The organism is Roseibium aestuarii, assembly GCF_008477545.1.
GTDB classification, from domain to species: domain Bacteria; phylum Pseudomonadota; class Alphaproteobacteria; order Rhizobiales; family Stappiaceae; genus Roseibium; species Roseibium aestuarii.
Genome location: NZ_VORA01000008.1, coordinates 1 through 57,165, shown reverse-complemented (window position 1 = coordinate 57,165; position 57,165 = coordinate 1). Strand labels below are relative to the sequence as shown.

Below are 57,165 nucleotides of genomic sequence, written 5' to 3'. Positions count from 1 at the left end.
CGCAGCTTCTTGCGCTGGCCGTCGATATCCGGGCCGTAGGAGGAATACTCCCCGGCATCCGACAGGAAGATTTCCCAGATCCCGACATAGGAGCCCCGCCCCTTCTCCGCCTCTTCCCGGTGGATGGTACTGAAAAGCTGGAAATCCGCATTGAGCAGCGGCGCATTGGTCGGCGGCAGGCCGATCCAGATCACCGGCTTGCGCAGGCCGCGCACGGTCTCGACAAGCTGCGCCGTCCGGGTCCGGTAGGCATCGGCCCAGGCTTGCGTGCCGAACTCGACCGGCGGTTCTCCGGCAAGGGTGGAAGCAGGATCATGCTGCCCCATCATCACGACCACGGCGCGCACCCGGTCCAGCTCTGCGAAGGACCGCAGATCCGCCGACCATTCCACGGGCTTGCCACCGATCAACCCGCTGCCCGGATGAATAATCTTCTCCGTCCGCACCATGGGCTTGTCCTGCAGCAGGAACTTCAGCCCTTCGGCCACGCCATCGGCCATCTCGTCGCCGATGACGAGCAGCACACCCGCTTCCGGGTCCTTGGCCTGCTCCACGAAACGCGGCTTGGAATAGCTGGAGCCACCCGAGGCGGCCGACGAGGCCGCGCCAGAGGAATTGCGCTTGGCCCCATCCTTGGGAGGCCGGCTCTTCTGCCGGTCATCCCCCTTGAACAGGCGAAGCAGGGATCCGAAGGGATTGAACGAAAAACGGCCGTTCTCGGCCACGACGATGGGGGTGCGAGATCCCCATCCATCCGTCTGGGCTCCGGCTGGCGCGGCGACAAGCGCAAGCACCACCGCCGCTCCGCAAAGGATCAGGCCGCAGGCAAGCGCAAGGGACGGGAGCGTGCGGCGACGATACACCGTCTCTGGCATGGTCTGCGTCATCTGCCCGTCTCGATCCGCCCTGCGTCTTCTGCTTTACCTGCGATCCGGTCTTCCGGATCAGCCATCCAGCTTCATTCTGGCCAGAAGTACCACGGATGCATAGCCGTCGGGAATAAGGCCCAGGGCTTTCTGATAGGCCCGGATGGCCTTGCGCGTGGCAGGACCGACCAGCCCGTCGGCCGAGCCGACGTTGTAGCCGCGCCGGTTCAGCTCTTCCTGCAGCTCCTTGGTCTCTGCCTTGGACAGGGGCAGATATTCCCGCGACCAGTCGCCGTGGAAACTGCCGCCGCCGATGATGCGGTCAGACAGATGCCCCACAGCTAGGGCATAGGCCGTGGCATTGTTGTAGCGCTTGATCACGTAGAAATTGCGCAGCATCAGGAAGGCCGGACCGCCCGCCCCGGCGGGCATCACCAGGATCGCGTCGTCCTGCGGACGGGGAAATTCCTTGCCGTTGGCGCGCATCACGCCATGGCGGCGCCATTCGCCCAGAGACAGCGTCGTGCTTTCATCGGCCAAGCGATAGTCGAAACCGCGCGGCAGGGCGACCTCGTAGCCCCAGGTCTTGCCCGTCTGCCAGCCATGCTCGGCCAGATAGTTCGCGGTGGAGGCCAGCGCATCGGGCACCGAGGTCCAGATGTCGCGACGGCCGTCACCGTCATAATCCGCCGCATAGGCCTGCCAGCTCGTGGGCATGAACTGGGTGTGACCCATGGCCCCGGCCCAGGAGCCTTCCATGTCCTCGTAGCGCACATGACCTGCCTGCACGATGCCGAGCGCCTTGATCAGTTCCTTGGACCAGAAGTCGCCCCGGCGCGGCGCGGCATAGGCCAGCGTCGCAAGAGCCCGGATCACGTTGTGTCGGCCCTTGAACGTGCCGTAGTTGGTTTCCATGCCCCAGATGGCAAGAATGGCTTCCCGATCGACGCCATAGCGCGCCTCGATGCGGCTCAGCACCGTGGCATATTCGTCCAGAAGCTCACGTCCCCGCTTCACCCGGTCATCGGAGACCGCGCTCGACAGATAGTCCCAGACCGGCTTCACGAATTCCGACTGGGCCTCCATCAGGCGCAGGGTATCCGGATCCGGATCCATGCCGGTGAATACGTGATTGTAGGTCGTGGAGGAAATGCCGGCGGCGCTGGCCTGGGGCCAGAGATCCCGCACGAACCGGTCGAACCCCGGATCGGCCGCAGCGGGGCGGATCATCTCGCCGCTCAGGATCAGCCCCAGAGCCAGGGCAAGCGATTGCGCCGGCCGCCGAAGATCCACTCCCCGGCGTCGCCCGGCCGCACGAACCGGCGACACGCCGCACATGCGACGAACCACCGAAAATCCGAAATCTGCCAGTGACGTCATTCAGGTCTCCTGTACCTGTTTCTTGTGGCCCGAGACGCGGAAGATCCGCAAGTCTGTCTCGGGAATGTGGCGAAACCGGCGCGCCCCGTCAGCGACGGATCCGCACGCCAGCCTCGATGCTGTTCTCGTCATAGTCCCGCCCGGCCTCGCTGGAGGAAAAGGCGGTGTAGGTGTACTGGGCCTTCAGGGCCGCATTGCGCGTCAGGGCGAAGGTCAGCCCTGCAAGACCGGTGACCGTGGTCTCCTCGATGCCCAGCCCCTCATAGGACCGGCGGCTGACACCGGCACCGACCTCACCCGCCAGCCGGTCGCCGAAATCATGGGCGAGACGCACGTCCGCCGAATGGATGATCGACCCGGCCGACCCACTCAGGCTGGTGGGCTCGAAGCTGGTCGCAAGGCCGCCGGTCACGGTGGTCCGGCGCGTTGGCGACCAGACCAGATTGGCCGCCGCCACCAGTCCGTTCAGCTCGCCCAGCGTCGCGTCGTCCAGATGCTCCGCGCGCCAGCCGGCGGCCACATCGCCCGAGAGCTTGGAGCCGTTGTCGATCCTTGTGCCCAACCGCAGGTCATAGCCGACGCTGTCGCGCTGATCGCAGGTCCCTGCGCAATCCCCGTCGTGTCGACGCAGGAGCAGGTCTCCCGCGATGAAGGGACGGAAGACCGCATCCGTATTGGCCGAGAGCCGCAGGCCCGCATTGTAGAGCGTGTTGTCCCGGTCCGACGACGCGGCACCCCCACCCGAATAGAGACTGCGCACCGCCCCGAACGTGCCGGATGCGGTGACCAGTCCAAGATCGCGGGCCAGGCCGATGTCAGCGGTCACCTGATGCACGTCATCCGCCCCGCCGGCGCTTTCCGCCGTGGAACTGCTTTCCTGCGCATAGCTGTAGGCCAGGCCGCCGTTGCCGGTGAGCCCCGGCGCGATGTCGAGACGCAGGCCCGCGCGCGCTGCCGCCGAGGGATCCGGATCCTGCCCGCCCGAGTAGGTGGTCAGCGAGCCGGAGGCCTGCAGGGAGAGTTCATGCCGCGACCAGTTGGAGCGGGCCGTGACGGACGGTTCGAGAACGCTGAAGGACCCGGCCTCGCCCGCGACCGAGCTGTCCACGTTGTCGCTCACGCCACCGCGCAGCGAGACCTCGGGAAAAACCGTGAAGGAGCCGATCCGCAGGCCCTCTGCGGCATCGAATCGGGTCTCCCCGTCGAATATGCCGCTGTCGGCCGGCGATCCGCCCAGTCCCTGCTGGCGTTCGACCCGCTGCACCCGCTCCGAGAAACGGGCCACCGGAACCACCCGGCCGCTGCCCGAGAGGCCCGTTGCAGTGGCAAGACCAGCCGAAGGTCTGGTGCCGGCCTCCTCCGCCTGGGGAATCGTATAGGTGCGCAGGGCAAAGACGGCGGGATCCGGATCGGGAATGGCGCCGGTGGCGAGATCGCCCTGCAGCTCCTCGTCCGTCGCGGGGGGCGGCAGAACGCCGCTCAGCCCGGCCGCACCCGTCATCACGACCGTCTCTTCCGCCTTCGCGCCAGCGGTCTCGCCCTCAGGCAACATGCCGCGCAGCAGCAGCGGCCCGCCCTCGGAAAGGGCAGGCTCCGTTGCCACCAGAAGCAGGGGCATCACGAGGAAAACGGCGCGTCTCATGGGATGGATCGGATCCTGAACATTCAGGACCGAGGGTGCCGGAGCATGGTTAATTGTTCATTGACGGAACCCGCAGTTTTGCTCAACTTGCACCCCCTCGGCTCATGGCGTAGATAGGGCCGCGACACTGCGGGCCCCGCCGCGCAAAGGATGACCATGACCGACATACTCGCCGACCGCCTGCCTGAAGAGATGGATGACCTGTCGTCCTGCCTGACCTCTGCGGAGCGGACGCTTGAGGTGGAAATTGCCGGATTGGCCGCCCTTCGCGCCGCCCTGCATGACGGTCTGGCCAAGCCCTTTGCCCGCACCGTTTCCCTGATCTCGCGCAGCCCCGGCCGCGTCATTCTCACCGGCATCGGCAAGAGCGGACACATCGGCACCAAGCTTGCGGCGACCCTTGCCTCCACCGGCACCCCGGCCTTCTTCGTCCACGCAGCAGAAGCAAGCCACGGGGATCTGGGCATGATCACCCAGGATGACGTGGTCATCGCCTTGTCCTGGTCCGGCGAGACCCAGGAGCTCGCAAGCCTGGTCGGCTACACCCGCCGCTTCCGCGTGCCGCTGGTCTCCATCACCTCCTCGAGCACCAGCACCCTCGGTCAGGCCTCCGACATCGTGCTGGAGATGCCGAAGATCACCGAAGCCTGCCCGCACGGACTGGCGCCCACCACCTCCACCCTGCTGCAGATGGCCATTGGCGACGCCCTGGCCATCGCGCTTCTGGAAACCCGTGGCTTCACTGCCCAGGATTTCCGCGTCTTCCATCCCGGCGGCCGCCTTGGCGCCAGCCTGAAGGCCGCCCGCGACATCATGCACTCCGGCGACACCATGCCGCTGATCGCCGCCGGCCATTCCATGTCCGAAGCGCTGCTTCAGATGACCCAGAAGGGCTTCGGCACCATCGGCGTCATCGACGATGCCGGACTGCTGATCGGCGTCATCACCGACGGTGACTTGCGCCGTCACATCACCTCCAACCTTCTGGAAAAGAAGGTGGAAGAGGTCATGACCCGCAATCCGAAGACCATCGAGGCCTCGGCGCTTTCCGGCACGGTCATGGAGCTGCTCAACAGCAAGGGCATCACGTCCGTCTTCGTGACCCACGAGGGCAAGCCCACCGGCCTGATCCATCTGCACGACCTGCTGCGGATCGGCGCGGCCTGAGACCCGAAGTCTCACCCGCCCCCCATCAGGATTTGCGATCAAACCTGCTTGATCTCTCGCATTCTGCGCGGGCGGTTAGGATTTGGTTAGCCTTGATCCCGTTAGGATGCACACCGGCGATTCCGCCAAGTTCAGTTCTCTCGGTGTGGCTCGTATGGATCTCGCGACACTCATTGGCATTGTAGGCGCCTTCGGCATCGTGGTGGTCGCCATCTTCATGGGCGGCAGCTTCAGTCAGTTCATCGACATCCCGTCGGTGCTGATCGTGGTGGGCGGCGGCATCATGGCGACGCTGATCCGCTTTCAGCTGGCCGACGTCGGCTCTGCCTTCGGCACGGGCTTCAAGGTGGCGCTCGCAGGCGCCGGTCCCAAGCCCCGCGACCTGATTGCCGAGATCACCAACCTGGGCGAGATCGTCCGCAAGTCCGGTCCGCTCGGCCTGGAAAATGTCGACGTCTCCGACCCCATTCTGGCCAAGGGCGTCCAGTATATCGCCGACGGCTACGAACTCGATTTCATCCGTGAATCCATGGAGCGCGAACGCGACCTCAATCTGACCCGTCTCGCAGAAGGCAAGCGCGTCATGAAAGCGCTCGGCGACAGTGCGCCGGCCTTCGGCATGATCGGCACGCTGGTCGGTCTGGTGCAGATGCTGGCGAACATGGACGATCCCTCGGCCATCGGCCCCTCCATGGCCGTCGCGCTGCTGACGACCCTTTACGGCGCGCTGATTTCCAACGTGCTCTGCCTGCCGCTGGTGGACAAGCTCGACGCCAAGTTCGACGTGGACGAGCTGAACACCACCCTGATCATCGATGGCGTGCTGCAGATCCGCGAGAGCAAGTCTCCGGCCCTGATCAAGGAAATGCTGATCGCCTATTTGCCCGAGAAGGCCCGCGCCGAACTGGCCGACGCGGCCTGATCCGGCACCACAGGGAGAGGCACGACCATGGCAAAGAAAAAGGCGGCAGGAGGCGGTGGCGCACCCGAATGGCTGGTGACCTTCGCCGACCTCATGTCCCTGCTCGTGTGCTTCTTCGTGCTCATCATCTCCTTCTCCATTCAGGACAAGCAGAAGCTTCAGGTGGTGGCCGGCTCCATGCGCGAAGCCTTCGGTGTGAAGGAAAACTCGCGCCGCACCGGCATCATCGAGGTCGAGGGCATTCCGATCCGCGACTACATGAAGGACATCAGCCAGATCCCGCAGGAGATGGATTCCGACTTCTCCACCGAGCGCCATGACCAGCGCACCAAGCAGGGTCCGGAAGCCAACACCTACGACACCACCAAGGCCGAGATCGAACGGCCGCGCCAGTTCGCCACCGCAGCCGCATCCCTGCGCCAGGCCTGGCAGGAAATGCCCGAGATTACCGAAATCTCCTCCAACATCATTCTGGAGGAGACCGACGAAGGGCTGAACATCCTTCTGGTGGACCAGGACGGCCGGTCCATGTTCCGCGAAGGCTCGAAATTCCCTTACGAAACCACCCGCCGGCTTCTCGCCAAGATGGCGCCCGTTCTGGCCCAGATGCCGAACCGGGTGGAAATCACCGGCCACACGACCGCCGGGGGCCAGTCGCTCGATCCCTCCTACACCGGGTGGGACCTGTCCTCCGAACGGGCCAATGTGGCCCGCCAGATCCTGAACGAATATGGCGTTCCGGACGAGCAGTTCTTCGCGGTTGTCGGCAAGGCCGATACGGAGCCGATGTTCCCGAACGACCCTTATCTGGCGGCCAATCGCCGGATCGAGATCCTGCTCAAGGCGGAAGCCCCGCCGATCCCGCCGGGGCATTCTCCCTGAGATTGAGCAGGCCCGCTTCGTCAGGCTGCCCTCTCAGACGGCGGCCACCACCAGCCGCGCGCCCTCCAGACGCTCCACCCGCACCATAGCCCCGCTGGGAAGATCCGGCCCGGTGATCTGCCACACCGTGTCATCGATGGACAGGCGTCCGACCCCTTGCAGGATCGGCTGGGCGAGCACGAACTCACGCCCCACATAGCGGCTGCCGCGCCGGTTCAGGTTCGGGTCGCCGCCCTCCGCCTTGGCGCCGCGCCGGAGCAGCATGCGACCGAGGAAGAAGCTCGCCAGCGACAGGACCGCGTAGAGCAGCAAGGCGCTCTGCCAGCTCAGGTCCACCACCAGATCGACGACGCCCACGAGGATGGCGGCAACCCCGAACCACAGGAACAGGGTCCCCGGGGCCAGGATTTCCAGCCCCAGCAGCGCGACGCCGAAGATCCACCAGCCCCAGGCTCCCAGGGCGGCGATCTTCTCCAGGATCACGCTGTCCATCATTCCACTCCCGTCTGCGGCCGGCTGGACGGCACCCGGCCGGAGGCAGGCACGCTGGCACTGCGCTCACCCGGCCCCTTGTCGCCGCCGAAGGTTTCGCGCGCAATCTCGCCGATACCTGCAAGCGCCCCCATGATCGAGGTCGCCTCCATGGGCAGGATCAGGGTTTTCTGCTGACGCGAATCCGCGAACTTGCCGAAAGCCTCGACATATTTGGTCGCGACGAAATAGTTGATCGCCTGCACGTCGCCGGCGGAGATCGCCTCGCTGACGAGCCGCGTTGCCGTGGCTTCGGCCTCGGCGGCACGCTCGCGTGCCTCAGCGTCCCGAAAGGCCGATTCGCGGCGCCCTTCCGCCTGCAGGATCAGCGCCTGCTTCTCCCCTTCCGCCTTGAGGATTTCAGACTGACGCTTGCCTTCGGCCTCCAGAATGGCTGCACGCTTCTCGCGCTCGGCCTTCATCTGCCGGGCCATGGCATCCACCAGATCCCGCGGCGGATTGATGTCCTTGATCTCGATGCGGGTGATCTTGATGCCCCAGGGCTCGACCGCCGCATCCACCACCCGCAGCAGCTGGGCGTTGATCTCGTCGCGGTTCGACAGGAGCTGGTCGAGGTCCATGGACCCCATGACCGAGCGGATGTTGGTCATCGTCAGGTTCAGGATCGCGTTCTGCAGCCCGAGCACCTCATAAGCGGCGCGTGCCGCATCCAGCACCTGATAGAAGGTCACGCCATCCGCCGTCACGGTGGCATTGTCCCGAGTGATGACCTCCTGGGAGGGGACGTCGAGCACCTGCTCCATCATGTTAAGCTTGTGGCCGATCCGGTCGACGAAGGGCACGATGAAGTTGAGACCCGGGCCGAGGGTCGCCTGATAGCGCCCGAAACGCTCGACCGTGTAGTTGTAGCCCTGCGGCACCGTCTTGATGCCGGCCAGGATGATGAGCACGACCAGCAGGAACAGCGCGATCAGGAAGATGTCGAAACCAAAGAATTCGATGGGCACGTGAGGTCTCCCCCGGAAAAGCGATCCGCGTCAGAGGCGCGGATGGAAATGAAAGGTCCCTGCGCGCCAGACGGCGGACAGAAAAAAAGGGACGCGAGCGTCCCTTTCTAACCGTCAAATGCGACGCTGTCGCCTACAACCAGCCGGAGAGTTCCCGTCGCACGACCGTCTCGAGCACCTGCATGCCAAGTTCGCTGTCGTTCAGGCAAGGCACGTGGGTGAAGTGCTCACCGCCATTTTCCTCGAAGATCTCGCCCGCCTCGCCGGCAATTTCCTCCAGGGTTTCCAGACAGTCGGCCACGAAGCCCGGGTTCATCACCGCAACGGTCTTCACCCCGTCCTTGGCCAGCTGCTCCACGGTCTTGTCCGTGTAGGGCTGCAGCCACTCTTCCGGGCCGAAGCGCGACTGGAAGGTGACGCGCAGCTTCTCCTTGTCCCAGCCAAGCACTTCGCGCATAAGCCGCGTCGTCTTGTGGCAATGGCAGTGATAGGGATCGCCCTTGCGGAAATAGGACTGCGGAATGCCGTGATAGGAAGTCAGCACCACGTCCGGATCGATGCCTTCCTTCGCCAGATGTTCGGTGAGCGAACGGGCCAGCGCTTCCACATAGACCGGATCATCGTGATAGGGCGGCACGGTGCGGATGGCCGGCTGCCAGCGCATGTCGAGCAGAGCCTTGCAGACCTCGTCATTCACCGTCGCCGTGGTGCTGGCCGAATATTGCGGATAGAGCGGGTAGATCAGGATCCGGTCGCAGCCATCATCCTTGAGCGCCTGCAGGCGCGAACGGATGGAGGGCTGACCGTAGCGCATCGCCCAGTCGACCTTCACCCGACCGCCCGTGTCGCCGAAGACGGCGGCCAGCTTGTCCGACTGGCTGCGGGTGATGGTCCGCAGCGGGCTCTCGTCCAGTTCCTTGTTCCAGATCTCGTCATAGGCCGCGCCCGACTTTTTCGGCCGGGTCATCAGCACGATGCCATAGAGGATCGGATACCAGACCACCTTCGGCCACTCGATCACCCGCTTGTCGGAGAGGAACTCCCGCAGATAGCGGCGCATGGACCAGTAGCCGGTGTCATCCGGCGTGCCCAGGTTGACCAGCAGAACGCCGATCTTGCCCGCCTTCACCGGCGGGTGGTCCTGCGGCAACTTGATGGTCTGCATGTCGGAAACGGCGGAAGGCGTCACAGGCGCGGTCATGGGAGATCCGTATCTTGATGGCGGGTGCGTCCGGGTCCGCGCCGGAGGTCTGTGCTGACCGGCGCGATCACCCATTGGGCGCTGAAATCCTTACGTTGATGCTCAGCATTTAGATCATAATGATTCCAGATTAAAGCCGCCCTGACGGCCGAACGCAAATTTGTCCAGCGACCGGTTGTCACAATCAGGGCGCCGCCATCTGGCTCAGGCCACAAAAGGAAAGGGGCGGAGTTTCCTCCGCCCCTCTCAGGATGATTGCGTGGGTCCCGCTCAGAAGTTGAGCGAGATGTCCCGGTGGTTGGAGAGGCAGGCTGCCACCTCCAGCGACGCATCCCGCGGCAGGCGCGCCTGCTGGCGCAGGCCGATGGTCGAACCGACCGCTGCATCATAGGCTTCCAGAGCCGGGAGCAGTTCGGCCGCACCGCGCGCACGCCAGACGAGATCCTCGTCCAGAGCGGCGAGCGACTTGTCCAGCTCTGCCTGGGCGCCCACGAGATCGGAGCCCGACCCGCGCAGGAGCTTGCGGGCATCCGTGATACCCTTGCGGATGTCGGAGGTTTGCTCGATCTCGCCGATGGAAGAGCGCAGGGCCTCCACCTGAGCCAGAGCCTCGTCCGGGTTCATGCCCGGCAGGGCATCCCGCAGAGCGGCAAGCTCGGCCCGGCGCTCGGCCAGGGCATCCGCCCCCTTCAGGATTGCACGGGTTTCCACGATCGGCTGGAAGGCCTGATCCGCGGTCCGGCGATACTGAAGACGGGCAGTGTTCTCAGCCTTCTGCACCTCGGCAAAGACCTTGTGCTTCTCTTCCCAGCTATCCGGAACGCCGGACATGATCTGGGCGATCTGGGCTTCCAGACGCTCGATCCTGGCCTTGGCCCGTTCACCCTGGGCTTCCGAGTAGACCTTGCCCTCGCCCGAACGGGAGACAAGGACCTTCAGTTCCTTGACCTTCTCCTCGAGACGATGGGCGTCACGTTCCAGCGCCCGCACCTCACGGTGCACCGGACGATAGACCTCGGCCGCATCGTTGACCGCCTTCTCGGCCGCAACAATGGCCTCCATCTTCGGCATAGCATCACGTGCGGCCTTGATGGCTTCGTCCAGGTCCTTGCGGATACCCTTCGGCAGATAGCTCACGTCCTGACCTTCCAGGGTCGTGATCGCACCGGTGATGGCCGTCCCGTTCGTCTGGAAGGCATCGGCGACCAGGGTCTCCATGCAATATTGCAGGCGCGGATTCAGCGGCGGCGGCGCGGTTTCCGACAGCAGCGACGACCGGTAGGGCAGGTAATTCACCAGCTGCGGATAGAAGCCGACGATCACCAGCGCCAGAAGTTGCAGGCCGATGAAGGCCACGACGCCCTTGTAGATGTCCAGCGTCTTCACGATCGCCGGAGCCACGCCACGCAGATAGAACAGGGCGAAGCCGAAGGGCGGGGTCAGGAACGAGGTCTGGATGTTCAGACCGATCATGACGCCGAGCCAGACGGCGGTCACGTTCGCCTGCGGGTCGGCCAGCAGGATCGGCGCCACGATCGGCACCACGACCACCGCGATCTCGATGAAATCGAGGAAGAAGCCGAGGACGAAGATCACCAGCATGACGATGAAGAACTGGGCCCAGAAGCCGCCCGGCAGGCCGAGCAGGAAGTTCTTCACCAGTTCTTCCCCGCCAAAGGCACGGAAGGACGACGTCAGCATGGCCGCGCCGATGAGGATGATGAAGACCAGACAGCTGGTCTTGGCCGTTTCCAGCATCACACCGCGCAGGGTGTCCTGGAACTTCAGCGTGCGCCAGCCGCTCCACAGGATGGAGATCATCAGCAGGGACACGGCAATGATGGCCAGGATCAGCCCGAGCACGTCGTCGCTGGTGTCGATGCGCTTGACGTTGATTGAGCCGAAGAAGCCCACCACCACGGCAATGGTCAGCAGACCCAGCACGCCGATGACGGCGGGCGTATAGGTGCCCTTCTTGCCGTCGCTCAGGCGATACCCCGCCATGATCATGGCGCCGATGGCACCGATCGCACCGGCCTGGTTCACCGTGGCGATGCCGGCGATGATGGAGCCCAGAACGAGGAAGATCAGGGCCAGCGGCGGCACCAGGGTGATGAAGACGGTGCCGAGGAATCGGGCATCCATCTTCTCGCCCGTGTGAACGGCCGGGGCAGACTTCGGGTTGATGAGCGCAAAGCCCAGGATGAAGACCATGTAGAGCAGCACGAGCAGGATGCCCGGCAGGAACGCGCCGAGGAACATTTCCCCCGCACTGGTGGACACCACGCCAAAGTCGGACGGCATGGAGATTTCACCGGTGGTCTGCTTGTAGAGGGCCTGACGCAGGCCGCCGGCCTGGTCAACCGCACTGGCCAGCTGGTCGGCCAGGATGATCAGCACGATGGATGGCGGGATGATCTGGCCCAGCGTACCGGAGGCCGCGATCGTGCCCGTTGCCAGCGGCACCGAGTAGTTGTTGCGCAGCATGGCCGGCAGGGAGATGAGGCCCATCGCCACCACGGTGGCGCCGACGATGCCGGTGGTGGCCGCAAGCAGCGCGCCCACGAAGACCACGGAAATGCCCAGACCGCCCGGAACCGGGCCGAAGAGGCGCGCCATGGTGACCAGCAGATCTTCGGCGATCTTCGACCGCTGCAGCATGATGCCCATGAAGACGAAGAGCGGGATCGCGATCAGCGTGTCTCGCTCGGCCTCCCAGTAGATGCCGCGGAAGTTGGTCACCCCGGCGCTCAGCCACTGGCTGGGACCGCCATGGGCGAAATAGGCATCGGGGCCGGTTGCAAACAGGAAGCCGGACGCCGCAGCGATGCCGATGGTGATGATCGCCGCGCCGGGAAGCGCGAAGGCGACGGGGAAGCCCGAACCGAGCGCCATCGCCATGATCACGATAAGGAGAAGAAGGAAGAAGAGTTCCATTTGTCTCTAGATCTCTGGCGCTAGGGGTCAGTGAGCCGCGGTGGAGGAATGGTCGCGACCGCCGGGTTCACCCCGCAGGTCGGCCACGCCATCCATCAGATAGGCGACGAACTGGACGAGCATCGTCACGGCGAAGACGCCGAGGAAGCCGGCCATCAGATACTTCACGTAAAGGCCGAAGGTGGCCTGGGTCGTTTCGTAGCTGAGGATCGGGCTGTTGATGATGTTCTGCTTGCCGCCCATGCCGATGACGAGGATCACCCAGCACAGCGGAATGCCCAGGATCAGGCTGCCGATGGCATTGACCCAGCCCTTGGCCTTGTCGCCAAGACCGGCATAGATCACGTCCACGCGCACATGGCCCTCTTCCAGAAGCGTGTAGGCGCTGCCGAACAGGAACAGCGCCGCATACCAGAAGCGCACCAGGTCGGACAGGAAGGCCTGCTCATAGGAGAAGATGAAGCGGCCGATCACGATGATGAGCTCTGCGGCCACCACGAGCAGGGCAAGCCAAGTGAAGCCGAGCGTGCGGGTGAAGGCGCCGATCACGAAGGACACGGCAATCAGCGGCATGTGGATATAGGCGCCGCGGAACTGGGACTTGGAGATGTTGCCCGCGAGATCCGAACCGACGATGGCCTCAAGGAAGCCCTCGACACGCAGGAAGGCGATCACGCTGTCGGTCAGGCCCACGATCAGCACAGCCCAGAAGACGCTGCGCACCAGATAGGCGTTGAAGGCGGTGATCCGGGCGCTGTCGGCGCGCAGGCTGCGGTCCCGGCTGCCCAAGACGTAGATTGCGGCCAGAACGGCACCTGCGACGTAGAGACCCGCCTGAAGCACGGACAGCCCCATGTTCTCCGCACCGTTGGCCGCGCCGCCGAACAGCGGTGCAACGCCGGGGAGATCTTGCCAGTAGTTCAGGTAATTGTTGACGAGAAACGCCGCCGTTACGGCAAGCATGACCCAGCCGAAAAGGCGAACAGCGCGGACGAGCCCAGCGCCTCCCCAATAATCGGTCATCGTGTTTGAGCTCCCGAATACACCCTGCTCCGGACCTTTGCGACCCGGTATTCTTCATGAGGCAAATGGGGCAGGGGGTTGAACACCCCTGCCCCACGCCAACTCGTTCCGGTGGAGCGCTTAGCTCTTGCCCAGCACGCGGTTACGCTGGTTGATGTAGGCCACGTCGGCAATCGACATCCAGCCACCGATGGACTTGCGGGCTTTCGCGAAGCTGTCGTGGATCTCGGCAGCCAGCGGGGAGTGATCGCGCACTTCCTCGAACACTTCTTCCGAGGCTTCGCCGAAGCTGTCGTAGATCTCGTCGGAGAACTCGCGCAGTTCCACGCCATGCTCGTTGAGCAGCTTTTCCAGGTATTCCGGGTTCTTCGCGTTGGTTTCCGCCATGGACTTGGCGTTTTCCTCGGCGCAGGCCACCTGGATGAGCTGCTGGTCGGTCTTGGACAGGGAGCCGAACCAGGAGGCGTTGAAGCCCATGGCCAGCTGGGAACCCGGCTCGTGGAAGCCCGGCCAGTAGTAGTACTTGGCGGCTTCGTAGAACTTCAGGAAGTAGTCGTTCCAGGGGCCGACCCACTCGGTGGCGTCGATGGCGCCGGACACGAGGTTTTCGTAGATCTGGCCGCCCGGCAGGGACACCGGAGACGCGCCGAGCTTGGCAAGCACGTCGCCGCCCTGACCCGGAATACGCATCTTCAGACCCTTCAGGTCGTCAGCGGTCTCGATTTCCTTGTTGAACCAGCCGCCCATCTGGAAGCCGGTGTTGCCTGCGGCAAAGTTCTTCAGGCCGAACTCGCCAGCGAGCTTGTCCCACAGTTCCTGACCGCCGCCGAACATGATCCAGGCGTCGTTTTCGGCATAGGTGAGGCCGAACGGAACGGAGGTGAAGTAGGACCAGCCAGGATGCTTGCCCTTCCAGTAGTAGTCGGCGCCGATGTAGGCCTGGGCATTGCCCGAGGCGACTTCATCGAAGCTGTCGAAGGCGCCAACGCGCTCGCCGGCAGCGAAATACTGGACGTTGATGCGGCCTTCGGACAGTTCCGCAATGCGGGCGCACAGGCGCTGAGCAGAGGTGCCCAGACCCGGGAAGTCGCGCGGCCAGGTCGAGACAACGGTCAGCTCAACGGTGGACTGGGCAATGGCCGGGGCAGCCAGCGTGGAAGCGACTGCAGCGCCGCCGGCGCCAATGCCAGCCGTTTTGATGAAAGAACGACGATCCATAAACTCCTCCCAGAGAGTTACTTAACCAACTTTCGCACATTTGCGCGTGAACCACGCAATGTCTACGAAACCTCAGGCGACACGCGCCATTCGTGAAATTGCACATATTGGCAGAATAAGTGCAACATATTTCTCGCAAAAACGCCACCGCGCAAGAGACTGCCGAGCTTTTGGGCAAATCCCGAAATAGAAAGGTTCGCTTATTATTTTTCGGAGAGGTTATTGCAGTGCAGCGATTCAATCTGGATCATTTGCCGCCACATTTTAGACTTTCGGACTATTGTCTCTATCCGAACAAAACATCTGCCGGAAGGCACAGAAACAAAGTCGTCGGAAAGTTATTGCAAGCCCCACCCCTTTTGCGCCAAGGATCATGAAAAGCAGCGCAAAAGTGCAGACTGCGTCATCACGTCCGCCCCTTGCAATAACGCCATAAATCCACCCAAGATATCGCCATTATCGCCACTCCCGGCGCAAATTGGCCAGCCCCATCCGGAAATGCACCCCATGACTCAACCTTTGATCCTCGTGTCCGCCGACGTAAAGCCGATGGACGGCTACCGTTGGCACGCTGCCCCCAGTACCTATCTCGAGGCCATCCTGAAGGCTGCCGATGCCCTGCCGGTCATCCTGCCCTCCTTCGGCGAACTCATCGATTTTGATGCAATTCTGGACAGGGTCGACGGGGTTCTGGCCACGGGATCGCGTTCGAACGTCTCTCCCGATCTCTATGGCGAGGTCCCGACGGAGGAAAATGGCCCTTATGACCCGGAGCGGGATTCTACCACCCTTCCCCTGCTTCGCCGCGCCATTGAGCGGGGCATTCCGGTCTTTGCCATCTGCCGCGGCATGCAGGAACTGAATGTCGCCATGGGCGGCACCCTGCACACGGAGATCCAGGACATGGATGGCCGCAACGACCACCGCGCCCCGGTCTCCGATGAGCAGAGCGAGCGATTCCGCATCGCCCATCCGATCCAGCTCGCGGAAGGCAGCTGCCTGGCGGGCATCGTCGGCCCGGCCCCGATCGAGGTGAACTCGCTGCACCGCCAGGCCCTCGGTGAGCTCGGACGCTCCCTGAAGATCGAGGCCACTGCCGAAGACGGCACCATCGAGGCCGTGACCGTGGACAAGGCGCCGGGCTACGTCATGGCGACCCAGTGGCACCCGGAATACTGGGCAGCCAGCGACCTGCCGTCCCAGCAGCTGTTCAAGGCTTTTGGGGATGCCGCCCGAAGCTACGCGGCCGCAAAGGCCAGCCGCTGAGCCAGGCCTCCCGCCAAAACGGCAAAAGCCCGCCAACCGGCGGGCTTTTCCATTTCCAGGCCATGGGGCGAGAAGGTCAGCCCCAGCCGAGGGTGGCGATCAGAAGCATCAGACCGATCAGCAGCACCACCAGCGCACCGGCGATCTCCAGCACCATCAGCGCCCTCCCGGCGGCAACGCTGCCAGCACCGAAGAGACGCAGCGCCCCTTCCCTTGCAAACACCGCAAGCGCCGCGAGGGCGGACACCGTAAGCCCTGTCCCGAGCGCCATTGCAAGGCTGGAGCCGATGCCCGCCAGCACCATCCCCTGCCCGAAGGCAAAGACCAGGACGATCAGCGCGCCCGAACAGGGGCGCAAGCCGACTGCCAGGATGATGGAGATCATCCGGCGCAGCGACATCCTGCCCTGAACCATGTCGGGCGTCGGCGCGTGGGCATGGCCGCAGGTCGCACAGACTTCTCCCTCCCCATGGGTATGGGCATGGGAATGGCCGTGATGATGATGGTGACCGTGATCATGGTCGTCATGACCGTGAGCGTGGTGATGATGCCCATGCGCGGTGGTCCGGCCGAAGAGACGCGACAGCCCCTTGTGCCAGAGCAGCCAGGCGCCAAGCGCCGTCACCAGCGCATAGGACCCGATCTCCAGCCAGCGCGCCGTGTCCTGGATCGCCAGACTGGTGAGATTGAAGATGGCCGCCAGACCGCCGACCAGCACCACCGCCGTCACTGCCTGGGCGAAGGCCGACAGGAAGGACAGGAGGATGCCCTTGCGCAGGGTCTCGTTGTTGGCGATCACATAGGAGGAGATCACTGCCTTGCCATGGCCTGGCCCCGCCGCATGGAAGATGCCATAGGCGAAGGAAATGAAGGCCAGCCACCAGGCCGCATGCGGCTCGTTGCGGAAGGCCCGCAGGCTGGCGATGAGCTTCTGGTAGAATTCGGCCTGAACCTGAGCAAGGGTGCCGAAAACCCGGTCGCCAAGCCCCGGAGAGACGGCAGCCGGACGCTCCGCCGTGACCGCAGCCGTTTCAGACGTTGCCGCCCCCTGCGCGGGCGCGCTGTCATTCAGCTGCGCCATCGGCGTGGTTTCGCCGGGCCGCAGCGCCGAGCGAATGGCCTCCTGCCCCTCGTCCTCGGCAAGGGACGAAACGGCCGTTCCCTCTGCGGTGGAGGCCGCGGTGGCAATTTCCGGCGCGCCCGGACAGGTGACCACCATCTGGTTGACCTGGCTCGCCGCCGCCTCCTGCAGCTCGGGCGGCAGATCCCGCTGGTCCGCGCCGATCTGGGCGAGCGCCATCTGGGTCGCCGCATCGAGCGAAGGCGGATCGCGCCGCTCCACCGTACAAGCAGCCGGGCCGTTCACGACGCCGAGGGCATCGGCGGCCCGGGAGAAGCGGAAGTCGACATAGTAGGTCGGATCATAGACATCCAGCGTCAGGGGCCGGCTCAGGTCGCTCGGATCCTTGAGATCCAGCGTGAAGTGCAATTCGAGAAGCTGGACCGTTTCCAGCACCGGCGAACCGTATTTCGCCGCATCTTCGCGCATGGCGGTCAGATCATCGGGAGAAAGCGCCCAATAGTCGCCGATCGGCACGTCGACGACCTCCAGCCAGTAGTTGGAGGTGGGTGCCTTGAAGTCCAGCTCGACCCGGGAGTTGTCACCGAAGGTGAAGTAGCCGAACTCCGCCATGCTGTCGATGTTGACCTTGGCCAGCTCCGCCAGCTCGTCGCGGCTGTACTGGCCGTCCCCGTTCGCGTCGAACCCCTGCAGGGCAAAGGCGCTGTAGGCATCGTCAAACCGGAAGACATGTTCCACCGACCGCGCCATCCCCTGATCATCGACGATCAGCCTGCTCCTGGCCTCGACGAACACATGCGGATGGGCACGCGCCCCGGACACCGGCGCGAGAACCAGCAGAACCGACAAGGCGGCAAGGACAAGCTGCGTCAACGCCGAGCGGCGCGTGACAGGACGGCAGGAAGACATCACGGCTTCGACCCCGGGGACCGTTACAGGAGAACATCTCCGATGAACCGCGAGAAGGCGGCAAGATCAAGACCGCAAGCGCTGCAACAGGGCCGCAGCGGCAGTTTTTCCCCGCCAACCGGCAGGAAGCAGAAAGAAATCGCGCGCGCCCCGGTCGCCGCCCCTCTGCAAAAGAAGCCTTTTCCGCAAAGGCTCCGGCATCGTCGGAAGCAGAACCACAACACGGGACGAGACCCCATGAATGCCGTGCCCAAGACGACCGCCATCGCCGGCGTGTTCGATCATCCGGAATTCCGCAACCACGAGACGGTCAGCTTTGTCTGTGACCCGGCGACGGGCCTGAAGGCCATCATCGCCATTCACGACACGACGCGCGGCCCCGCCCTCGGCGGCTGCCGCGTCTGGCCTTATGGCTCCACCGACGAGGCCCTCACCGACGCCCTGCGCCTGTCGCGCGGCATGACCTACAAGAACGCGCTGGCCGGTCTCGACCTTGGCGGCGGCAAGGCCGTCATTCTGGCCGATCCGCGCAAGGACAAGACGCCCGACATGATGCGTGCTTTCGGCACCTATGTGGAGCGCCTGTCCGGCAGCTACATCACCGCAGAGGACGTGGGCGTTTCTCCGTCCGACATGGAAGCGGTTGCCGAGCGAACCGCCCATGTGCGTGGCACCAGCGCCACCGGCCTCGGCGACCCCTCCCCCTATACCGCTCTCGGTGTCTTCGAGGGACTGAAGGCCGCAGCCGCCCACGCGTTCGGGACCTCGGCCCTGAATGGCATCACCGTCAGCGTGCAGGGGCTCGGCCACGTCGGTTATGACCTCTGCGCCCATCTCCATGGAGCCGGCGCGCGCCTGATTGTCTCGGACATTCACGCCCCCGCCGTGGACCGGGCCGTGGCCGCCTTCGGGGCCACCGTTGTCGCTCCGAGCGAAGCCCATGCCGCGCCGGCCGACATCTTCGCCCCTTGCGCCCTCGGCGGCGGACTGAACGCGCGCACCATTCCCGACATCCGCGCGAGGATCGTCGCAGGGGCCGCGAACAACCAGCTGGGCCACGCCGCTGACGGCGCAGCGCTCAAGGCACGCGGCATCCTCTATGCGCCGGATTACGCCATCAACGCCGGTGGGGTCATCTCCATTGCCCTGGCGCGACCGGGCGAGGCCGATGATCTGGTTCGCGAAAAGACGCTCGCCATCGGCGCGACCCTGGCGGAGATCTTCCGCCGGGCCGAGGCCGAAGACCTGACCCCGGAAGCCGTCGCCGACCGGATGGCCGAAGAACGGCTCGTCCGCCAGGACTGACCGGAGATCAGAGCGGGCAGGTTTCCCCTGCCCGCTTGCGATCCCCGAACCATGTGACCAGATAGTCGACGAAGGCGCGCACCTTGCCGGTCAGATGCCGGCGATGCGGATAGACCGCGTAGATCCCGCTGTTGTGCGGTTCATAGCTTTCCAGCACCGCCACCAGCCGCCCGGCGTGAATGTCATCGGACACGAACACGAGCGGCGTGCGCAGGAAGCCGAGGTCACAGAAGGCGGCATCGCGCCCCGCCGACGCGCTGTTGACCTCGACAGGCCCCCGGACGGTAACGCTGGTCTTCCCGTCCCCTTCCACGAAGGTCCAGTTCTGCTTGAAGCGGTAGTTGGTGTCGATAATGCAGGGGCGCCCCACCAGATCCGCCGGGGTGCTTGGCACCCCATATTTCTCGATGACCGCCGGCGTGGCACAGACAACCGTGCGGAACGGCGCGATCTTGCGGGCGATGAGGCTGGAATCCTCCAGATCCGTCACCCGGATCGCCACATCGAAACCCTCTTCCACCAGATCGACGAACCGGTCCTCCAGTCGCAGGTCCAGCACGACCTCCGGATAGGCGACGAGAAACTCCATCATCGCCCGGTTCAGCAGGCCGTCCCCCATGGAGCGCGGGGCGGACACCTTGAGCCGTCCCTTCACGGCCTGATGGGAAGACTGGATGCTGTCCTGCAGATCGTCGATCCGCTGCAGGATTTCCGAGGCCTCGCGGTAATAGGCCTCCCCCACTTCCGTGAGGGATACCTGCCGCGTGGTCCGGTTGAGCAGGCGCACGCCCAGCTCGTCCTCCAGCTCGCCGATGTATTTCGACACCAGCGCCTTGGAGCGCCCCATGTCGCGCGCAGCCGCAGAGAAGCCTTGTGAATCCACGACCTGGATGAAGCATCGCATGCGTGTCAGCGCGTCCATGATCTATCCCGTTCCAGTGCATCAGAGGCAGGAGCGGTGCCCGCAATGGCATCCGTTCCCGCCGTATCGAGCCACATCCCCGGCTCAGGCAACCGCCGCGCCGCCATCGGCGCGCGGATCATGGGCGCCGTCCAGCCCGCCGCGCAGGTTGCGTACGATCATGCCAGCGTGGCCCATCATGTCGGAATAGTTCTGCGAAATCTGGATGGCCTCGTGGCCGCAGCGCACCAGCGCCCTGACGAGATCCGGATCGAACCGTCCCTCCAGCCGCAGGGCGGTGGTGTCCTCCCCCCAGGTCCGGCCCAGCAGCCAGCGCGGCGCGTCGATCGCCTCGCCCACTGGCATGCCGTTCAGCACATGACGGATGAAGATCGCCGCCTGGGTCTGCGGCTGTCCCTCACCGCCCATGGTGCCATAGGTGATGGTGCGGCCGTCCTTCAGGCGCGCCATGGCCGGATTGAGGGTGTGGAAGGGCTGACGCCCGGGCTCCAGCACGTTGAGCGCATCCGGATGGAGCGAGAAGCTCGCGCCCCGGTTCTGCCAGGTGATGCCGGTCTTCGGCAGCACGCAGCCAGACCCGAATTCCCAGTAGGTCGACTGGATGAAGGACACCGCGACGCCCTTGGCATCAATCGCCCCCATCCAGATCGTGTCGCCCGGCTCGGCCACGTAGGGCCAGCGGGCGGCGCGCGTCATGTCGATCTTGTGGGCTTCCTTGTCCAGCCACTCAGGGGTCAGGAAGTCCCGCGGATTTTCCGGCAGCCGCCCCGGATCGGTGACCACCCGGTCACGCACCAGGAAGGCCCGCTTGGTGGCTTCCACGGCCCCGTGCACCAGGTCGAAGCCTTCGCCGGGCCGCAGCCCCAGCCGGTCATAGAGGCCCAGAATGATCAGCGACGCGAGCCCTTGCGTCGGAGGCGGGGCGTTGAAGATGCTGCCGCAGGAGAGCGTCGTCTTCAGCGGTTCCTTGAACACGGCCTCGAATTTTTCCAGATCCGCCTTGGTGACCGGGGCTCCGATCCGCTCCAGATCGTCGGCGATGCTTGCACCCACATCACCGCGATAGAACTCCTCGAAGCCCTCGAGCCCCAGATGTTCCAGCGTGTCGGCCAGACGTTCCTGCCGCAGCACGTCGCCGATGGCCGGCGCTTCACCGTCCTTCAGGAAGACCTGCGCGAAGCCTGGCTGGTCCTTGAGCTCGGCGAGCTTGGCCGCCGTCAGCTCGGCCTGACTGCGGGTGACGGCAATGCCTTCCTTGGCATGGCGAACAGCCGATTCCATCAGCACCCGGCCCGGCATCTTGCCGGCGCCGATGCCGCGCGCTGCTTCCTGCGCCTTGGCCCAGCCGCCGACCGTGCCGGCCACCGTGAGCGCCGCCATGGGGCCGCGCGTCGGCATGGCTCCCAACCCGGCGCGATGATAAGCCTCGAGCGTGGCGTTCGAGCCCGCCGAACCACAGGCCATGAGCGCCTTGGGGTCCTTGCCCGGTTCGGCCATGAGCCAGAACCCGTCGCCACCGATGGAATTCATGTGCGGATAGACCACCGCGATGGTGGACGCGGCCGCGATCATGGCCTCGAGAGCCGAGCCTCCTTCGGCCAGGATATCCGCCCCGGCCTGAGCCGCCGCGCTGTGCGGGGCGACAACCATGCCGCCCTTCGAGGTGATCGTGTCCATATGCCCCTCCTGCCTGTTTTCAGGTCGTTGTCGTCACAGTCCGGCGCCGTCTGCGACGCAGACCGCGCGCGGCACCCCGGGTCACGAACACAAGCCCCAACCCGGCGAGGCCTCCCGCCCCGGCGGCGGCAAGCCCTTCTGATGTCACCGGCACCGCCGGTTCGAAATCCTCCAGCGTCGACCGGGCCAGAGGCCCGTCGGCCGATGTCAGCACAAGCCCGACCCGCCCGAAGGGGCCGGCTCGCGCCATCTCGTCCCGTTGCGCCCGAAGATGCTCGAGCCGCGCCCGAGCCTCCTCCATGCTCTCGCCCCGACGGGCGACGAAGGGATCGGCCGACCCGCGCAACCGCGCGATGGCCTCAGCCACATTCAGCCCCTCAGCCTCCGCATCCGCCGCGAAGCGCACCATGACCTCCGTCAGTGCATCGATGGCTCCACCGATCCGCTGACGGTATTGCTGGGCGTATTCGGGCACCTGCGAGGCAGCGGTGCCGAAGACGACGGCGAAGACAAGCGCAATCAGACGGAACATGGGCAATCTCCCTGGCTGATTGGCAAAGCCTCAGGTCAGGGAGATGGTTCCCGCAGCCCCTTCTTCCGTGCCGAAGGCCAGGCGCAGGCCTGCCCCATCCCAGGCCATGGACGAAATCGCCCCTTCGCCCGGACGGCGCAGCAGCACCTCCGCATTGTCCTCGAAGCGGCACATCATGATCATGCCGTCCTGATACCCCACCGCGACCACGTCTTCCTTGGGATGACAGGCCACGCAGGCCACCAGCGAATCCCCGCGCGTGCCCAGCTGCAGCGGCGTCTGACCCATCGGGCCGGTCTTGCCGAAGAAGGGCCAGCAGATCGCCGCATTGGCCCCGGAGGTCGCCAGATAGCGCCCCTTCACCGACCAGCTGAAGCTCTTCACCTTGGCCGGATAGCCGGACATGCGCATGTCCTGGCTGTCCGAAAGCCGCCAGCCATGCAGGGCGTTTTCCTGCATGGTCGTGACCAGATACTTGCCGTCGGCGGAGTAGGAGATGCCGAAATGGGCGCCCTTCCACTCCAGCTCGGTCGGCGTCGTCGCCGCATTGACGAACCAGATGCTCACCCCGTCATAGCGCGAGACGGCCAGCTTCAGGCCCTTGGGCGCGAAGGTCAGACCGCCGATGGCGCGATCATGGGCGAATTCCTTCTCGGTCCCATCCTTCTGGCGCACCCAGGCGGTGCGCCCGGAAGCAAAGGCGATCGCCCCGTCCGGACCGGCGGCAATCCGGTCGATCCACTTGCGCGGCCGCTCGGCAAGAAGCTCCGGCTCCTCCCCGTGGCGCAGACGCAGGATCCGGCCGTCATCGCCGGAGGTGATCAGCGCGCTGCCATCCAGGGTCTCGGTCGCCGCAAGCAGCCCGCCCTTGTGGAGCGGAACACGGGTCTCGCCACCCTCGACGAAGCAGACGCTGCCATCGCCGAGCGCGAAATAGGGAATGTCCTTCAGAAAGCCGGCGCGGACGACGAACTCGCCCGCTGCGACTGGTGCTAGTGTCGGCACTGGCAGATCCCTTTATTCCGCGACGCAGGCGTTGAAGCTGTCCCGCAGCGCGTCGAAATCGAGATCGCGCCCGATGAAGACCAGCCGGCTTTCGCGTGGCTCATCCGCCTTCCAGTCCCGCTGGTGATTGCCTTCCACGATCATGTGGACGCCCTGGATCACATAGCGCTGCGGATCGCCCTTGAAGGCGAGAATGCCCTTGAGGCGCAGGATGTTCGGACCCTGGATCTGGGTCACCTGGTTGATCCAGGGGAAGAACATGTTCGGGTCCAGATCGCCCTGGCGGAGCGAGACGCTGCGCACGGAATGCGGATCCGCGTGATGATGGTGATCATGGCCGTGATCGTGATCGCAATCCGGACCGCATTCATGATCGTGATCATGATGGTGATGCCCATGGTCGTGATCATGGTCATGGCCGTGATGATGGTGGTGATGCCCGTGGTCGTGGTCGCAGTCCGGGCCACATTCGTGCTCGTGGTGCCCATGCTCCAGGAAGTGCGGGTCCAGCGAGAGGATGCGGTCGAGGTCGAAGGCGCCCCGGTCGAGCACATTCTTCAGGTCGATGGCGCAGCGCTCGGTCTTGTGACGCACGGCATAAGGGTTGATGGCACGGATCCGCGCTTCCACTGTCGCCAGCTCCTCGGCCGACACCAGATCGGTCTTGTTGAGCAGGATGACGTCGGCAAAGGCGATCTGGTCTTCCGCCTCTTCGGTGTCTTCCAGACGCTGCAGCACGTGGCGCGCGTCGACCACGGCCACCACCGCATCCAGCTTGGCTGCGGCGCGCACGTCATCATCCATGAAGAAGGTCTGGGCGACGGGAGCCGGATCCGCCACGCCGGTGGTCTCGACGATGATCGCGTCAAAGGCCTTGCGCCGCTTCATCAGGTTCTGAACCGTGCGGATCAGGTCGCCGCGCACGGTGCAGCAGATGCAGCCGTTGTTCATTTCGAAGATTTCTTCGTCCGATTCGACCAGCAGGTCGTTGTCGATGCCGACCTCGCCGAATTCATTGACGATGACCGCGTATTTCTGGCCGTGGTTCTCGGTCAGGATGCGGTTGAGCAGGGTGGTCTTGCCGGAGCCGAGATAGCCGGTGAGAACGGTAACCGGGATCTGGTCCTGGGCGGCTTCAGGTGCCTGAGACATGATGCGTCCCTTGAAGTTCGGGGTGAGGGCGAGACGGACGGGGCCTCGCTCATGAGTCCCGGCGAATATAGGCGTAACTTTTGCCACTTGGGAGAGGCGAACTGTTTTTCCGGGCATTTGGCTTTTCAGCATCGCGGGAAAATGCCTAAGTCACGGGAAATCACACGGCATCCGTCTCGGGAGGACCCATGCTCAAGACCATTTCCGGCTTCGACCGCATCGGCGAGGAAAACGCCTTCGCCGTGCTCGCGCGCGCAACCGCTCTCGCAGCGCAGGGCCGCGACATCATCAATCTGGGCATCGGCCAGCCCGATTTCCGCACCCCGGACCATATCGTCGAGGCTGCCATCAAGGCCTTGCGCGACGGGCACCATGGCTACACCCCGGCAACCGGCATCCTCCCCCTTCGCGAGGCCGTCGCCGCCGATGTGGAAAAGCGCACCGGCTTTGCGCCGGATCCGGACAACGTGCTGATCGTGCCCGGCGGCAAGGTCACCATGTTCATGGCGATCCTCATGTTCGGCGAACCGGGTGCAGAGATCCTCTATCCGGACCCGGGCTTCCCGATCTACCGCTCCATGATCGAGTTCACCGGCGCGACCCCCGTCCCGATCCCGATCCGCGAGGAGAATGACTTCGCCTTCTCCGCCGAGGAGACCCTCTCCCTGATCAACGAGCGCACCCGCCTGATCATCGTCAACTCGCCCGCCAACCCCTGCGGGGGCGTGACCCCGCGGGCGGAAGTGGAGAAACTCGTCGCCGGCCTGGAGAAGCACCCGGACGTGGCGATCATGTCCGACGAGATCTATGCCCAGATGACCTATGACGGCATGGAACACGTCTCGCTGATGAGCTTCGAGAGCATTCGCGACCGGCTCATCCTGCTCGACGGCTGGTCCAAGACCTATGCCATGACCGGCTGGCGCATGGGCTATTCCGTCTGGCCGACCGAGCTGATGAACAAGGCGCGCAAGCTGGCCGTCAACGCCTGGTCCTGCGTCAACGCCCCGGCGCAATATGCGGGCCTCGCCGCCCTCACCGGCCCGCAGGATGCGGTGCACGAGATGGTGGCCGAGTTCGACCGGCGCCGGAAGGTGGTCGTCGACGGGCTGAACGCCCTGCCCGGCGTCAGCTGCCGCACGCCGCTCGGGGCCTTCTATGCCTTCCCCAACATCAAGGCGACTGGCTGGAAAGCCAAGCCGCTGGCATCCGCCCTGCTGGAAGACGCAGGCGTTGCCACCATCGGCGGCCCCGATTTCGGCATTCTGGGGGAAGGCTACATCCGCCTGTCCTACGCCAACTCGACGGAGAACATCCGCCGCGCGCTGGAGCGGATGGGCGATTTCCTGAGCGCCAACGCCAAGGCCTGATCGGCAGAGCCCCACAACAGCGGACGGCGCTTGCATCGCGCCGTCCCTCTGCCATGCTGATGATGTCTTTCGCCGTCCGGGAGGATGTCATGCAGGACGCACTGCCCCGCAGCGCCCGCTGGGCCCTGGCCCTTGCCGCGCTCAACTGCCTGACCGTCTTCACCGCCGTCGGCCTCTGCAACAGACAGGTTCTGGAAACGGCGGACCATCTGGTCATCACCGGCGGCGGCTTCATCTTCAACTATCGGATCGCGGACATTCGCGCCGGCATCACCGTTGGCACGCGCAAGCCCCTGCCGGAGACCTCGCGGATGGAGGTGACCTTCCACCTGCCCGGAGCGGCCCCCATCGTCATGGACCAGCCCCCGATCCCCTACCGGTTGAACTACACCTTCGAAACCGCGTCCCTGAGCGGCATCGAGCCGGAAATGGGCTATCTGGTGGAGCTGAATCTGATGCGCGACGAGCAGACCCTCGAGCATCACGAGAAGATCCTCAAGACCGGCGTCGCCCCCAAGGCCATGCCGACGAAGCCACTGACCCTCGGGCCGGGCTACACGCCCAACCCGGAGGCCTGGCCGCCCAAATAGCTTTCCTGTCGTCTACTTGAGGAGCCCCACGCACTCGGCGACTGGCGTGATCGGTCGCCCGGTCTCGAACCAGGACAGGAGGTTGTCAGCAACGAGCGCTCCCATCGCGTCGCGGGTCCGCACCGAGGCCGAGCCCACATGCGGAAGCACCACCACATTCTCCATGGTCAGGAGCGCTTGCGGAACATGGGGTTCATCCTCGAAGACATCGAGCCCCGCCGAGAGGATGGTCCCGTTCGCAAGGGCCGCAATCAGCGCCTCCTCGTCCACCAGACTGCCGCGCCCCACGTTGATCAGCACTCCCTGCGGACCGAGGGCTTCGAGCACCCGCCGGTTGACCATGTGGCGGGTCTCCGCCCCGCCGGGCGCCACCAGCATCAGGATGTCACAGGCTTCCGCCAGCGCCTCGACGCTCGGATGATAGTCATAGGTTACGTCCGCCTGACGGCTGCGTCCGTGATAGGCGATCTTCAAACCGAAGGCCTCCGCGCGGGCCGCAATCGCCTTGCCGATCCGGCCAAGACCGACGATGCCGAGCGTTCGCCCGATCAGCGACCCGCGGGTGAGCGGATAAGGCCCGTCCGCCGCCCAGCGACCAGCCCGGACGTAACGCTCTGCCGCGCCAAACTCGCGCACGGTCATGATCATCAGGCCCAGCGCCGTGTCGGCCACTTCCTCGGTCAACACGTCCGGCGTGTTTGTGACCATCACGCCACGCGCGGCACAGGTCTCCGCGTCGATCGTGTCATAGCCCACGCCGAAGTTGGCGATGATTTCCAGTGCAGGGAACCGGTCGAGATAGGCCGCATCGACAGTCTGGCCCAGCGCCGCAATGCCCCGCACCGATGCGGCAACCCGTGCGATGGTCGCATCCGGGTTGTCCGCCTCAAAGGGTGTGACCAGATCAACCTTCGGCGCCAGTCTGTCGCGAATGACGGGCCGCATGGCCCTTGGCATGAGGACGAGGGGGAGAGACATCTTAAAAATCCCGTGTTCACGATGAGTACCTGTGCCTAGGTAAAATCATCAGGTAGGTTCGCGCCAGATCCGATTTCGCGCTTTTTGTCCCAATTGCTCTACGTAATATTCGGTATCAAATTTACGCAAAGCCAGCTCGGCAAGAAAAGAAACGAATCGACAGTTGTATCTTTCTTAAAAGTATTCATCCATTTTCCGGGTATGAAATGCGAATAGGGAACGAGTCGTCCATGCCGGATTCCATCGTCGCGGTTGACGTGAAAAAGACCTTTGGCGCCATGGAGGAGGCTATCGCCATCCTCACACCGGAGCGTGTGCTGACCTATGTCAACGAGGGACTGCTCAACCTGTTCGGATATGACGAATCCGAGCTGATCGGCCAGACAGGACGCCTTCTCTATGCAGACACCGCGACCTACGAGCAGCTCGGCAACAGCTATACCTCCGCTGCCCAGTCCCTGCGCCATTTCAACTTCAAGTCGGAGTTCCGCCGCAAGGACGGCTCTATTTTCAAGGCCGCAGTCACTCTGGTGCCGTTGACGGGTGAAGCCCAGTCGCAGGCCCGCTTTCTGCTGATCGGACGAGACATCAGCAAGGAAATCGAGCTTGAGGAAAAAGTCCGGGAAACCAGCGACCTCCTGCGCGAGGCCATCGAAGCCATTTCCGAAGGCTTCGCCATGTATGACAAGAATGATCGTCTGGTCATCTGCAACCGCAATTACCAGCGGATCTACCAATTGTCCGAAGAGTCGATGAAGGACGGAAATACCTTCACCGACATCCTGAAGTTTGGCCTCAAGGCAGGTCAGTACGATCTCAAGACCCAGACCGCGCGGGAATGGCTGACCGAGCGCATGGAGCGCCATCTGCGCGCCGATGGCGAAGTGCACGAGCAGCATCTGGGCGACGGCCGCTGGCTGCGCGTTTCCGAGAGGCGCACGCCGCGCGGCTACGTGGTCGGCATTCGCACCGACATCACCAACCTGAAGCACACCCAGAAGGAGCTTCAGGAAGCCTACGCGAACATGGCCATCCTGACCGACAGCCTTCACTGCTCGATCGTCGAAGTCGATCTGGATGGCACCTGCGTCTTCATCAACGACTACGGCGCCTCCTGGTATGATGCTGAGCCTGACGCCCTGATCGGCCGCCGGTTCCGCGACCTGCTGTCGGCCGAACACATCGCCCGCACTGCCCCCCATTTCCGCGAAGCACTCAACGGTCATCGCATCGATATTGAGGCCGCCGACACCTTCCCGGACGGGCTGCGCCGCGAACTGCATGTGGAGTACATCCCGAAATATGCGCCGAACGGCTCGCTTGCAGGGGTCATCATCTTCTCGACCGACATCACGGAAAGGAAGAAGACGGATCGAAGCCTGGCCTCCCTCTATCAGATCACGGCCACCCAGGAGCTCAGCGCCAACCAGAAGATCCAGCAGATTCTGCGCATCGGCTGCGAGCACTTTGATCTGCCCTTCGGCATCGTCAGCAACATCGTCGGCGACAACTACTCCATCGTCTGGGCCGAGAGCCCGAACAACGAGCTGAAGCCCGGAACCATCTTCCCGCTGGGTGACACCTATTGCACCCATGCGCTGTCCAGCAATTCACCGCTCGCCATTCCCCATACCGCCAAGTCGGAGCTGGCGCTTCACCCCTGCTACAAGAGCTTTGCACTGGAGAGCTACATCGGCGTGAACGTACGAGTGAACGGAGAGCGTTACGGCACGATCAACTTCACCAGCGCCGAACCGCGCAAGCGCCCCTTCTCCTCCACCGACATGCAGCTGATCTGCCAGTTTGCTGACTGGGTCGGCCACGAGATTGCGCGCGAGCGGGCCAACGAGGAACTGCTCCAGTCGAAGATACGCCTCGAGCGGCTGGCCAGCATCGACGACCTGACCGGCATCTACAATCGCCGGGCCTTCATCGAGAAGGCAGCCATGGAAGTGGCCCGCTTCAGAAGAGACCGTATCCCCTTCACCGCCCTCGTCCTCGACATCGATCACTTCAAGCTGATCAACGACCGGCACGGCCATGGGATCGGTGACCAGGTTCTAACCCAGTTTGCCGAACATGTTCAGGACGAGCTGCGGGTGGTCGACATTTTCGGCCGCATCGGTGGCGAGGAATTCTGCGTCATTCTGAGCAACACCGATGAAGACGGCGCGGAAGTCGTCTGCAAGCGCATTCTCCAGCGCCTGCGCACCATGCCGATGATCCCCGAGATCCCCTTGTCGGTGACATGCAGCATCGGCGTCGCGGCGATTAACAAGAACGACGTGGACTTCAGCTCGGTCATGCAGCGTGCGGATTCGGCCCTTTACAGTGCCAAGGAAGCAGGGCGCGACACCTATGTCCGCTTCCCCTCGCCCCCCGGCGAAGCGAAGTCCCAGAGTGCTGCCCTGAAAGCCTGACGGGCCGGACCTGACACCCGCGCTTGCGGTCTATTCCGTCAGCGCGGGACCGAGCCGCTGACCCGGTCGGGGCGAGCTTTCGCGGATCCGCAGCTCCGGCTCGATCCGGATCGGCGTGTTGGGCACCCTCTCGCCGGCAATCTGCCGCAGCAGGGTGAGCGCCGCCAGACGCCCGATCTTGTCAGGATGGTTCTGCACGGTGGTCAGCGCGGGCGTGCGCGCATCCGCGCCGTCAATGTCGTCATAGCCTGTCACGGCGATGTCCGGTCCGGGCTCCACGTTGTTGCGGCGGAACATGGGCATCATGCCCAGCGCCACCAGATCGTTGAAACACATCACCGCCGTCGGCCGCTCGGCCGCGTTGAGGATCTCCGGCACCGCCGCCCGTCCGTCGGCCTGGGTCATGAGCTCCGGCAGATCGAGCTGGGCGGCCGGATCGATGCCGGCTTCCACCAGTGCCTTCTTCCAGCCCGCGTGCCGGTCTCGGCCGGCAGAGCTTTCCCGGCGCCCCCCCACCATGGCGATGCGGCTGTGGCCCTGCTGCACCAGATGGCGGGTGATCTGATAGGCGCCCTTCAGGTCGTCGCCCAGGATGCAGGGCGCCCAGACCTTCGGCACTTCACGGCACATGAGCGTGACCGGAATGCCCTGCCCCACCAGCCGGTTGATCTCCTCCGCCGTGGTGCCCACGGAAGGACACAGGATCAGCCCGTCGGCCCGGTGCTGCAGCAGCGTATTGATGAATGCACGCTGCCGCTTCACGTCGTCCCGATGGTTGCAGATGAAGATCATCTGCCCCTGCTCTTCCAGCACGGTCTCCAGCGCGGAAAAGGCTTCGGCGAAATAGGGATTGAGAATGTCGTGCACCGCCACGCCGACGATCTGGCTGCGGGCGGTGCGCAGGGACGCGGCCGAGCGATTGTAGATGTAGCCAATGTCTTCGGCCGTGCGCTTGACCTTGGCCCGCGTCTCTTCCGCGACAAGCGGACTGTTGCGCAGGGCCAGAGAGACCGTGGCCGTCGAGATGCCGAGCTGATCCGCGATATGGCTGAGGGTCAGGCGCTTGCCGGGGCGATATCCCTCGGCGCCCGAGGGCTGCCCAGCCGCCTCCGGCCCGCTGCCCTCGCCCGGGGAGCGCCCCTCCGTCTCGTTCTCGTCGTCAATCACGCTCGGTATCTCGCAAACAGTTCGCCGGCACTTGCCCCACCTTCTGCCCTACATACCCCGTGAGCCAGCCCGCTTCCAGCGCTTCGGTCGGGGAAGGGAGAAAAGGTCGCGTGCGGGTGGCGCAGACAGGCCGCAGATCAGCGCTTCCGCAGCACCTGCTCCCGGAAAAGGATGTAGAGCCCGGAAGCCACAACGACCGAGGCCCCGGCCACCGTGCTCCATCCCGGAATGTCATCGAACACCAAGTAGCCGAGGATCACCATCCAGATGATCTGCACATAGAGGAAGGGAGCGAGCAGCGAGGCCGGCGCCATGCGATGCGCCACGATCAGGATCCAGTGCCCCACCAGGCCATAGACGCCGGTCGACAGGAGCAGCCCCCAGTGGAAGAGGCTCTCCGGCGCCTGCCAGGACATCAGCCCCGCCGGGGTCATGGCAATGGCGGCAACCACACCGGACACCATCAGCAGGCTGATAGAGCTCTCTGTCGGAGCGAGCATCCGCGTCAGCAGCATATAGAAGGCATAGGAGACCATGGCGCAGACGGAATAGATCACCGCCCAGTGCATCTGCCCCGACCAGGGCTGGGTGACCAGCAGCACGCCGCAGAAACCGACGATGATCGCAGCCCAGCGTCGCACGCCGGCCCATTCGCCCAGAAGCGGCCCTGCCAGCGCCGTCACCATGAAGGGCGCGGCAAAGAGGATCGACATGGTTTCGGCAAGCTGAAGATACTGCACGGCCAGGAAATTGAAGATCGTCGTGCAGAGCAGGGTAAAGGCCCGGACCACCTGCAGCAGCCTTCGCTTCGGTCGCAGGGCCTCCGGCCGCTGCCACAGCCGGAAGAAGAAGACGGCCAGCACCACGTGGCTGAGGAACCGCACCCAGACGATCTGCAAGGGCGACACGGACTGGCTGAGATATTTCGCCGTCGCATCCAGCCCCGAGAACAGGAAACAGGCAAGCAGCATCAGGCCGATCCCGACAAGCGGAGACCCGACTGCCGGTTCTTTGGCAGGCGATGGAGCGGACAGCGGGTCCGTGACGGGAACAGGGGCCAAAGACAACTCCGGGATCGGGACGGACTGCAAGGGAAGGACGACGCGAAGTCGCTCACCCAACATTATAAGATCCCCTTATTATCGTCCATCCTTCTCTTCCGGTGAGCCGGGCAGATCCCGCGCGCTCCGGCCCTTGCACATCGCGTGCCCGCCACTCATGGTGCATCCTCGACGCGCGGCATGAAGATGCCGCGCGCACCTCCTGACGACTGGGACCGTCAATGCAGACACTGCCGGAAACCGCCCCGATGACCCGTGGGCTCGCCTCCCCGGTCGGACCTCTGGTGCTGGAGGCTCGCAACGGTGCGCTCTGCGCCCTGCGATGGGGACATGTGAAACACCAGTCAGAAGCGGGGGCAGCGTCCGGCGAAGACGCCTTGCTGGACGAGGCGGCGCGCCAGATCGAAGCCTATTTTGCCGGTCAGCTCACCCGCTTCGACTTGCCGCTGCATCTGCCGGAAGGTGATCTGCTGCAGGCCGTTTTGCGCCAGATGCTCGACATTCCGCATGGAGAGACCCGCACCTATGGCGAGGTGGCGCGCGCCGTCGGCTCGGCACCCCAGCCGGTGGGGCAGGCCTGTGGGGCCAATCCCCTGCCGATCCTCGTGCCCTGTCACCGGATCCTGTCGGCCAAGGGGCTGGGAGGCTACTCTGGCGGCGGAGGGCTGGAGACCAAGATTGCCTTGCTGAAACTGGAAAACGGCTATCCGTTCCTGCTCTGAGGCAGGACGCGACGATCAAACCAGAGACGGTCAGGCCAGAAACGACCCGACGACAAAGGCGGCCACGCCAAGCGCGAGCCAGATGCCGAGCGCACGTCCGGAGGCGGTCAGGTTGGTGCGGCCTCGTCCGCCATAACCCGGAACGCGCAGCCGCGTTCCCGATCCCAAGGCCCGGGACGACACGCGGGAAAATCGCGCCTTGAGCTCAGCCGCGCGTCGGGCACCGCGTTCCTCATTCAGACCTGGCCGCGCCATGACGGACCTCCTTCACCTCTCCTCGGACTTCTGCCTCTCTTTCTGATTTGGGTATTTCTCACGGGATTTCAACGCAGCCAATGGTCAGGCACCCAGGCGCAACCCGTCAGCCCGCACCGTCTTGCTCCTTTCACGCTTTCCCGATACCGCTTGGGGCGAACCAACGAGCTTCTCCCCAGACCGGGACCGATCCCCTCATGTCAGATGACCAGAGCCCGCCCGGGTCTGCCCATGCCCTGCCCCGGACCGGCCTCACCGACCTCGCCCGCGCCGGGCTGAAGATCGGGCTCCTCTCCTTCGGCGGACCGGCAGGCCAGATCGCCCTCATGCACGAGGAATTCGTCACCCGGAGACGCTGGCTCGACAATGACCGGTTCCAGCACGCCCTCGGCTTCTGCATGCTCCTGCCGGGGCCGGAGGCCCAGCAACTCGCCACCTATTGCGGATGGCTGGTCGGCGGCTTGCGCGGAGGCCTGATCGCGGGAGGGCTCTTCATTCTGCCCGGCGCCCTGCTGATGGCAGCCGTCAGCTGCATCTATGTCCTGTTCGGTCAGGTGCCCGCCATCGAGGCCGTCTTCTATGGCCTCAAGGCCAGCATTCTGGCGATCGTCCTGCGCGCCCTCTGGAACCTGTCGCGCTCGGCCCTCGCCGGTCCCGGCCTCAAGGGGCTGGCCGGGGCGGCCTTTGTCGCCCTCTTCCTCTTCGGCGCGCCATTTCCGCTGGTGGTCATCGCGGCCGGTCTGATCGGATATCTGCTGAAGAGCCCTGATGCGTCCTCATCCTCTTCGGATCCTGTCGGGAGCACGGCCCCGCCCGTGCCGCACCCATGGCGCCGGATCCTGAGTGTGGGGCTCCTTGCCTGGGCGGCACCGATCGTGATCGCGCTTCTGATCCTCGGGCGCGACAATGTTCTCCTGGATATCAGCGCCGTCTTTTCCGGTTTGGCGCTGGTCAGCTTCGGCGGCGCCTATGCCCTGCTGAGTTACCTCGCGCAGTCTGCGGTCGACACGCTCGGTTGGCTGACCGCCGGACAGATGCTGGACGGGCTCGCGCTCGCCGAAACCACGCCGGGACCGCTGATCCTCGTCACCCAGTTTGTCGGCTTTCTCGCGGGCTGGAACAATCCCGCACCGCTCTCCCCCCTGGCAGGCGGCCTCATGGCGGCCCTTGTCACCACCTGGGTGACCTTCGCGCCGAGTTTTCTCTTCGTGCTGCTGGGGGCTCCCTTCATGGAGCGGCTGCGCGGCATGGCCGGGCCCCGGCGCATGCTGGCCGGCATTCGCGCCGCCGTGGCCGGCACAATCCTCAATCTGAGCCTGTGGTTCGCCCTGCACACCCTCTTCGCCACGATCGACGAGAGAGGCGTCGGGCCCGTGACAGTTCCCCTGCCGGATCCGGCAAGCCTGGATCCGGTGCTGGCAATGCTCACCCTGGCCGCGCTCGTGCTGGCCTTTGCCACACGCGCGGGGCTCTTCACCCTCATGGGACTGGGCTGCGTGGCCGGTCTTCTCACCCACGCTGCGGGTCTGGCCTGAGCGCTCTCGGCCGATCAGGCAGGCAGCAGATCCGCCTCGTCGCGCCGGGCGTCCTCGTCGGCCGCAGCAGCCCCCTCTGCGGGAGCTTCGCCCGCAACGTCACCAGCCGCATCACCGGAGACCGTCGTCACGGTCGAGGCCTCTTCGGCTTCCGCTTCGGCGTCGTCTTCGTCCGGATCCACCGAGAGGTTCAGGTTCTTCTCCACCTGACGCAGCAGCTTGCGCAGCTTCTTGCGGTCCTTGTCGTCCAGACCGGCCATCGCTTCCCGCTCCAGCCGCTTCCACGCCTTGTCCACGCCCTCGACCAGACCGCGCCCTTCATCGGTCAGATAGACTCGGGCGAGACGCCCGTCGCTGTCGGAGACCTGGCGGCGCAGATAGCCCTGCGCGGAGAGACGGGTGACCATCTTGGTCACGGTGGGCGGCTGCACCCCGAGGGCCAGAGCGAGCTGGCTCATGGTGCGGCCGTCGGTTTCCGCCAGCACTTTCAGGACAAGTTCCTGCCCCGGATGCAGACCGATCCGCATCAGGTGAGCTCCCGAGCGCGCCCGCATGGCCTTGGAGGCCTGGGTCAGCCGGAAAGTTGCGCTCTTCTTGTAGTTGAAAGCCATTGGTCACGTCCCGCGATTGCGTTGCACCATCGGTCAGCCGGACCGATTCTCTCGGCCGGACCTTAGGGACGTTATTTAACCGTCAAATGACAGTGACGGCCATCGTGGCACTTTCTAGAAGCTTTTCAGGCGCTGCCGAACCTTGGCCAGATAAGTTTCCCGGCTTTGGGGTGTCGAGCTGTCCATCTTGTAGTGAGCCATGTAGAGCGTCTTGCAGGCCGGATGGCACAGGGTGCGCATGCCGCGCAGCAGGGTCTTGCGCCCCGGTTCGCCGATCACCTTGGACAGCCACCACGAGGCGCCGCAGGTCGTCACCACCCCGAGCTTGCGGATGTGCTGCATCTTCGGCCGGGCACTCCGGGTTTCCGAGGGCATCTCGAACGTCACGTGCGGCACCCACACCCGGTCGAGCCAGCCCTTCAGCATGGCCGGCAACCCGTACCACCAGGTCGGATAGACGAAGATCAGGCTCTCGCACCACAGGATGTCCTCCACGTGGTCCTTCACCGGCTGCACGTTGTCGAACTCGTCGTGATAGCCCCGGCGCTCGGCGGCACTCATGACGGGCTGGAATGCCTCGCCATAGAGATCGCGCACCCGGATCGCATGGCCCGCGTCGCGCAGGGTCTCGAGCACCGTGTCACGCAGGCTGGCGTTGAAGCTTTCCTCGCAAGGATGGCAATAGACGACCAGTGTCTTCATCAGAAATCCGTCATGGCTTTGCCGACCCGGGCGAGGAAGGCGGCGCGCTGGCCCTCGGTGACCCGGTTCATGTCGTAGAGAGCGTGATAATGGACCGGTGCGGCGGGCTTGATGATGGCCCGCAGCACGCGCTTGGCGATCCGGCGCGGCGGATCGCCCATGAGCAGGGCCCGATAGCGGGCGCCGCCATAGGTGGTGACCACCGCCAGCTTGCGAATGTTGTGCAGGCTGGGGCGCACCTTGCCGTCGACCATCTTGAAGGACACGCCGGGCAGGAACACCCGATCGAAGAAGCCCTTGAGAATGGCGGGATGCCCGAAGTTCCACACCGGCGTGCAGATCACCAGCGCCTCGGCTGCCTGCACCCGGCGCACATAGTCCGCCACCGGCGTCTGGTTGGTCTCCAGATCGTGGTAGCCCAGACGCTCCTCGCGGGTCAGACGCGGATCGAAATCCTCCGCATAGAGATCGAGATCATCGACCTCATGGCCTGCGGCGGTCAGGCAGCTCACGACCTCCCGGTGCAGGGCCGCATTAAAACTCGTTTCCACCGGATGGGCATAGAGAACCAGAACACGCATCACGGTCTCCTTTCAAACGCGGCTCTGCGGACATGCGGAAGGGACGGCCCGCTCGATTTCTCGAGCCGGGCGGCCTTCAGGTCCCTCGAACCGGGTCGGATGATCAGTCCCGGTGCAGGCCCGGGAACAGGAACAGCTTGTTGGAAGAGAAGTCGAAATCCGGGTTCTCCCAGGCAATCATCTTGCCCGGATTGAGAAGACCCTTGGGATCCGCTTCCCGCTTGAACGCCAGCTGCACCGCGTCGGTCTGCTTCATTCCGCCCTCTTCCAGCGTGTAGCGGTGAGGGTTGAAGATCGGGCAGCCATTGTCCTCGTGCAGGCGGATGATCTCGTTCAGCCGTTCCTCGGTGGTGTAGCGCACGATCGGAAGGCCGAAGCACGTGATCTTGCCGTCGAAGCGCACGAATTCCAGATGCCCCGGCACCTCGTCGCCGAGAAGCTCGGTCATACGCCGCACGCCCTCGATCTGGGTCGGGAAGGGATAGAGCACCTGCAGATAGGTGATCGACGGATCGACCCTCAGACCACGCAGGGTCGTGTGGTTCCAGGCAAGCTCATAGGCCGGCGGCAGGCTCTTGAGATCGGCTTCGGAGGCCATGTCCGAGCGGTAGAGCATCTCGGCGGCCTTGAAGCGGCGGGTGAAGGCGGCGAAGGCATCCATGGCGAAGGGTGCAACCATGCACACGACCACCGACTGGTCCTTGCGGATGAACTTCTGGTGCCGCAGGAAATAGTCGTGCGGCAGGGGGGCGGCGATCGGCGCGATCTCCTTCACCAGCAGACCGTCCTGATTGCCCAGCGCATCGCCGAAGACGGCCGCATCCATGAAGTCGTCGAAGCCGACCAGCACATCAACCCAGTCATAGGCTGCCGTCAGCGGCATCTCCACCTCGGTGATGATGCCGTTGGTGCCATAGGCATGCATGACCTTGTGCAGGTCCTCGCCGGTCATTTCCAGGACCTTCGGCTCGGCTTCCATGGTCAGAACCCGAAGCCGGATCACGTTGCCCAGGTCGCGCAGGCCACCCCAGTTGATGGAACCGACGCCACCGGAACCGCCGGCGATGAAGCCGCCGATGGTCGCCGTGCGCGCGGTGGAGGGATGCAGCCGCAGCTCCTGCCCCGAATGGGCCCGCGTCGCCTCGTCGATCTTGGAGACGATGGCACCGGCTTCCGCCACCACGACACCCGGACGGATTTCCTTGACCCGGTCCATGGCGGTCATGGAAAGCACGACGCCCCCCGCCAGCGGCATGGCCTGGCCATAATTGCCCGTGCCCGTGCCGCGGGTGGTCACCGGAATGTCGTGGGCATAGCAGGCCTTGAGCACCTGGATGAGCTCGGCTTCCGACTTCGGCGTGACGACCAGATCGCCGGTCACATGATCAAGCTGGCCTTTCAGCACCGGCGAATACCAGAAGAAGTCGCGGCTCTTCTGCTTCACGATCTGCGGATTGTCCTCGATCTGGAGACCGTCCAGATCCTTCTTCAATGCCTCGAGCGCACTCATGCTGCAGCTCCACTTCCTGTCATGAGAGGGTCCAGCTCCCGGTAATCGGGCAAGGTCTGGGAAATGCTGTGGCCCTTGCGCAGGACCGTGCGGGCCGCACGTGGCCGTGCCAGCAGCTCGCCCCAGTTGCGCAGGGAAAAGAGAAGGAGATCGGCCGGTCCACCGACCGTCAGACGCCCTGCGTTCAGCCCCATCATGGAGGCCGGCTGCGTCGTCACGGAGGTGATCCAGTCGCCGACCGGATGGTCGAGCTGAAGAATGCGGGTGGCCTGGATGTAGACCTCCAGCACGTCGAGATCGCCATAGGCATAGAAGGGATCCCGCGTGTTGTCGGAGGCCACGGCGACGGGCACGCCCCGCGCCTTCAGCTCGTGCAGCAGCGTGACGCCCCGCCAGCGCGGCGTGCGGCCGGCTTCCCGGTCCTGCAGATACATGTTGCACATGGGCAGGGACACGACGCCGATGCCCGCCTGCGCCACCAGATCCATGGTCCGGTCCGCCTCGTCCGCGCCCTGCCGGGCCAGAGAGCAGCAATGACCGCAGGTCACCTTGCCGGAGAACCCGTTGCGCAGCACGGCCCGGGCAATCGCCTCGAAGGACCGGGCTTCCGGATCCTTGGTCTCGTCCACGTGGAAGTCGAGATCGAGACCCCGCTCCATGGCCGCCCGCACGATGAGGTCAAGCAGACCATCCAGCCCGGGCACCATGTAAGTGACCGCCCCGAGCACACCCCCGGCAGCCGCGACCCGGTCGGCGATGCTGTCCACGAAGCCCGGATCTTCCACCAGCCGGTCGACCCCGAAGAGACAGGAGCCCTGCAGCACGATCCGGTCGGCCCAGTCGGCCCGGATCTCTTCGAAGACCGGCCAGGAGATCTCGTCCTGGGGCGGCAGGCTGTCGATATGGGTCCGGATATGGCTGGTGCCGTGGGCATAAGCGCAGCGCAGGGCAAAATCCATGCGCGCCCGCACGTCCCCGGCGGTCCAGGAGGCGATCCGGTCCGCTCCCACCGCGCCCAGCGCGCCGCCGAAGGTGCCATCCGGATTGGGACGCCGGGGCAGGATATGCCCCTTGTCCAGATGCGTATGCACATCAACAAGGGTCGGCAGGATCATGCCGCCGTCCAGATCATGCACGGGCAGATCCATCGCACTCAGGCCCGAACCGGCGGAAGCAAGAGCGGCGATCCGCCCGTCCCGCACAAGCAGGTCCACCCGACCGAGCGCATCGGCTGCGATGCCGAGCGCGGCACCATCGACGAGACAGCCCGGTACCGTGCCGTTGAGAAGAAGCAGGTCGCCGTGTGCGGCCTGGGCCAGGACGCCTTGCATGGCTCAGTTCTCCCGCTTCAGCGCGCTCTCGTGCCACTTGCGCAGGAGCAGATGGGACACGACGCTGGTCATGGCAAAGATGATGACACCCGTCACCGACAGCAGGATCAGGGCCGCGAAGAGGCGCGGAATGTTCAGACGGAACTGGCTCTCCAGCAGACGGTAGGCGAGGCCCGACTGGGCCCCGGCCGACCCTGCCGCGAACTCGGCGACGACCGCCGCGATGAGCGCCAGCCCACCCGCAATGCGCAGACCGGCCAGGAAATACGGCAGGGCGCTCGGCAGCTTCAGATGGATGAGCGTCTGCCAGCGGTTCGCGCCATACATCTCGAAGAGGTTGAGCAGGTTGTGATCCGTCGACTTCAGCCCCTGCGTGGTGTTGGACAGCACCGGGAAGAAGGCCACGAGCCAGGCGCAGATGAGAAGCGCTGACTGGGTCGTCGGCGCATAGATCAGGATCAGCGGCGCGATGGCCACGATCGGCGTCACCTGCAGGATGACCGCATAGGGATAGAGCGCCAGCTCCACCCAGCGCGACTGGGACATGAGAATGGCAAGCCCGACGCCCCCGACAAGCGCCATGCCCAACGCCGTGAAGGTGATCTTCAGGGTGATCAGCAGGGCGGCAGACAGGGTGCCCCAGTCCTTGATGAGGGATTCCGCCACCCGCCAGGGGCTTGGCAGAATGTAATGGGGCACCTCATAGGCCTTCACATACCAGGCCCAGAGAGCCACCAGCGCGGCCAGCATGACGGTGGGAATGAGGATCTTGACGATCTGCTCGGTGCGGCTGTCCCGGGCCACGAAGACGGGCGCCGGTTCGTCGAGCTCCGCCGGCGCATGAGCGCTCTCGGCGGAAGCGGCCGTTGCGGGTGTCACGGTGCTCATAGGTGATCATTCGCCCCCATGGCAGAATGCAGGGCCAGAGAGGCATCCTTGCAATAATCGTTGTAGATCGAGGAGGTGCGGAAATCCTCGTCGCGCGGATAGGGCGCGTCGACCGCCATGTCATTGACCACCCGTCCCGGACGGGCCGCCATGACCACGATGCGATTGGACAGGTAGACGCTCTCGAAGACCGAATGGGTCACGAAGATCACCGTCCAGCCGAACTTCTCCCACAGGTGCAGCAGGTCGTTGTTGAGCTTGAAGCGAGTGATCTCGTCCAGGGCGGCGAAGGGCTCATCCATCAGCAGCAGCTTTGGCCGGGTCACCAGAGCCCGGGCGATGGAGACGCGCATCTTCATGCCGCCAGACAGCTCGCGCGGATAGGCCTCGGCGAATTTCTCCAGCCCCACCATCTCCAGCGCCTCGAGCACCCGATCCCGCGCCGCCTGCTTCGAGATGCCCTTGAGACGCAGGGGCAGCCAGACGTTGTTGAACACGGTCGCCCAGGGCATCAGCGTCGGCTCCTGGAAGACGAAGCTGATTTCCGGCAGCGCCTTGCCGCTGGCATCATGGTTCGAGGTCGGCCACTCGATGGTGCCGCTGCTCGGGTCGCCGAGGCCTGCGATGATGCGCAGCACCGTGGACTTGCCGCAGCCGGAGGGACCGAGCAGGCTGATGAACTCGCCCTGGCGGATATCCATGCTCATGTTCTGCAGGGCGGTCGTGCCGTTGGAGAACACCTTGGAAATGCCACGCAGAGACACCAGCGGCCGGGACGCGGACGCATGGGCATCGGAGGAAACGGCTTGCGCCGGATCAATGGTCACGAGAAAGGCTCCGTTTTAGGCCAGGAAGCCGGCCGGATGCAGGTCCGGTCCGCACGCAAGGATGGAGAGCCCGGCGGCGCAAGAGCCGCCGGACATCCATGCTAGCAGAACGGGACGTTCAGGACAGGAAGGACTGGCAGATCAGCCCTTGATGCCCATGCCCACACCCTTGCACACGAACTCGGTCGTGTAGATGGTGGAGATGTCGATGCCTTCCTTGACGACGCCGGCCTTCACCATGGCGTCGTAGAAGCCCTTCTGGTGCTCGTCGGTCATGCAGCCGATGCCCTTTTCCAGCGCATCGCCGGAATCCACCAGACCGAAGGACTTCATGGTCTCCACGGAGAAGGCGATCTGACCGTCGGTCATCTCCGGGTTGTCCTTCTTGATCAGCTCGTTGGCGGCAGCGTTGTCGCCATAGAGGTAGTTGTACCAGCCCTCGATGGTGGCATCGACGAAGCGCTGGGTCAGGTCCTTGTTGGCTTCGACGAAGTCCTTGCGCCCCTCGATAAGGGTCGAATAGGTCTCGAAGCCGGCATCGGCGAGAAGGAAGAGCTTCGGCTCGATACCGCCTTCTTCCTTGATCGCATAGGGCTCGGACGTGATGTAGCCCTGCTGTGCAGACTGCTTGTCGGCAAGGAACGGACCCGGGTTGAAGGTATAGGGCTTGTACTGCTCGTCCTTGAAGCCTTCATAGGCCGACTTCATCCACTGGAAGTAGGAGGCAAAGCCGTCCTTGCCCATGAAGAGCGTCGGCAGCTTGGCCAGGTCTTCGAAGGTTTCGACGCCCGCATCCGGATGAGCGATCAGGACCTGCGGGTCCTTCTGAAAGATGGCGGCGACTTCAATCACCGGAATGTCTTCGGCCAGGGCGTTCAGCGGCTGCAGCATGTTGCCGGCCATGTAGAAATCGATCTTGCCAGCCAGAAGGAGCGCGCGGTTGGCGGCCTGCGGGCCACCCTGCACGATCTCGACTTCGAGGCCGTATTTTTCGTAGGTGCCGTCGGCGACAGCCTGGTAGTAGCCGCCGTGCTCGGCCTGAGCCAGCCAGTTGGTGCCGAACTTAACCTTGTCCAGCGCATGGGCGCTGGTGGTGGTCATCAGAGCTGCGGCCAGAAGTCCGAAAGTCATGGAAGCGCGCATATTGTCCAACCTCTCCTGTCATTCGCGACCGTGCACGCACCCCGCAGACATCGCTGCAGGAAACACCGCACGCGCCGGTCTTGTGCTCTGCCGCTGTGCCTCCACAGGCCCTGGGAGCGGATCAGGCAATCACGCCCAGAGTGTTTTGCAAACCCCGTGCCAAGACGAAAAGAACACAACCGCCTTGCAACCAAATGATTGCGAACGCCACGTCAATCCGGCCTGACGGTCGACGCCGCATGAACCAAGGCACGGCGGGAGCAAGATCGCCAGCCGCGCAGTTCAGCGTCATGCCTAAAAATTACGCATGACGCTTCGACAAACTGGCGCAAGCTTGCGCAGCCGCCTGCTTGTCCGCCCCAGTCGATCCGCGCTACCCAATGGTCACCCAATCTCTGTGGTGAGTTCCCATGACGAAAGCTCTCCTGCCCGAGACGATCCGCGCCCCCTTCGCCCGTTACAGCCACGGGATGGAAGTGCCCGCCGGTCATCGCCTCGTCTTCACCTCTGGCCAGCTCGGCATTGCCGCCGACGAGACCATCCCCGAAGGGGTCGAGGCCCAGGCCCGGATCTGCTTCCGCAACATCGGCGAGATCCTCGCGGCGGCCGGAATGGAATTTTCCGACCTGGTGCGCATCAACGCCTATGTCACCGGCCGCGAACACATGGCCGGCTACATGAAGGTGCGTGACGAGTTCACCGGCGCGCCGCCCCCCGCCTCCACCCTGATGATCGTTTCCGGCTTCACCCGCGAGGAATTCGTCGTCGAGGTCGAGGTCATCGCGGCGCGCGCGCCCTGACCCACCGCCCTTCAGGCAACTTTCTCCTCTTGCCGCGCCGGTCACGCGCGGCCACAGTGCTCCTGCCCGGCCCCTCGCCTTTCTGGCACGGCCGGGCCCGTCTCGCTTCTATCCCTGCATGGAACTCGGGTGGCCGATTGCATCGCGCCGCTATCTAAGCCGGCAGGTCCACAACAAGGACCCGTTCGCATGCGTCTCTGGATCAAAGACCCCATCGCCGTTCTCGCCGAAGGGGCGGAACGGGGCATCGTCGTCGAGGACGGCATCATCGTGGAGCTGGTCGGCTCCGGGCGCGAGCCCCTCCTGCCCGTCGACCAGACATGGGATGCCTCGCGGCACGTGATCATTCCCGGACTGATCAACACCCACCACCACTTTTTCCAGACGCTCACCCGCGCCCATCCGCAGGCGATCAACAAGGAACTCTTCCCCTGGCTTCAGGCGCTCTATCCCATCTGGGCGCGCAACGTGACGCCGGAGACCTTCCGTCTCGGCTCCCGTCTGGCCATGACCGAGCTGATGATGTCCGGCTGCACCACCGCCTCCGACCATCACTATCTCTTCCCCCTCGGGCTCGAGGATGCCATGGACATCCAGGCCGAGGAGGCCGCGCGCGTCGGCCTGCGCATGACCCTGAACCGGGGCTCCATGAACCTGAGCCAGAAGGACGGCGGCCTGCCGCCCGACACCGTGGTGCAGGACGAGGACACGATCCTGGCCGACTGCGAGCGGGTGCTCGGCAAGTATCACGACACGTCGAAGGGCTCGAAGCTGCAGGTGGCGCTGGCCCCTTGCGCCCCCTTCACCGTGACCAAGCGGCTGATGCGCGAGACCGTCGCCCTTGCCGACCGCTTTGACTGCCGCCTCCACACCCATCTGGGCGAAACCCTCGACGAGGACGACTACTGCCTCGAGAAGTTCAACTGCCGTCCGGTCGATTATCTCGAGGATTGCGGCTGGCTGAACGAACGGGTGTGGCTCGCTCACGGCATCCATTTCAACGACGACGAGGTCCGTCGCCTCGGCCATGCCTGCGTCGGCGTCTGTCACTGCCCGACCTCCAACATGGTGCTCGCCTCCGGCCAGTGCCGCACCAAGGAGCTGGAGGCCGCAGGCTCCCCTGTCGGGCTCGGGGTGGACGGCTCGGCCTCCAACGACAACTCCAACCTGATCGAAGGGGTCCGTCACGCGCTGATGATCAACCGCCTCACTTATGATGCGGCCAGCGTAACCCATTTCGACGCCTTCCGCTGGGCCACCGAAGGCTCTGCCCGCTGCCTCGGCCGCTCGGACATCGGCGCGATCCGCGTCGGCATGATGGCCGACATGGCCTTCTTCACCCTGGACGAATTGCGCTTCTCCGGCGCGGGCGACCCGATCGCCGCGCTGGTGCTCTGCGGCGCCCATTCGGCCGACCGGGTGATGATCGGTGGTGACTGGACCGTCGAGGACGGAATGCCGGTCGGCGTCGATGTGGGCCGCCTGCGCCACGAGCACGGCCAGGCCGCCCGCCGCTTCCTGGAAAGCCTCTAGAAGACACACCAGAGGATCAGCGGCGACCGGAGCCCCCGTCCGCCGCTCCACCCAGACGGAACCCGCCGCACGGCTGCAGGTTTGCGTCCCGAGACGTCCCACCGGGAGACCCGAGATGCAGATCTTTTCCTGCCCCGCCTGCGGCGGCACCCTTTATTTCGAGAACACGCGCTGCGCCTGCGGACAGGCTGTGACCTTCGATCCCGACAGTCAGCAGATGATCACCGGCGCAGCCCCTTGCGCCAATCACAAGACCATCGCCTGCAACTGGCCGGCCGAGCAGGACGGCCTGTGCCGCTCCTGCGCCATGACCCGCACGGTCCCCGATCTGGCGACCGCCGAGAACACCGAGCTCTGGGCGACCACGGAAGCCGCCAAGCGCTGGATGCTGGCGAACCTCGCCCGCTGGGGATGGTTCACCCGCGCCGATCCGGGACCGCGCCCGACGTTTGAAATGCTGTCCGAACAGACGCGCCAAGGTGAGGCGCAGGTCGTCATGGGCCACGCGGAAGGGCTCATCACCATCAACGTGACGGAGGCGAGCGAGGCAACCCGGGCCGAGCGCCGCGAGACCCTGGGGGAGCTTTACCGCACCATGCTCGGTCACATGCGGCACGAGATGGCCCATTTCCTTCACAAGCGCCTGATGCAGGAGGGCGCCTTCGCCGCGGCCTTCCGGCAATCCTTCGGCGACGAGCGCGCGGATTATGCCGCCGCCCTGGAGCAGCATTACGCAAATCCCCGACCGGCGGACGACAGCCACATCACCTCCTACGCCACGTCTCACCCCCATGAAGACTGGGCGGAAACCACGGCCCATCTGCTGCACCTCACCGATCTTCTCGACAGTGTGGCCGCCACCGGACTGGCCCTGCCCGAGGGCCCGCCTGCAGGCTATGACGCCTATGCGGAGAGCGATGCGGACCATCTGCTGACCCTCGCCATTCACATCAGCCTTGCGCTGAACCACGTGAACCGGGCAATGGATCTGCCGGATGTCTATCCCTTCATCCTCGCGCCCGGTGTGCGGGAGAAGCTCGGTTTCGTGCACCACTGGCTGCGCCGGGGCGACCCAGCGCGGACGGACGACCAGACCCCGGCCGGCGCCGCCTCCTGAGGCGGATCCGCAACGCGCACAACCGTTTCGCCTTTTTGTCCATAGCGGCGCGAAGGGCGCTGCTGATAGGGTTTTGCCCATGACCCAGTCGTCCCTTCCGCCCGCCCGGGCGCTGGTGATCAGAACCTATGCGGGCGGCATCGCCACCCAGCTTCTGACCATCGGCATTGCGCGCTTCGCCTACACCCCCATGCTCACCGTGATGCAGGATCAGGGTGTCCTCGACGCGCGGCTCAGCGGCCTTCTCGGCGCCCTGATCTATGTGGGCTATCTGCTGGGGGCGATGATCCTGTCGGTCCTGAAGAACGGTGCCCTGCGGCTCGCCCTCTTCCGCTGCGGACTGCTGCTCGCCGTGGCCGGAACCTTCGGCATGGGCCTGACCGACAGTCCCTGGCTCTGGGGCCTTTCCCGCTTTGCCGCAGGGTTTGCGGGCGCGGCCGGCATGCTGCTCGCCGCCGAATTCATCCTCATCTGGCTGACCCGTCACAAGCTGCGCCCGGATCTCGGACCGCATTATGTCGGGCTCGGCATCGGCATCTGCCTGTCCGGCGTGGTGGCCCTGCTGCTCGGCCACACCATGGCGTGGGAACGGCAGTGGCTCATTCTCGGCGCGCTCGCCGTGCTGCTTTTGCCGCTTGCCTGGATCCTGACGCCCGCGCCCGACGGCGAGGCCCGTCGCGTGGCCGGACAGACCAACAGCGGCCACGTGCCCGCGACCCGCACCTGGTTCTGGCTTTTTGCCGCCGGTTATTTCACCGCAGGATGGGGCTATGCAGTGGGCGCGACCTTCAGCGTCGACATTCTCAAGGGGCTGATCGGCTCGAATGACGCGGCCGTGATCATCTGGATCCTGCTCGGGCTGTCCACCTCGTTCGGCGCGATCTTCGGCTCGGTCGCCGCCCGCCGCTTCGGGCTGCAGAAGGTGCTTCTGCTCTGCCAGATCGGCCAGACCCTCGCGTTGCTGGGCTATGCGCTGCCGGCAGGCCCCGTTCTGCCCTTCCTCTCGGCCCTGCTTTTCGGCGCCAGCTTCATGGCGGTCGTATCCCTGTCGCTCATGCTGACCGGACTGAAGATGCCGCAGAACCCCGGCGCCGGCATGGCCCGCATGACCCTGCTCTATGGCATCGGCCAGATCCTCGGACCTGCCGTGACCGGCTGGCTGGTGGAAACCAGTGGCGTCTACCAGCTCTCCCTCGGTCTTGCGGTCGGCCTCATGGTCGCAGGTCTCGGCCTGACGGCAGCCGCCAATCGCATCGAGACCCGCTAGGCCTTCGGCGCAATCCGGAAGTGCTTCGCGAAGGCGATGATGATCAGCGATGTGCAGGCCACGAAGGCAAACGCCATGCGCAGGGACCAATGCTCTCCGATGAAGCCCAGAAGCGGCGGACCGAAGAGAAACGCTCCGTAGCCGAGCGTCACCACACTGGCAATCGCCGCCCCGGTCGACATGGTCGGCTCCGCCGCCGCCCGCGAGATGGCCAGGGGGAACATGGGCGCGTTGCCGATGCCGAGGATGGCCACGCCGATCCAGACGACGCTCAGGTGGGGTGCCCAGACGACGAGAATGGCCCCGACCAGCGTGGCAATGCCACAGACCCGGGCGATGCGCGCCGGCCCGAACCGCGCCGTCAGCCGGTCGCCAGAGAACCGCATCACCACCATCGCCGCCGAATAGACCGCAAAGGTCATCGCCGCGAGCGACTCGCTGTAGCCCAGCTCCTGGATCTGGTAGAGCGCCGCCCAGTCTGTGACCGCGCCCTCGCCAAGCCCGCCCGCAAGGCACATCAGCCCGACGAAGATCAGCACCCCCTTGGGGAAGGCGAAGATCGGCGGCCGCGACCCGGCTGCCTGGGAGCGGGTGGAAGCCCAGGGGGTCATCAGCGCATAGGTGACGGGAAGCACCAGCAGGCCGGCCCAGATCAGATAATGCTCGACCACGGAGAGGCCGAGCGACAGCGCGATGCTGCCCGCTCCGGCGCCCACCATGGCCCCGAGGCTGTAGAGCCCGTGATAGGACGACATGACCGGCTTGCCGAGCGCCTTCTCGACCTCCGCACCCCAGGCATTCATCGCCACATCGAGCGACCCGATCACCATGCCGAGAATATAGAGAAGCACGACGAAGACCGGTGCATAAACCGCCCCGAACGGCAGGGACAGAAAGGCCAGCAGCAGGGCCACCGCATAACAGCGGGCAATGGTCACGGCGCCGAAGCGGTCCACCAGATAGCCGGCCAGCGGGAAGCCGCTCAACGCGCCGAAGGCGACCGCCAGCAGCATCAGCCCCAGAGGCCCTTCCTCAACGCCGAGAATGACCTTGAAGTCCGGGATGCGCGAGGCCCATGCGCCGATATCGGTGCCGAAGACAAAGAAGACGGCGCCCACGGCGCGCTTTGCACGGAGGTTGGACATGAAACCAGTCTGGAGGTTGGGCCCGCAACGTCTCGTGCCTGAGGCTTGAAACGGACACCCGAACGGGTGGGAGCATGTGATCACGACGTGCGGCCGACACTAGAGCGTTCGCCTGCACCGGGCAAGGACGGCAATCCATTCCGGTGACAGCCTCGGCTCAGGCGACAAGCCCGAAGGTGCTGGTCTCTGCGCTGGAAGAGGGGCCGCGATAGGCGGCAAAGGCCTGTTCGCGCAAACCGGCATCGCTGCGGGCACCCTCCGCCCCATTCCGCTCGCCGTCACCGGACCGGGTCGCGCCCTCGCCACCGCCGGATGCCGATGCACTCGGGGCTGCCTCTCCGTCCTCGTCGTCTCCGCTCAGCTCGGCCGCCTGTTCCTGCCTGGCCTGCGCCTGCGCCTCCGACAGGGCCGCGCGGGCCTGCTGCGCCACCTTCAGATCCTGCGAGGACGGCTCCGCAGGGGCCGTGGCCGCTCGGATGACGATCTGCATCTTGCGGATGGTCGCTTCCGGCGTACGCTCGGACGAGGTGTCGATGGCCACTTCGCCGCCGATCGCGTAGCGCTTGCCATCCGGCCCCTGCTGATAGGTGTAGCTCGGCGCCCCGGCATAGTTTCCGCCGACACGGGCATGCGCCTGTTCATGCGCGCGCACCTCCCGGTCCCGGGCCGCCAGCTCGCGCACCTGCTTCTCTTCTTCCTGGCTCAGGCCATCGCCGCTGGTGTCGCCTTCGTCTTCGCCACTCGCCTCGCTGGCGCCGGCCTGCTGTCCGCCAGCGTTGGCAGGAGCATCAACAGGCCGGGTCTTGCCCGGATCGGCTTCCCCCTCGCCGCCAGCCGCGGACTGAGACGTCGCTTGCGGAGAGGTTTCTGAAGTCTGTTCGCCCGTATCCTGCTGAAGGGCCAGAACTGCATCGAGCCGCAGGGCCGTGAGGCTGCGCGTGGTCCCGGCCGCGCGGGGCGCAACGGAGGCTTCTCCCTCGCGGCGTTCTTCTGCCCGGCTTTCACCCCGCTCGCCACGCTCCTCGCCGCTCCGACCGGTGACCGCGCGCACCGTATCGACCCGCGTTTCGCCCTGAAATGGGGCGACCGGGACGAAGAGGCTCGCAGCAGCCGAAGAGGCGGACAGAGTGCCGATCATGCCCTGATCGTGCCGAAACTCCCCTAGCGGCAAGTTAACGCGGCTTAAGACATCCGATCAGAAATGCGTGAGCATGGCTGCGGCAGGCGTGCAGACGGACCGGGCTCGCCATGAAGTCGTGCAGGTTGCCGACATTTTAAGCCTGACGCCGACCGCGCCGATGGGTATGGTCTGACCAGATCCTGCCCCGCCGCGGGCCCTTCCCCCGCTGCGCAGGCTTCAGGTTTTCATATCCCAAGAGGTTGAAATGACTGCACTTCCCCGGCGCTTCTGGCACGAGATGACCACCCTCGACTTCCAGGCCCCGAATGTCGCCGACTGGATCGCCGTTCTGCCCGTGGCCGCCATCGAGCAGCATGGACCGCATCTGCCGGTCTACACCGACACGGCCATTGCCAACGGCCAGGTCAACCGGGTGCTTGAGCTTCTGCCCGACGATCTGCCGGTCACCTTCCTGCCGACCCAGGCCATCGGCAAGTCCAACGAGCACATCTCCTCGCCCGGCACCCTGACCCTCTCCTGGGACACCCTGACCCAGGCCTGGATCGAGATCGGCGAAAGCGTGCGCCGCGCCGGCATCCGCAAGCTGGTGCTCATCAACTCCCACGGCGGCAACGTGCCGATCATCGACATCGTCGCCCGCGAGCTTCGCGTGAAGCACGAGATGCTGGTCACCGCCACGGCCTGGGCCCGTTTCGGCCAGCCGGAAAACCTCTTCCCGGCGGACGAATTCACCTATGGCATCCATGGTGGCGACGTGGAAACCTCCATCATGCTCCACCTTCACCCGGAGCTGGTCCGCATGGAGCTGGCCGAGGACTTTACCTCCGCCCAGCAGGACTTCATGAAGGAGTTCAAGTATCTGCGCGGTCATGGCGCCCAGCAGTTCGGCTGGAAGGCGCAGGATCTGGGCAAGAAGGGCGCTCTCGGCAACGCCGCCAACGCCTCCGCCGACAAGGGCAAGCTCTCACTAGACCATGCCGCAACCGGCTTCATCGACCTGCTGAAGGACGTTCACGCCTTTGACCTGAACCGTCTCTGGACCCCGGAACGTTAAGCGCCGCGAGACACCGCAACAGCGCCCCGAAACGACAAGACCCCGGCCGCGCGAGCGACCGGGGTTTTTTGATGCAAGGCTGCCGTCTGGCGTTTCCGCCTAGCAGGTGGCCGCGTGACGCCCTGCGGCCTCACCGGTGGCAAAGGCCGTGCCCATGACCCGGATCGAGGCATAGGCGGCGCTGTCTGCCCCGATGACCCGGCCGGCATAGCACAGGTTCTCGAGCCCCTTGGCGCGCAGGCAGTCGAGCGGAATATCCGCGTAACCTGCCCCTCCGATGGGCTTGTAGACCGGCTTGCCCGGCACCGAGTGATCCTCGATGGGCCAGGCGGCCCGGGCCACCCCGTCCGGCCGCTGCCGCCCGGTGAGGAGATCCTCTCCGGTCAGTTCGTAACGCGCGGGCGGATGCCGGCTCTCGCGGATGCCGATCTGCGGTCCGGTCTGGGCCAGATAGGCATGCTCAAAACCCGGCACGTGCTTGCGCAGCACCTGCACATAGTCGTGAGCCGCCGCGCGGGCCGCCTGCTCCGCCTCGGTGAAGCTGCGCGAACTCAGATCCTTCAGCGGATGATCGAACATCATCCACCACATCTCGCCGGTGAGCGGCACCTCCGTGAAGATGCCGCCATCGGGGCGCGCCGTCGGCCAGTCGCCCGTCTTGTTGTAGCTCTCGAAGGCCGCGATGATCGCGGCCCGGTCGATGGGCACAGTCGGGTTGCGCCCGCCGACCCGGATCGGTGCGGAAATCGCCTGAAGATGGCCATTCTCGTCGCCCGTGCGGCAGGCAAGCCCGGTCAGAAGCGCCAGATTGGCATCCCCCGTCGCATCCACGAAGGCCTCCGCCGCGATGCGCCGCCGGCCGTCCATGCCGGCCAGCGTCACGGATTCCAGCCGGTCCGCCGTTCGGGTGACGGCCGCGACCCGCGTGTGCAGCAGCACGTCGACCCCGTGGGCGGCCAGCACCCGGTCGAGCGCCAGCTTCACCGCTTCCGGTTCCAGCAGGATGATCCAGTTGGCCGTGGTCGGCGATTTGAACGGATCGCAGTTCAGGCCCAGACCGCGCAGCTCGTCGAGCACCAGATCGGCCACACCGCCGACGGCCTTGATCGGCTCCGGCCCCTGCTGGAAGAACCCGCAATAGGCCAGCACGTTGGAACTGGTCGCCGCCCCGCCGAGAAATCCGTATTTCTCCACGAGCAGGGTCTTGGCCCCGGCGCGTGCCGCGCCAAGGGCTGCCCCCACGCCGGCGGCCCCGCCGCCGGCAACGATCACGTCATAATCGGCTTCCGGCTTGCGGCTCATGTGCGCCACCCCAGCAGATGCCGTTCAATCATGCCGATCACCGCGCTGAGGATCACGCCCAGCAGTGACAGGATCAGCACCCCGGCAAAGAGACGCTCCAGATCATAGAGCGACCCGGCTTCCAGAATGTAGGCGCCGATGCCGTACTGGGCACCGAGCATTTCTGCCGCCACCAGAAGAATGATGGCAATGGCCAGGCTGATGCGCAGGCCGGAGAGGATGCCCGGCATGGCGCCCGGCAGCACGATCTTGCGCACGATGGACATCCACGACAGGCCGAAGCTCTGCCCCATGCGGATGAGCGACCGATCCACGTTGTCGACCGCCCCATAGGTGGCGACCACCGTGGGGGTGAAGGTGCCGAAGGCGATCAGCGCGTATTTCGACCCCTCGTCGATCCCGAACCAGATGACGAAGAGCGGCAGAAGCGCAATCTTCGGGATGGGGAACAGGGCCGCGATCAGCGGCACGAGGCCCGCCCGCACATAGGAAAACAGCCCGATCGCCACACCCACGCTGATGCCGACGAGCGCCCCGAGAGTGGCCCCGACCGCCAGTCGCGACAGGGACAGGCCGAGATGCTTGAACAGCATGCCGCTGGAATAGAGATCGATCAGGGTGGCCATCACGTCGGACGGCTTTGGCAGGGTCAGCGCCGAGATGAAGCCCGTGCGCGTGCCCCATTCGACCCCTGCAATCAGCAGGACGAAGAGCACCGGCGCGACCCAGCGTCGGCCACGCGGCTGGAACCCGCCACCGCGGAAGCGAACTTCGCGGCCGGATCCCTCGGGAGCAGCCGAACGGGCGGTGAGAGAAACCTCAGACATCGATCAGCTCCTCGTCGGCGGCTCGGGCCTCCTCGCGCATCAGGTCCCAGAGGTGCTTCTGGGTGCGCTCCAGATCCGGATCCGCATAGCCACGCTCGCTCAGGGGGCGGCCGATCTCGACCACTTCGCGGATCGTGCCGGGCCGGCGGGACAGAACCACCACCCGGTGCCCCAGCCGCACGGCCTCGTTCAGATTGTGGGTCACATAGACGGCCGTGAAGGGCGTCCGGGTCCACAGCGACACCAGATCATCCATCAGCAACTCGCGGGTCTGGCTGTCCAGCGCGGAGAGCGGCTCGTCCATCAGCATCACCGCCGGCGAAACCGCAAGCGCACGGGCAATGGCCACCCGCTGCTTCATGCCGCCGGAAAGCTGCTTGGGCAGCGCCCTGGCGAAATCCGTCAGCTTGGTGCGTGCCAGCACGTCGGCAATGATCGCCTCGGCCCGCGCGCCGCGAATGCCATGATCTTCCAGAACCAGCGAGATGTTTCCCCGCACCGTGCGCCAGGGCAGAAGCGCGAAATCCTGGAACACATAGGTGAGCGGATTGAGACAGCCGTCGGGAACGTCGCCGATCTGCAGCACCCGGCCGGCTAGAGGCCGTTCCAGCCCGCCCGCGAAGCGCAGCAGGGTGGATTTGCCACACCCGGAGGGGCCGACAAGACAGACGATCTTGCCGGAGGGAATGTCGAGCGTGATGTCACGCAGGACTTCCGTGTCGCCATAGCGGTGGCTGATGGCTTCTAGTCGGATATCCATGAGGATCCCTGATCATTTCAGAAAAAGGGCGGCGACATCCCGGGATGCCGCCGCGCGTGTCAGGCTCAGCCGCCGATGATCTCGACAAAGCTCGGATCGACGAGGGTGTCGATCGCGATGCTGCTGTCCACCAGACCTTCCGACTGGAACCAGGCAAGCTGATCCTTCACGGAGGTCATGTTCAGGGCCGCATTGGCATTGAGGCGCATGGAGCCGTTGATGATGGACTTGGAGGCCTTTTCCAGCGGCACGTCCGTGTAGACGTACTTGTGAATGAGATCGACCATCTCGGCGACTGCCGCCTCGTCCTTCTTTCCGTCCACCATGGTGTCGTTGTAATCGGCCGCCCCGGTGGAGAAGGCATTGAGGAAGGCTTCGACCCGGCCCTTGTCATCGCTGGCATTCGAGGAGGACGTGAAGACCGTCGTCACCTGATAGTCCGGCAGATAGTCGGCCACCTTACCGATGATGTGCACGGCACCGGAGGCCGCCAGCGGCTTGGCGATATGCGGCACGATGGACCAGGCGTCGATCTGCCCGGACTTGAGCGCGCCGATCACCGCACCGACCTTCTGCAGCGGCACGAACTGGGGCGTCACCCCTTCGGCTGCGGCGATCTTCGATCCCATGTAGTGGAACGAGGAACCGGCCGTGGTCATGCCGAAGCGCTTGTCGGCCAGGCCTGCGGGGGTCGTCAGGCCGGCCTGGAAGGCCGCATCGGACGCGAGGATCTGCTGGCCGTCGATGCCCTTTTCCTCCGAAAGCGCACCGCCGATCACCTTCACGGCACCCTTCTGCGCCAGCGAGATCAGGCCGCCGGAAATGGCGGTCACGCCGAAGTCCACGTCCCGGCTGGCTATGGCAACGGCCATGGGCTGGGCCGCTTCGAAGAACTTCAGCTCCACATCCAGACCGGCCTTCTCGAAATAGCCCCGCTCCAGCGCAATGAAGCTGGCCGCATGGCTGGTCAGGCTCATGGTCCCGACAACGGTCTTGCGGTTCTGCGCGATGGCGGGCATGGCGAGGCCGAGCGCGGCGGCGCCCCCCAGCAGGCCCAGGGTATGGCGGCGAGTGATATTCATGGTCTTTCCTCCCTAAGGATTGGCGGTCTATCGGCGGATCCGTCCGAGATCCGACCTGACCGTCTCTTCGTGCAGCTCCAGTGCCAGAGCCGTGTCTTTTGCGAGAATGGCGTCGCAAAGCGCCTTGTGCCGCGCATCCCGCGCGGCAAAATCGATCTGTCCCTCGCGCAGCTGCGCCAGACGGAACCGGCGCGACTGATTGAACAGCTTGCCCGCAAGATCCATGAGACGCGGCGACCGGCTGCCCTGCACGAGCGTCAGCGAAGTCACGCGGCAGACCTCGTCCCATTCCAGCGCATCCGCATCGTCAAGGCTGCCCTGCACCACCTTGTCCGCGTGACGCTGGGCGTGGAAGGCCGCCATCACCGCGCCCTCCCAGGCAACGGTGGCCTCGGCCATCGACCGGGACAGGCCCAGCCGCTCGATCTCCAGCCGCAGGAAGAGAATGTCGTCGAGATCCTGCTCCGTGGCCGACATGACCCGGAAGCCCCGCTGACTGGTCGCCTCGACCAGCCCCTCGGCCGCCAGAACCCGCAAGGTCTCGCGCATGGAATGGTTGGACCCGCCGTAGCGCTGGCGCAGCGCCTCGATCTTCAGCTTCTGATCAGGGTGGAGATGGCCGAAGGCAATATCCCGACGAAGGGCAGCCGCAAGCATCGCGACCACCGTGTCGTCATCCGAGGGGCGCTTGCCGAACAGCATGATCTCTCCCAAATCCAAAAAAGTTGGATATTTTTCGGATCGTTTTATAAACCTGTCAAGGTCATCGAGAGAGGAACCGGGACATGAACACCACGCCGAGCGGCACAATGGATCGACCGATCACCGGGGCAACCCGTGTCTTCCCGATCATCGGGCACCCGGTGTCGGGGGTCTTCTCCCCTCCCGCCTTCAACGACTTCTTTCTCCGGAACCGGATCGATGCGGTGATGATCGGCCTCGACATCACCCCTGCCGCCCTGCCTGCCTTCTGGGATCTGCTGCGAGGCAGCGCCAACATGGTCGGCTGTTCGATCACCTATCCCCACAAGCAGGCAGCCTTCGAGGCGGTCGACAGCATGACCGGTCGTGCCCGACGTCTTGGCGCGCTCAACACGGTGCGTCGCGAGGAGACCGGCAAGCTGGTGGGAGATGCGACGGACGGAATGGCCATGGTCCGCGCGATGGAAGCCAGAGGCGTGCAGATTGCCGGTCGTACGGCGCATGTCTCCGGGGCCGGCGGAGGCGCCGGATTGGCCATTGTCGACGCGCTCGCCGAAGCCGGGATCGCAGCTCTTAGCCTGACGGAGATCGCCCTGGATCGGCTGTCGGCGGTTCGGGCCCTTGTGGCGGATCACTGGCCAGAGGTCGAGGTGCTGGCGTCGCCGCAGCCCTGCGAGATCCTCGTCAACGCCACGACACTCGGCAAGTCACCGGCGGACCCCATGCCCTTCGAGGAGTCGGACCTCTCGAAGGCACAGGCCTTCTGTGACGTGATCACCCTCGACCAGGACACCGCCTTCTTGGCACGCGGCCGCATCCTTGGCGCGTCCCTGGTCTCCGGCAACGACATGGGCGCGCACCAGCTTCAGGCGCAGCTGAGCCACGTGGGGCTGGTCACAGCGTAGCGGCACAGGACGCGTCGTCCGTGACCGAGCAGGACGTCCCTCACCAGGGGATGGTTCGCCCCATATGATCTAAGAAGCCGCCGGTCTGGTCCGGTTGCAATCCGTCAATCACGCTCAGCAGACGGGTCGCGGCCTCGTCCGGCGTCTGCACATCAAGCCCCGTCTTCTGAAAGCCGCCGGACAGGCCCGTATCGACGGTTCCGGGATGCAGAGCGGCCAGAACCAGCTGCGGGTGCGTGCGTTTCAACTCGATGGAGGCGGTCCGGACGATCTGGTTCAGCGCCGCCTTGGAGGCGCGGTAGGCATACCAGCCGCCCAAAGCATTGTCCGAGATGCTTCCGACCCTCGCGGACAGATGGACCATCACCGCCCTGGCCCGGCGCCGAAGCAGCGGGGTCAGATGCTTGATCAGCAGCGCCGGACCGATGGCATTGATCCGGAAGAGCGCGTCGAAGTAGGCCGGCTCCAGATCCTTCAGGCGCTTCTCGGGCCCATGGACTGTCGTCCCGGCGCCCGAGCGAGAAGCTCTGCTCACCTCCAGCGCGCCGCAGGCGTTGATCACGAGGGACAGAGCACGCCCGTCAAGGGCCTGCTCCAGAGACTTCGCGAAGGCCGCAATGCTTTCCTCCCTTTCCAGATCAAGACCAGGAAAGGGATCGGACCCGAGGCCCTGCGCACCATTGCGGGAGACCCCGATCACGGCGCCGGTGCCGAGCCGGTCCTCCAGCGCGGCAAACAACGCCGCCCCGATACCCCCACTTGCCCCGATAACCACTGCCACCATGATGCGCTCCTTTGGTCTCTCTACGGCAGCGCGCATGTGAAGGATCAATGATCGGTGCCGTTCCGTGATCCTTCGCCCGGCGATTTCAGTGCATGGGGCCGAGGACCTTCGTTCCCCCCCTGCGAACGAGGTCCTTCAAACGCAAAACCCGCCACTGGGGCGGGGTGTTTTTCTGAGGCTGGGTTTCTGGGCTTCTCATTTCGTGTCCCAGAAACGCAAAATCCCCGCGTTTCGGCGAGGCTTGTGATTTTGTTTGCGGGAGCAGGATTTGAACCGTTCGGGCGGCCATTGATCCGCCGGATCAATGTCTATTCGCCCTCACCCTTCAGGTTTTGAGCCTGACGAGGTGAGGCTGGACGAGCGGAAGGTCCGGTGGACCTTTCGCCAGCCGAACGGGCTGCCTTCACCAAGGCTAAACGCAAGACAGCCCCGCTTTTGGCGAGGCTGATGGTATTCTTCTATATGGATT

At 64.9% G+C, this 57,165-nt stretch carries 51 protein-coding genes (1 of these 51 only partly in view); 16 read left to right on the top strand and 35 right to left on the bottom strand.

Going from position 1 to position 57,165, the window contains the following annotated elements:
• The 3 genes from FR728_RS18265 to FR728_RS18255 form a co-directional block, all read right to left on the bottom strand.
• Positions 1–875, bottom strand: partial view of an SGNH/GDSL hydrolase family protein gene (locus FR728_RS18265; protein ID WP_149894203.1) — the 5' portion only. 301 nt of this gene lie to the left of the window's left edge; only the first 875 of its 1,176 coding nucleotides appear in the window; it begins with the start codon at positions 873–875; its stop codon lies beyond the left edge, outside the window.
• A 69-nt stretch (positions 876–944) separates the two neighbouring features.
• Positions 945–2,246 carry a lytic murein transglycosylase gene (locus FR728_RS18260; protein WP_244304748.1) on the bottom strand — a complete coding sequence of 434 codons (1,302 nt, stop codon included), beginning with the start codon at positions 2,244–2,246 and terminating at the stop codon, positions 945–947.
• Between the two features lie 88 nt (positions 2,247–2,334).
• Complete coding sequence (locus FR728_RS18255) at positions 2,335–3,888, bottom strand: outer membrane beta-barrel protein (protein WP_149894202.1); 1,554 nt, start codon at positions 3,886–3,888, stop codon at positions 2,335–2,337.
• A gap of 156 nt (positions 3,889–4,044) precedes the next feature.
• Here FR728_RS18255 and FR728_RS18250 point away from each other — a divergent pair, with 156 nt between their 5' ends.
• The 3 genes from FR728_RS18250 to FR728_RS18240 all read left to right on the top strand — a co-directional run bounded on the left by FR728_RS18250 (position 4,045) and on the right by FR728_RS18240 (position 6,859).
• Positions 4,045–5,055, top strand: coding sequence for a KpsF/GutQ family sugar-phosphate isomerase (locus tag FR728_RS18250; protein WP_208998917.1), 1,011 nt, complete (start codon positions 4,045–4,047; stop codon positions 5,053–5,055).
• 154 nt (positions 5,056–5,209) lie between these two features.
• Positions 5,210–5,977, top strand: a complete 768-nt coding sequence (locus tag FR728_RS18245; RefSeq protein WP_149894200.1) for a motility protein A — start codon at positions 5,210–5,212, stop codon at positions 5,975–5,977.
• A gap of 27 nt (positions 5,978–6,004) precedes the next feature.
• Positions 6,005–6,859, top strand: a complete 855-nt coding sequence (locus FR728_RS18240; protein ID WP_149894199.1) for a flagellar motor protein MotB — start codon at positions 6,005–6,007, stop codon at positions 6,857–6,859.
• Between the two features lie 33 nt (positions 6,860–6,892).
• On the opposite strand, the gene FR728_RS18235 is transcribed toward FR728_RS18240, so the two are convergent.
• The 6 genes from FR728_RS18235 to FR728_RS18210 form a co-directional block, all read right to left on the bottom strand.
• Positions 6,893–7,354: an NfeD family protein gene (locus FR728_RS18235; RefSeq protein ID WP_149894198.1), complete on the bottom strand. Its 462-nt coding sequence runs from the start codon at positions 7,352–7,354 to the stop codon at positions 6,893–6,895.
• Complete coding sequence (locus tag FR728_RS18230) at positions 7,351–8,358, bottom strand: SPFH domain-containing protein (protein ID WP_149894197.1); 1,008 nt, start codon at positions 8,356–8,358, stop codon at positions 7,351–7,353. Before FR728_RS18230 ends, FR728_RS18235 begins: the two co-directional genes overlap by 4 nt.
• A gap of 133 nt (positions 8,359–8,491) precedes the next feature.
• Entirely contained in the window at positions 8,492–9,559 is a 1,068-nt protein-coding gene (gene hemH / locus FR728_RS18225) for a ferrochelatase (RefSeq protein ID WP_149894196.1), read from the bottom strand.
• A gap of 270 nt (positions 9,560–9,829) precedes the next feature.
• Entirely contained in the window at positions 9,830–12,496 is a 2,667-nt protein-coding gene (locus tag FR728_RS18220; protein ID WP_149894195.1) for a TRAP transporter large permease subunit, read from the bottom strand.
• Between the two features lie 27 nt (positions 12,497–12,523).
• Positions 12,524–13,519: a TRAP transporter small permease subunit gene (locus tag FR728_RS18215; RefSeq protein ID WP_149894194.1), complete on the bottom strand. Its 996-nt coding sequence runs from the start codon at positions 13,517–13,519 to the stop codon at positions 12,524–12,526.
• Between the two features lie 120 nt (positions 13,520–13,639).
• Positions 13,640–14,737 (bottom strand): TRAP transporter substrate-binding protein, encoded by a 1,098-nt coding sequence (locus tag FR728_RS18210; protein ID WP_149894193.1) that lies wholly within the window; start codon positions 14,735–14,737, stop codon positions 13,640–13,642.
• Positions 14,738–15,244: 507 nt separating this feature from the next.
• On the opposite strand from FR728_RS18210, the gene FR728_RS18205 reads away from it, so the two are divergent.
• Positions 15,245–16,003: a gamma-glutamyl-gamma-aminobutyrate hydrolase family protein gene (locus FR728_RS18205; RefSeq protein ID WP_149894192.1), complete on the top strand. Its 759-nt coding sequence runs from the start codon at positions 15,245–15,247 to the stop codon at positions 16,001–16,003.
• Between the two features lie 76 nt (positions 16,004–16,079).
• Here the strand turns inward: FR728_RS18205 and FR728_RS18200 are convergent, their stop codons facing one another.
• Positions 16,080–17,993, bottom strand: a complete 1,914-nt coding sequence (locus tag FR728_RS18200; protein WP_149894191.1) for a HoxN/HupN/NixA family nickel/cobalt transporter — start codon at positions 17,991–17,993, stop codon at positions 16,080–16,082.
• Between the two features lie 237 nt (positions 17,994–18,230).
• On the opposite strand from FR728_RS18200, the gene FR728_RS18195 reads away from it, so the two are divergent.
• Positions 18,231–19,298 (top strand): Glu/Leu/Phe/Val dehydrogenase dimerization domain-containing protein, encoded by a 1,068-nt coding sequence (locus FR728_RS18195; protein ID WP_149894190.1) that lies wholly within the window; start codon positions 18,231–18,233, stop codon positions 19,296–19,298.
• A gap of 7 nt (positions 19,299–19,305) precedes the next feature.
• On the opposite strand, the gene FR728_RS18190 is transcribed toward FR728_RS18195, so the two are convergent.
• The 5 genes from FR728_RS18190 to FR728_RS18170 form a co-directional block, all read right to left on the bottom strand.
• Positions 19,306–20,220 (bottom strand): LysR family transcriptional regulator, encoded by a 915-nt coding sequence (locus tag FR728_RS18190; RefSeq protein ID WP_149894189.1) that lies wholly within the window; start codon positions 20,218–20,220, stop codon positions 19,306–19,308.
• A gap of 84 nt (positions 20,221–20,304) precedes the next feature.
• The gene (locus FR728_RS18185) at positions 20,305–21,897 is read right to left on the bottom strand and encodes a gamma-glutamyltransferase family protein (RefSeq protein WP_149894188.1); all 1,593 of its coding nucleotides are present in this window, start codon (positions 21,895–21,897) and stop codon (positions 20,305–20,307) included.
• Positions 21,898–21,916: 19 nt separating this feature from the next.
• Entirely contained in the window at positions 21,917–22,429 is a 513-nt protein-coding gene (locus FR728_RS18180; protein ID WP_149894187.1) for a DUF2937 family protein, read from the bottom strand.
• A gap of 30 nt (positions 22,430–22,459) precedes the next feature.
• Positions 22,460–23,434 carry a WD40 repeat domain-containing protein gene (locus tag FR728_RS18175; protein ID WP_149894186.1) on the bottom strand — a complete coding sequence of 325 codons (975 nt, stop codon included), beginning with the start codon at positions 23,432–23,434 and terminating at the stop codon, positions 22,460–22,462.
• Positions 23,435–23,446: 12 nt separating this feature from the next.
• Positions 23,447–24,586, bottom strand: coding sequence for a CobW family GTP-binding protein (locus FR728_RS18170; protein ID WP_149894185.1), 1,140 nt, complete (start codon positions 24,584–24,586; stop codon positions 23,447–23,449).
• A gap of 188 nt (positions 24,587–24,774) precedes the next feature.
• Between FR728_RS18170 and FR728_RS18165 the strand changes: the two genes are divergently transcribed.
• Both FR728_RS18165 and FR728_RS18160 read left to right on the top strand, forming a co-directional pair.
• Positions 24,775–25,956, top strand: coding sequence for a pyridoxal phosphate-dependent aminotransferase (locus FR728_RS18165; RefSeq protein ID WP_149894184.1), 1,182 nt, complete (start codon positions 24,775–24,777; stop codon positions 25,954–25,956).
• An 89-nt stretch (positions 25,957–26,045) separates the two neighbouring features.
• Complete coding sequence (locus tag FR728_RS18160) at positions 26,046–26,546, top strand: hypothetical protein (protein ID WP_149894183.1); 501 nt, start codon at positions 26,046–26,048, stop codon at positions 26,544–26,546.
• Between the two features lie 12 nt (positions 26,547–26,558).
• On the opposite strand, the gene FR728_RS18155 is transcribed toward FR728_RS18160, so the two are convergent.
• Entirely contained in the window at positions 26,559–27,524 is a 966-nt protein-coding gene (locus FR728_RS18155; protein WP_149894182.1) for a 2-hydroxyacid dehydrogenase, read from the bottom strand.
• A gap of 230 nt (positions 27,525–27,754) precedes the next feature.
• Between FR728_RS18155 and FR728_RS18150 the strand changes: the two genes are divergently transcribed.
• Complete coding sequence (locus FR728_RS18150) at positions 27,755–29,944, top strand: sensor domain-containing diguanylate cyclase (RefSeq protein WP_188318953.1); 2,190 nt, start codon at positions 27,755–27,757, stop codon at positions 29,942–29,944.
• A gap of 30 nt (positions 29,945–29,974) precedes the next feature.
• Here the strand turns inward: FR728_RS18150 and FR728_RS18145 are convergent, their stop codons facing one another.
• Both FR728_RS18145 and FR728_RS18140 read right to left on the bottom strand, forming a co-directional pair.
• Entirely contained in the window at positions 29,975–31,111 is a 1,137-nt protein-coding gene (locus FR728_RS18145) for a LacI family DNA-binding transcriptional regulator (protein ID WP_244304746.1), read from the bottom strand.
• A 137-nt stretch (positions 31,112–31,248) separates the two neighbouring features.
• Positions 31,249–32,172, bottom strand: coding sequence for a DMT family transporter (locus FR728_RS18140; protein WP_280115357.1), 924 nt, complete (start codon positions 32,170–32,172; stop codon positions 31,249–31,251).
• Between the two features lie 221 nt (positions 32,173–32,393).
• Here FR728_RS18140 and FR728_RS18135 point away from each other — a divergent pair, with 221 nt between their 5' ends.
• On the top strand, positions 32,394–32,894 hold the full coding sequence (locus FR728_RS18135) for a methylated-DNA--[protein]-cysteine S-methyltransferase (RefSeq protein ID WP_208998915.1): 501 nt from the start codon (positions 32,394–32,396) through the stop codon (positions 32,892–32,894).
• Between the two features lie 30 nt (positions 32,895–32,924).
• On the opposite strand, the gene FR728_RS18130 is transcribed toward FR728_RS18135, so the two are convergent.
• Entirely contained in the window at positions 32,925–33,149 is a 225-nt protein-coding gene (locus tag FR728_RS18130) for a hypothetical protein (protein WP_149894179.1), read from the bottom strand.
• 197 nt (positions 33,150–33,346) lie between these two features.
• Between FR728_RS18130 and chrA the strand changes: the two genes are divergently transcribed.
• On the top strand, positions 33,347–34,684 hold the full coding sequence (gene chrA / locus FR728_RS18125) for a chromate efflux transporter (RefSeq protein WP_188318952.1): 1,338 nt from the start codon (positions 33,347–33,349) through the stop codon (positions 34,682–34,684).
• A gap of 14 nt (positions 34,685–34,698) precedes the next feature.
• Here the strand turns inward: chrA and FR728_RS18120 are convergent, their stop codons facing one another.
• The 8 genes from FR728_RS18120 to FR728_RS18085 all read right to left on the bottom strand — a co-directional run bounded on the left by FR728_RS18120 (position 34,699) and on the right by FR728_RS18085 (position 42,277).
• Complete coding sequence (locus FR728_RS18120) at positions 34,699–35,295, bottom strand: MarR family winged helix-turn-helix transcriptional regulator (RefSeq protein ID WP_149894177.1); 597 nt, start codon at positions 35,293–35,295, stop codon at positions 34,699–34,701.
• A 114-nt stretch (positions 35,296–35,409) separates the two neighbouring features.
• The gene (locus tag FR728_RS18115; protein WP_149894176.1) at positions 35,410–35,997 is read right to left on the bottom strand and encodes an NAD(P)H-dependent oxidoreductase; all 588 of its coding nucleotides are present in this window, start codon (positions 35,995–35,997) and stop codon (positions 35,410–35,412) included.
• Positions 35,997–36,578 carry an NAD(P)H-dependent oxidoreductase gene (locus tag FR728_RS18110; protein WP_149894175.1) on the bottom strand — a complete coding sequence of 194 codons (582 nt, stop codon included), beginning with the start codon at positions 36,576–36,578 and terminating at the stop codon, positions 35,997–35,999. The genes FR728_RS18115 and FR728_RS18110 overlap by 1 nt, the downstream gene beginning before the upstream one ends.
• A gap of 103 nt (positions 36,579–36,681) precedes the next feature.
• Positions 36,682–38,088: an FAD-binding oxidoreductase gene (locus tag FR728_RS18105; RefSeq protein WP_149894174.1), complete on the bottom strand. Its 1,407-nt coding sequence runs from the start codon at positions 38,086–38,088 to the stop codon at positions 36,682–36,684.
• Positions 38,085–39,419 (bottom strand): cytosine deaminase, encoded by a 1,335-nt coding sequence (locus FR728_RS18100; RefSeq protein ID WP_149894173.1) that lies wholly within the window; start codon positions 39,417–39,419, stop codon positions 38,085–38,087. Before FR728_RS18100 ends, FR728_RS18105 begins: the two co-directional genes overlap by 4 nt.
• 3 nt (positions 39,420–39,422) lie before the next feature.
• Positions 39,423–40,307, bottom strand: coding sequence for an ABC transporter permease (locus tag FR728_RS18095; protein ID WP_149894172.1), 885 nt, complete (start codon positions 40,305–40,307; stop codon positions 39,423–39,425).
• Complete coding sequence (locus FR728_RS18090) at positions 40,304–41,128, bottom strand: ABC transporter ATP-binding protein (RefSeq protein WP_149894250.1); 825 nt, start codon at positions 41,126–41,128, stop codon at positions 40,304–40,306. Before FR728_RS18090 ends, FR728_RS18095 begins: the two co-directional genes overlap by 4 nt.
• Positions 41,129–41,275: 147 nt before the next feature.
• On the bottom strand, positions 41,276–42,277 hold the full coding sequence (locus FR728_RS18085; RefSeq protein WP_244304744.1) for an ABC transporter substrate-binding protein: 1,002 nt from the start codon (positions 42,275–42,277) through the stop codon (positions 41,276–41,278).
• A gap of 410 nt (positions 42,278–42,687) precedes the next feature.
• On the opposite strand from FR728_RS18085, the gene FR728_RS18080 reads away from it, so the two are divergent.
• The 4 genes from FR728_RS18080 (at position 42,688) to FR728_RS18065 (ending at position 46,994) form a co-directional block, all read left to right on the top strand.
• Positions 42,688–43,077, top strand: coding sequence for a RidA family protein (locus FR728_RS18080; RefSeq protein WP_149894171.1), 390 nt, complete (start codon positions 42,688–42,690; stop codon positions 43,075–43,077).
• Positions 43,078–43,266: 189 nt separating this feature from the next.
• On the top strand, positions 43,267–44,610 hold the full coding sequence (locus tag FR728_RS18075) for an 8-oxoguanine deaminase (RefSeq protein WP_149894170.1): 1,344 nt from the start codon (positions 43,267–43,269) through the stop codon (positions 44,608–44,610).
• A 115-nt stretch (positions 44,611–44,725) separates the two neighbouring features.
• On the top strand, positions 44,726–45,727 hold the full coding sequence (locus FR728_RS18070) for a zinc-binding metallopeptidase family protein (RefSeq protein WP_149894169.1): 1,002 nt from the start codon (positions 44,726–44,728) through the stop codon (positions 45,725–45,727).
• A gap of 79 nt (positions 45,728–45,806) precedes the next feature.
• Positions 45,807–46,994: a YbfB/YjiJ family MFS transporter gene (locus FR728_RS18065; RefSeq protein ID WP_188318951.1), complete on the top strand. Its 1,188-nt coding sequence runs from the start codon at positions 45,807–45,809 to the stop codon at positions 46,992–46,994.
• Here FR728_RS18065 and FR728_RS18060 read toward each other — a convergent pair.
• Together FR728_RS18060 and FR728_RS18055 are read right to left on the bottom strand one after the other, a co-directional pair.
• The gene (locus tag FR728_RS18060; protein WP_149894167.1) at positions 46,991–48,139 is read right to left on the bottom strand and encodes an MFS transporter; all 1,149 of its coding nucleotides are present in this window, start codon (positions 48,137–48,139) and stop codon (positions 46,991–46,993) included. The genes FR728_RS18065 and FR728_RS18060 overlap by 4 nt on opposite strands.
• A 157-nt stretch (positions 48,140–48,296) precedes the next feature.
• Positions 48,297–49,277, bottom strand: a complete 981-nt coding sequence (locus FR728_RS18055; protein WP_149894166.1) for a putative metalloprotease CJM1_0395 family protein — start codon at positions 49,275–49,277, stop codon at positions 48,297–48,299.
• 247 nt (positions 49,278–49,524) lie between these two features.
• On the opposite strand from FR728_RS18055, the gene FR728_RS18050 reads away from it, so the two are divergent.
• A complete protein-coding gene (locus tag FR728_RS18050) occupies positions 49,525–50,334 on the top strand; it encodes a creatininase family protein (protein WP_149894165.1) in 810 nt (269 codons plus the stop codon).
• Between the two features lie 99 nt (positions 50,335–50,433).
• Here the strand turns inward: FR728_RS18050 and FR728_RS18045 are convergent, their stop codons facing one another.
• From FR728_RS18045 to FR728_RS18025, 5 genes are all read right to left on the bottom strand, one after another.
• Positions 50,434–51,636 carry an FAD-dependent oxidoreductase gene (locus tag FR728_RS18045; protein ID WP_149894164.1) on the bottom strand — a complete coding sequence of 401 codons (1,203 nt, stop codon included), beginning with the start codon at positions 51,634–51,636 and terminating at the stop codon, positions 50,434–50,436.
• Positions 51,633–52,463: an ABC transporter permease gene (locus FR728_RS18040; RefSeq protein ID WP_149894163.1), complete on the bottom strand. Its 831-nt coding sequence runs from the start codon at positions 52,461–52,463 to the stop codon at positions 51,633–51,635. Before FR728_RS18040 ends, FR728_RS18045 begins: the two co-directional genes overlap by 4 nt.
• Entirely contained in the window at positions 52,456–53,223 is a 768-nt protein-coding gene (locus FR728_RS18035) for an ABC transporter ATP-binding protein (protein WP_149894162.1), read from the bottom strand. The genes FR728_RS18040 and FR728_RS18035 overlap by 8 nt, the downstream gene beginning before the upstream one ends.
• A 65-nt stretch (positions 53,224–53,288) precedes the next feature.
• Positions 53,289–54,305 (bottom strand): ABC transporter substrate-binding protein, encoded by a 1,017-nt coding sequence (locus FR728_RS18030; RefSeq protein WP_149894161.1) that lies wholly within the window; start codon positions 54,303–54,305, stop codon positions 53,289–53,291.
• A 27-nt stretch (positions 54,306–54,332) separates the two neighbouring features.
• Complete coding sequence (locus tag FR728_RS18025) at positions 54,333–55,007, bottom strand: GntR family transcriptional regulator (protein ID WP_149894160.1); 675 nt, start codon at positions 55,005–55,007, stop codon at positions 54,333–54,335.
• An 83-nt stretch (positions 55,008–55,090) separates the two neighbouring features.
• Between FR728_RS18025 and FR728_RS18020 the strand changes: the two genes are divergently transcribed.
• Positions 55,091–55,912 carry a shikimate dehydrogenase family protein gene (locus tag FR728_RS18020; RefSeq protein ID WP_149894159.1) on the top strand — a complete coding sequence of 274 codons (822 nt, stop codon included), beginning with the start codon at positions 55,091–55,093 and terminating at the stop codon, positions 55,910–55,912.
• Positions 55,913–55,952: 40 nt separating this feature from the next.
• Here FR728_RS18020 and FR728_RS18015 read toward each other — a convergent pair whose 3' ends face one another.
• On the bottom strand, positions 55,953–56,696 hold the full coding sequence (locus FR728_RS18015) for an SDR family oxidoreductase (protein WP_208998914.1): 744 nt from the start codon (positions 56,694–56,696) through the stop codon (positions 55,953–55,955).
• Positions 56,697–57,165: the final 469 nt, after the last annotated feature.

Bases quoted from the DNA above. Each gene is read 5' to 3' on its own strand.
- FR728_RS18075 (WP_149894170.1), top strand. From the start codon at position 43,267: ATGCGTCTCTGGATCAAAGACCCCATCGCCGTTCTCGCCGAAGGGGCG.
- FR728_RS18115 (WP_149894176.1), bottom strand. From the start codon at position 35,997: ATGAAGACACTGGTCGTCTATTGCCATCCTTGCGAGGAAAGCTTCAAC.
- FR728_RS18170 (WP_149894185.1), bottom strand. From the start codon at position 24,586: ATGTCTCAGGCACCTGAAGCCGCCCAGGACCAGATCCCGGTTACCGTT.
- FR728_RS18045 (WP_149894164.1), bottom strand. From the start codon at position 51,636: ATGAGCCGCAAGCCGGAAGCCGATTATGACGTGATCGTTGCCGGCGGC.
- FR728_RS18180 (WP_149894187.1), bottom strand. From the start codon at position 22,429: ATGTTCCGTCTGATTGCGCTTGTCTTCGCCGTCGTCTTCGGCACCGCT.
- FR728_RS18240 (WP_149894199.1), top strand. From the start codon at position 6,005: ATGGCAAAGAAAAAGGCGGCAGGAGGCGGTGGCGCACCCGAATGGCTG.
- FR728_RS18055 (WP_149894166.1), bottom strand. From the start codon at position 49,277: ATGATCGGCACTCTGTCCGCCTCTTCGGCTGCTGCGAGCCTCTTCGTC.
- FR728_RS18165 (WP_149894184.1), top strand. From the start codon at position 24,775: ATGCTCAAGACCATTTCCGGCTTCGACCGCATCGGCGAGGAAAACGCC.
- FR728_RS18110 (WP_149894175.1), bottom strand. From the start codon at position 36,578: ATGCGTGTTCTGGTTCTCTATGCCCATCCGGTGGAAACGAGTTTTAAT.
- FR728_RS18235 (WP_149894198.1), bottom strand. From the start codon at position 7,354: ATGATGGACAGCGTGATCCTGGAGAAGATCGCCGCCCTGGGAGCCTGG.
- FR728_RS18135 (WP_208998915.1), top strand. From the start codon at position 32,394: ATGCAGACACTGCCGGAAACCGCCCCGATGACCCGTGGGCTCGCCTCC.
- FR728_RS18070 (WP_149894169.1), top strand. From the start codon at position 44,726: ATGCAGATCTTTTCCTGCCCCGCCTGCGGCGGCACCCTTTATTTCGAG.
- FR728_RS18025 (WP_149894160.1), bottom strand. From the start codon at position 55,007: ATGCTGTTCGGCAAGCGCCCCTCGGATGACGACACGGTGGTCGCGATG.
- FR728_RS18215 (WP_149894194.1), bottom strand. From the start codon at position 13,519: ATGACCGATTATTGGGGAGGCGCTGGGCTCGTCCGCGCTGTTCGCCTT.
- FR728_RS18220 (WP_149894195.1), bottom strand. From the start codon at position 12,496: ATGGAACTCTTCTTCCTTCTTCTCCTTATCGTGATCATGGCGATGGCG.
- FR728_RS18205 (WP_149894192.1), top strand. From the start codon at position 15,245: ATGACTCAACCTTTGATCCTCGTGTCCGCCGACGTAAAGCCGATGGAC.
- FR728_RS18200 (WP_149894191.1), bottom strand. From the start codon at position 17,993: ATGTCTTCCTGCCGTCCTGTCACGCGCCGCTCGGCGTTGACGCAGCTT.
- FR728_RS18050 (WP_149894165.1), top strand. From the start codon at position 49,525: ATGACTGCACTTCCCCGGCGCTTCTGGCACGAGATGACCACCCTCGAC.
- FR728_RS18015 (WP_208998914.1), bottom strand. From the start codon at position 56,696: ATGGTGGCAGTGGTTATCGGGGCAAGTGGGGGTATCGGGGCGGCGTTG.
- FR728_RS18150 (WP_188318953.1), top strand. From the start codon at position 27,755: ATGCCGGATTCCATCGTCGCGGTTGACGTGAAAAAGACCTTTGGCGCC.
- FR728_RS18095 (WP_149894172.1), bottom strand. From the start codon at position 40,307: ATGAGCACCGTGACACCCGCAACGGCCGCTTCCGCCGAGAGCGCTCAT.
- FR728_RS18255 (WP_149894202.1), bottom strand. From the start codon at position 3,888: ATGAGACGCGCCGTTTTCCTCGTGATGCCCCTGCTTCTGGTGGCAACG.
- FR728_RS18130 (WP_149894179.1), bottom strand. From the start codon at position 33,149: ATGGCGCGGCCAGGTCTGAATGAGGAACGCGGTGCCCGACGCGCGGCT.
- FR728_RS18060 (WP_149894167.1), bottom strand. From the start codon at position 48,139: ATGTCCAACCTCCGTGCAAAGCGCGCCGTGGGCGCCGTCTTCTTTGTC.
- FR728_RS18065 (WP_188318951.1), top strand. From the start codon at position 45,807: ATGACCCAGTCGTCCCTTCCGCCCGCCCGGGCGCTGGTGATCAGAACC.
- FR728_RS18120 (WP_149894177.1), bottom strand. From the start codon at position 35,295: ATGGCTTTCAACTACAAGAAGAGCGCAACTTTCCGGCTGACCCAGGCC.
- FR728_RS18190 (WP_149894189.1), bottom strand. From the start codon at position 20,220: ATGGACGCGCTGACACGCATGCGATGCTTCATCCAGGTCGTGGATTCA.
- FR728_RS18245 (WP_149894200.1), top strand. From the start codon at position 5,210: ATGGATCTCGCGACACTCATTGGCATTGTAGGCGCCTTCGGCATCGTG.
- FR728_RS18185 (WP_149894188.1), bottom strand. From the start codon at position 21,897: ATGGACACGATCACCTCGAAGGGCGGCATGGTTGTCGCCCCGCACAGC.
- FR728_RS18260 (WP_244304748.1), bottom strand. From the start codon at position 2,246: ATGACGTCACTGGCAGATTTCGGATTTTCGGTGGTTCGTCGCATGTGC.
- FR728_RS18155 (WP_149894182.1), bottom strand. From the start codon at position 27,524: ATGTCTCTCCCCCTCGTCCTCATGCCAAGGGCCATGCGGCCCGTCATT.
- FR728_RS18040 (WP_149894163.1), bottom strand. From the start codon at position 52,463: ATGTCTGAGGTTTCTCTCACCGCCCGTTCGGCTGCTCCCGAGGGATCC.
- chrA (WP_188318952.1), top strand. From the start codon at position 33,347: ATGTCAGATGACCAGAGCCCGCCCGGGTCTGCCCATGCCCTGCCCCGG.
- FR728_RS18160 (WP_149894183.1), top strand. From the start codon at position 26,046: ATGCAGGACGCACTGCCCCGCAGCGCCCGCTGGGCCCTGGCCCTTGCC.
- hemH (WP_149894196.1), bottom strand. From the start codon at position 9,559: ATGACCGCGCCTGTGACGCCTTCCGCCGTTTCCGACATGCAGACCATC.
- FR728_RS18020 (WP_149894159.1), top strand. From the start codon at position 55,091: ATGAACACCACGCCGAGCGGCACAATGGATCGACCGATCACCGGGGCA.
- FR728_RS18210 (WP_149894193.1), bottom strand. From the start codon at position 14,737: ATGGATCGTCGTTCTTTCATCAAAACGGCTGGCATTGGCGCCGGCGGC.
- FR728_RS18030 (WP_149894161.1), bottom strand. From the start codon at position 54,305: ATGAATATCACTCGCCGCCATACCCTGGGCCTGCTGGGGGGCGCCGCC.
- FR728_RS18085 (WP_244304744.1), bottom strand. From the start codon at position 42,277: ATGCGCGCTTCCATGACTTTCGGACTTCTGGCCGCAGCTCTGATGACC.
- FR728_RS18035 (WP_149894162.1), bottom strand. From the start codon at position 53,223: ATGGATATCCGACTAGAAGCCATCAGCCACCGCTATGGCGACACGGAA.
- FR728_RS18100 (WP_149894173.1), bottom strand. From the start codon at position 39,419: ATGCAAGGCGTCCTGGCCCAGGCCGCACACGGCGACCTGCTTCTTCTC.
- FR728_RS18250 (WP_208998917.1), top strand. From the start codon at position 4,045: ATGACCGACATACTCGCCGACCGCCTGCCTGAAGAGATGGATGACCTG.
- FR728_RS18105 (WP_149894174.1), bottom strand. From the start codon at position 38,088: ATGAGTGCGCTCGAGGCATTGAAGAAGGATCTGGACGGTCTCCAGATC.
- FR728_RS18080 (WP_149894171.1), top strand. From the start codon at position 42,688: ATGACGAAAGCTCTCCTGCCCGAGACGATCCGCGCCCCCTTCGCCCGT.
- FR728_RS18195 (WP_149894190.1), top strand. From the start codon at position 18,231: ATGAATGCCGTGCCCAAGACGACCGCCATCGCCGGCGTGTTCGATCAT.